Here is a 57278-nt window from a genome sequence, read left to right as displayed (position 1 = left end):
GCTTGTTCTAATTTATGATGAATTTTCATTACTTGTAATGGCATAGTTATATACATCATTTGTTTATATAACACTTTTTTCTCCGAAAGGGACCCAGATTCTGAAAATCGAGCAAATAAATCAAAAAACAAATATTCACGACCAAAGTAAGCTTTCGCAATATCCTCTTGAATTAAATACAATTCATACGTTTTCATCTTTCGCCTCCCAATCTGGACAACCTTTTCTCTTCATTATATAGAAGAAAATTTGCAATGATTGTCTGACTGCGGAGAGATAAAAAACTTTTTCTGTCGAAAAAACTCATTTACATAGAAAAACCTCTCCATGCCGGAGAGATTTTTCTAAAATCATTAAAGCATTTCTTTTACTTTACGAACAACGTTCTCTACAGTAAATCCATACTCTTCCATAATCTTCTCACCAGGAGCAGAAGCACCGAATGTATCGATACCTAACACATCTCCTTCAAGACCTACGTAACGGTGCCATCCGAATGTAGCACCCATTTCAATCGCGAAACGTTTTGTTACTGCTTTTGGTAATACAGATTCTTTGTACTCAGCTGTTTGAGCTTCAAAGCGATCCATAGATGGCATGCTGACAACAGCTGCGTCTACACCGTCTACTGCTAGAGCTTTTTGTGCTTCAATAGCTAGACTTACTTCAGATCCAGTTGCAAGTAAGATTACATCAGCTGTTTCTTTCTTGCTTGCAGAAACTACATACGCACCTTTTGCTACTTTTTCATACGTATCGTCTTTTGCACCTTCTAATGTTGGAAGGTCTTGACGAGTTAATACTAAAGCAGTTGGTTTATTTGTAGATTCAAGAGCTAGTCTCCAAGCTGCAACAGATTCGTTACCGTCAGCTGGACGAATAACAGATACATTTGGCATTGCACGAAGCGCTGCTAATTGCTCGATTGGTTCATGTGTTGGACCATCTTCACCAACAGCGATACTGTCGTGTGTGAATACATACGTTACTGGCAATTGCATTAATGCTGCAAGACGAATTGCTGGACGTAAGTAGTCAGAGAATACGAAGAACGTACCACCGTAAGTTTTTAAACCACCATGTAGTGCAATACCGTTCATTGCCGCACCCATTGCGAACTCACGTACACCGTACCAAATGTTTTTACCGCTGTAATCATCTCTTGTAAAGTCTTTTTCGTTATTCATGTATGTTTTGTTAGAACCAGCAAGGTCAGCAGATCCACCGAAGAATGATGGTACAGACTCTGCAATTGCATTAATTACAGCACCTGAAGAATTACGAGTTGCTGCTTTAGATCCTAATTCATAAGTTGGTAAGTTTTGCTCCCAACCTTCTGGAAGTTGACCGTTCATTGCTGCTTGCAATTCGTTTGCTAATTCTGGATATGCTTGCGCATATTCGCCTAACATTGTATTCCAAGCTGCTTGCGCAGTTTCACCAACATCTTGTACTGTTTTGCGGAAGTTGTCATATACTTCTTCTGCAACATGGAAGTCTTGCTCAGCAGTCCAAGCATATGCTTCTTTTGTTAATTTTGTTTCGTCTACACCAAGTGGAGAACCATGTGAAGCTGATTTTCCTGATTTGTTTGGAGAACCGAAACCAATTGTCGTTCTTACTTCAATTAGCGTTGGGCGTTTTTCGTCAGCTTTCGCTTCTTCAATTGCTTTCGCGATTGCTTCAATATCATTTCCATCCTCAACACGGATTACTTGCCATCCGTATGCTTTATAACGATCTTCTACACTTTCAGAGAATGAACGATTTAAATCGCCATCTAATGAAATATCGTTTGAATCGTATAACACAACAAGACGACCTAATTGTAAATGAGCAGCTAATGAAGATGCTTCAGCTGAAACGCCTTCCATTAAATCTCCATCACCACAAATAGCGTATGTATGATGATCTACTACATTATACGCATCACGGTTATATTTAGCCGCTAAGTGTCTTTCAGCCATCGCCATACCTACCGCAGTTGCAATACCTTGTCCAAGTGGACCAGTAGTTGCATCTACACCAGCTGTATGACCGTACTCAGGATGTCCTGGAGTTTTGCTTCCCCATTGACGGAAGTTCTTTAAATCATCCATTGTTACATCATAACCAGATAGGTGAAGTAGGCTGTATAATAACATTGAACCATGACCTGCAGATAATACGAAACGATCACGGTTAAACCACGTTGGGTTATTTGGATTGTGTTTCATAAATTGAGTCCATAATGTATAAGCCATTGGTGCTGCACCCATTGGCATTCCTGGGTGACCAGAGTTTGCTTTTTCAATCGCATCGATGGATAATGTGCGAATCGTGTTGATAGAAAGTTGTTCGATTGAATGTGACATGCTATTCTTCCCTTCGCTTATATTAGTAAACGTTTTATACATTTATATGATAGCTTCCCACGCAAGATTATACAACATGTATCGACAAATATGTTGATGTTTTTTTGATTTTTTATAAAAAAATCAATGATTTCGGGAATGTATGGGTATTCAATATGACATACTTTTTCATTGTTTTTATTTTAAAAAGAAAGAGAATTATCTGTATATTTATTCATCAACTTCAAATTCCATAATGCAAAATATACCCTTCCCCACTTTTTACTCTACGCAACAAACGAATAAAAGACTTTAAATGTTGGCATAATTTATCTCGATCAAATATACACCTTTCATATTCTCCATCAGTATTATTGGCGTTTTCTCATTGAAACTGGCCTCTCAGTTCAATTGCTTCTGCCACTAAAGAAAATATGCTAACTAGCTAACTAGCGAACAAAATAACTGTTCTGCTATCACTGCCCCTTGCTGTTCAATTTTTGTAATACCATAATAATGAATTCCAAACCCTTATGCTCTTTTAGTAGGACAATAAACTGGCATCCAATAGATAAAATCTAATAGCTACACGATTAGCTCATCACTTAATACAACGTACTCATCTACCTTGGCCTCTTCTTTATATAAAATACAATATTCAATCCAATCCACACCTTTAAAATCCAATCTTTTTTCATTTAAAATAAATACGAACTCGTGCCGTAAAGCCAAAATACCACCCCCTATTTCCCACATTCATTATTCCTATTATATAAAAAAGCACCTTTATAGGTGCTTTTAAAATAAATCATACAATTTTCTTCCTTATCGAACTTGAAATAAAATCAATGATAATGACCATTAAAATGATGCCCAATAAAATAATTCCCACACGCGACCAATTGCGTGAACTCAGTGCAAAAATTAAAGGCGTACCAATACCCCCTGCTCCAATAACACCTAAAATAGCAGCGGATCGTACATTAATTTCGAACCTGTATAACGTATACGATAGAAAATCTGGTAATACTTGTGGCAATACTGCATACCAAAGTATTTGAAACCGATTTGCACCCGTTGCTATTAACGCTTCTGTCGGTCCCTTATCTATATTCTCGATTCCTTCTGAATATAGTTTTCCTAACATCCCAATAGAGTGTAATCCTAAAGCTAGAACTCCAGCAAAAGAGCCTGGTCCAACAGCTTTTATAAATAAAAGGGCCATAACTAATTCAGGAAATGTACGAACAAAACTAAGTACAAATTTCCCAGTTCCTGAAGTTAATCTTCCACTGCTCATATTCGTTGCCGCCCAAAAAGCGAATGGAACAGATAAAAAGGCAGAAATAAATGTACCTAATATTGCAATTGCCAACGTATCAATTAAACCATGTAATAAATCTTCACCATCTGGCAAAGATACATACGCCCAATCTGGATTCAATACACCTGTCATAATTGCTTTTGTAATTTCTCCTGCTGTATCCTTAATTCCCTCTAGCGGTACTCCTGAGAAAGCCCATACATAAACAAATGTAAGTGCTATAAAAATAAACCAGCGATATACACTCGGTTTCTTCGGTTTTGGTACGATTACCGTCGTTTTGCTCATTATAATTTCTCCCGCAACAATGTACTTACATAATCAATTAACAATACAACAACAAGAGTATAGATAATAATAGATGCAGTTTGTTGATATTGTAAAAAACCAAGTGTACGGTCATAATATAATCCAATACCACCTGCTCCTACTAAACCTAAAACAGCTGCTGCACGTACGTTCACCTCAAATGTATAAAGAACATAGGAGATAAAATGTGCTTTCACTTGCGGAATTACCCCATAAACAATCCATTGCACTTTATTTGCTCCTACTGCTGTCATCGCCTCTAATGGACCTGGGTCAATCGATTCAATTGACTCATACAACAATTTCGCCACGAGCCCAATTGAGAAAAAAGTAAGAGCCAAAATACCTGGAAGTGGTCCTATTCCAAAAATAGCTACAAAAATCGCCGCTAATAATAAATCTGGTATCGTTCGGATAAAATTTAAAATCAATCGAGCTGGACCGTACAAAAATGTACTAGTAAACACATTACTTGCCGCAAATAGTGCCAGTGGAATAGCTAAAATCGCTCCTAAAGTCGTCCCAATAGTTGCCATACGTATTGTATCCAACATCGCTGTTGTAATAACTTGAAAATAACTCCAATCTGGCGGCACCATCTCTTTTAACAAGTCAATCATATTAGGAAAACCAACTACTAGTTTTGAAAATGATGCGTCGACCTGTACACTACTTCCCCACAACAGCAAAATGACTAGAATAGCCGTTAACATATGTTTCAACTTACTCGGCGGCTTTGGTATCGATTTCGAATATATCGTCACGTCATTCATTTAACTGCCACCTCTAATAATTCACTTTTCTGCGCTACGTCTCCATAAATTTCAGCAAATTTTTCATCCGTTGCCTCTTCTACTGAACCATCAAAAACAATTTCGCCTGCATGTAATCCAATAATGCGTGTTGCATATTGCCTAGCTAAATCAGTAGAATGTAAGTTTACAATTGTTGTAATCCCAAAATCTTCATTAATTTTTTTCAAATCATCTAATACTTGCTTTGTTGTTAGCGGATCTAACGACGCAACAGGTTCATCTGCCAATATAATTTTCGCTTCTTGCACCAACGCTCTAGCAATCGATACACGTTGCTGTTGTCCTCCTGATAATTCATCAGCTCGCGCATATGCTTTTTCTAAAATATTCACCCTTTTTAACGATTGAAAAGCAAGCTCCAAATCTTCTTTTGGAAATAGACCTAACGTTGTACGTAAAGTCGAATGATACCCAACACGGCCAGCTAATACATTTTTCAATACCGTTGATCGCTTTACAAGGTTAAAACTTTGAAAAATCATACCAATATCTCGGCGCATACGGCGTAATCCTTTTCCTTTTGCAGCAGTAATAGACTCACCTTCAATCATGATTTCGCCTTCTGTAATCTCATGAAGACGATTTACCGATCTGAGAAGTGTGGACTTTCCAGCCCCGGACAGCCCCACCATTACAACAAATTCGCCTTTTTCAATTTTCAAGTTTATATTATTCAATCCTTTTGTACCATTCGGATATACTTTGGAAACATTTCGAAACTCTATCACACATCTTACCTACCTTCTATGAATTCAAAACGGCAAACTAACTGAAAACATACCTTTCCAGTTAGCTGCCATTTCCATATGTATTATTGCGTTTTTACTTTCTTCCCATATTCACGAACGATATCAAATTTACTATCATCAGATTTAACATATCCTTCATGTGAATATACTTCTTTTATGATTTTGTGACCTTCCTCATTCTTTCCTATTTCAATGAAAGCATCCTGTAATTTCTTGCTCCACTCTTCATCTAAATCAGAGCGTACCGAAATCGTATCGTTTGGAATCTTCTCCGTAAATTTCACTATTTTCGTTTGATCGAATATATTCGGATAATCTTTTTTTACAATATTACGAGCATCTTGGAATACAACAGCTGCATCTACATCACCATTTAAAAGAGCAATAAGCGACTGATCGTGACCTTTTAATGTAACAGGTTTCACATCTTTTAACGGATCAACACCCTCTTTTAATAGTACAGCCGCAGGCCATACATATCCCGCTGATGACGTTACATCTTGATAACCAATTTTTTTACCTTTTAAATCTTTTACACTATTAATATTTGAATCTTTCTTAACAACAAATTCAGATTTATAAAAGTCTACTAAATCCTTTGTAGGAGCTCCTGTTTCATCGTCCACTCCAAAACGTTGTGCTTGTAAAATTACGTTTGCAGCCTTTTTTTCATGCGCTAGCACATACGCTGTTGGGGGTAAAAATCCTACATCTACTTGCTTAGATGCCATCGCTTCTACAATTGTATTGTAATTCGTTGAAATACTAACTTTTACTGGAATATTTAATTTATCACTTAGTAGCTTTTCTAATGGTTTTGCCTTCGCCTCTAACGTATCTGCATTTTGAGAAGGAACAAATTGAACATTTAAAGTCTTCGGTACATACCCTTTTTTCGTATCTTCATTTTTACTTGCGCTTGATTCCTTCGTTCCACAGCCACTTAATAATCCCGCCGCTAGTACAACCGTCGTACTCATTGCAAAAACTTTTTTCAACATATAAATGCCTCCATTTTTGTTGTTATAAAATAACCTTCCGTAAACATGAAGAAATATATCATACATTTTCACGAATAATTGCTTATTTACAGAATCTTTACACATTCTATACATTCTCATTAAAATTCTCTTCATATATTTGATATGCTTAATTAATAGATAACAATAGAAAAGGTGAATGATATTGAATCAAACTCAAATTGTGACTTTAAACATCTTATTAACAAGTGATATACATGGCACTGTTTATCCAATTCACTACCAAGATAACTCCAAAGCTGAAATTGGTTTAGCTAAAATTTCTACTCTTATAAAAAAAGAACGATCCGAAAATACAAACGTTCTTTTAATTGATAACGGTGACTTCATACAAGGAACACCATTTACTTATCATTACGCTACTTATGAAAAAGATAAGAAAAATCCAATGTCTTTATTAGCGAACTATTTACGTTATGATGCTGCAGTTATTGGAAATCATGAATTTAATTATGGAATGGATGTATTAAACAATGCTATTTCTACTGCAAACTTTCCGTATCTATCAGCAAATATTTTAGACATAAACAGAAACGAACCTTATTTTGGGAAACCATATATAATAAAACATATTGAATCAAATATAAAAATTGCTATTTTAGGGGTGACAACGCATTACATTCCCAATTGGGAACAACCCCATCACATTAAAGATTTACAATTTGAAGATGCATTAGAAACAACAAAAAATTGGGTTTCTTACATTCGCGAACACGAGAAACCAGATTTACTTGTCGTAGCGTATCATGGGGGATTCGAACGTGATTTACAAACTGGGGTACCGAGTGAAGTTTTAACAGGTGAAAACCAAGGATATGCAATGTGTCATGAAATTGAAGGCATAGATATTTTACTAACAGGCCACCAACACCGTGAAATTGCTCACACCGCAATAAATGGTGTAACAGTTTTACAAACCGGATGCAATGGACACTTCATTGGAAAAGTAACAGTAACATTCGAAAAAATAAAACAAAAATGGATAAAAAAAGAGAGTTGTTCACAATTATTGCCCGTGCAAGGAATTGCGACGGACCAAGATATTCTTTCCTTGGTTACCAATTATGAAGAAAAAACACAAAGTTGGCTCGATCAACCTATTGGACTAATCTATGGGGACATGCGAATTTTAGATGCTATGCAAACTCGTTTGCAAGACCATTCTTTTATTGAATTCATAAATAAAATACAGATGGATATAGCTAATGTTTCCATTTCTTGTACAAGCTTATTCCATAATACATCTCCAGGTTTCCCGAAATGTGTAACAATGCGTGACATCGTTTCTAATTATATTTATCCAAATACATTAAAAGTAATTAGAATAACTGGAGCGGATATAAAAGATGCTCTCGAACTCTCTGCTTCTTATTTCACATTAAAAGCAGATGGAACCATCATCGTAAACCCTAGCTACATAGAACCAAAACCGCAACACTATAATTACGATATGTGGGAAGGAATTTCGTACGTATTAAATATTTCCAAACCAATTGGTGAGAGAGTAGAATCTTTACAGTATAAAGGCACTCCTCTTAATATGGATGAAGAATATGACGTCGTTATGAATAATTATCGCGCAAGCGGCGGAGGGAACTTCTTTATGTTTCAAAATAAGCCTGTAATAAAAGACATAACAACAGATATGTCTGAACTTATTGCTAACTATATATTGAAGCACAAAAAAATAGAAGCAACAATCAATAACAACTGGAAAGTTATTAACTAACGAATATAATAAATAAAAAAAGATGGGCTTCGCCCATCTTTTAGTTTAATTTTGCATTATCTTGCTTTTTTAAAGCTTTTAATTTCGCCGGCGTAACATCAGTACCTTGTTCGTTAACGACTTTAATTCCTTTAAGTTCGTTTAACATATTTTGACGAAATCCTTTTAAATATTGTTCACGTAGCGATTGACGCTCACGTTGTTCTTCTTCAGTTAGACCTTCAGCTTTTGCTTTTTTCGCTAAGAAGTTAATGCGTTCAACGAGTTCGTGACTAAGCATCTCGAATCCCCCTTCTAATCAAAACTGATTATTATCATACAATAGTTACTCTTCTTTATCAAGCAATTGCTTTGTATACTCTACATATCTACGATGTACCGTCGCTTTTGAAACATTATGCCCAAAGCCGCGAAGCGTTGCTGCAATTTCTTCGAAAGTAAGTTCATTCTTGCGCAAACGCACAATTTCCTCAATCGGCACTTCTTTCTTCTCTCGTCCTACGCTTAAATGACGATTCTTTAAATTATTTTCTGGACGATAGCCCTTTTCTACTGCGCGTTGCATACCACGTTTAATTTTCAAATTATGAATCTTTCTTTGATACTCTTCAACAATACCAATAATATCTAATACCATCGAATCCGAATCCGACAATTGTAATTCTCCATTATGCGTATGCGTGTATACTTTTATTCCCTCTTTATGTAAACAGTGCATTAATGCAATCTTTGCATTTCCCCTACCAAGGCGCGTTTCATCTTGTATGAGTAGCACATCAATTTGTTCGTCTCGAATTGTATCTAGCACTTCTAATATTCCATCACGTTCAATTGTATAACCGCTAGCCTGCTCTTCAATCACCTTAGTAACATTCATTTGATAGCGCTCCGCTAAATGCAATAATTCATCTTTTTGACGTAATAATGATGTTTCTTGCGCTTCTTTTGTTGTACTCACACGTGCATAAATAATTGCATTCATTATGAACCCCTCTTTCTCACTATTATTTCCCTTCAGTGTAACATAAATTCGCCTTTTGTTCGAACTTATGTTTGTAGAATGTTTTTTCACATGTTATACTTATTAATAAGAAAAATGAAAGAAAACGAGGTGTTAGAAAACATGGAAAAGTTAACGAAACGCCAGCAAGACATTCTCGACTTTATTAAGCTAAAAGTACAAGAAAAAGGATATCCACCTTCCGTACGTGAAATCGGTCAAGCAGTCGGCCTCGCTTCTAGTTCTACAGTGCACGGACATTTATCAAGATTAGAAGAAAAAGGATACATTCGACGCGATCCAACAAAACCACGAGCAATCGAAATTTTAGGTGATGACCGAATGGATACAGAAACACAATCTGTTATTCAAGTTCCAATCATCGGAAAAGTTACTGCTGGATTACCAATTACAGCAGTTGAAAGTGTAGAAGATCACTTCCCACTTCCAGCTAGCATTGTTGCTGGAGCAGATCAAGTGTTTATGTTACGTATTTCTGGAGATAGTATGATTGAAGCTGGTATTTTCGATGGAGATCTAGTTGTTGTTCGCCAACAACAGTCTGCATATAATGGTGAAATTGTAGTCGCTTTAACAGAAGATAACGAGGCAACTGTTAAACGTTTCTATAAAGAAAAAGACCATTTCCGCCTACAACCGGAAAACTCTTCATTAGAACCTATCATTTTAAAACAAGTGTCAGTTATCGGTAAAGTAATTGGCGTGTATCGTGATTTACATTAAGAATATAAAAAAGATAATTACCTTATATATATACGGTAATTATCTTTTTTGTATTTTGATAGATTTTCATACATTCTATTTCTTATAAACGCGTTTCAATCGTCACATCTCCAGCAGCAGTTTTACCGCTAATCTTTTTACTCCCATTACCAATTGTTACGTTTTTATTTTCTTCATTAAAAATTGTTACATCTCCAGCAGCACTTTGTCCGGTGATTACCGCATCTTGTGGTTTTTCCGATAAAATAATATCTACATCTCCAGCAGTTGAACTTGCTTCTAGATTATACGTAGAATCATGATCTAGAATATTTATTTCCCCACTGGTCGTTTTTGCAGTCACTTTCCCTATTACTTTTTTAAAGTTCAGCTCACCAGCTTTTGTAGATCCCTCCACATTCTTAGCCGTTACACGTTTCAAATCCACTTCACCAGCAAGTGTCTCAACACTTACACGGTCACTTTTCACATCACTTATGTCGATTTGTCCAGCAGATGAATTTACTTTTACATCTTGGTAAGAGCGTTCAGGTACAAGGAGAGTCAATGTAGACGTTTGAAACCTAAAATCGTAAAAGGAAAAATCAAATGAAGCACCTTTTTCTCTTTCCCCAATGATTTTTAATGTGTCACCATCTTCAGCAATACGAACCTCTTGTTTACGTGTATCTCCTGATTGCTTTACATAAAAAGAAGAGTCAGGAGATTTTTGGACAACAATATCCCCGGCATCTAACTTAACTTCTATATTTTTTAATGTTTCATTTTTGATTATATCTTCTTTGTTTCCTTTTTCTGCAGTTTGCACTGCTTTTTCATATGTTTGTGAAATCCCAATTACTCCAATAATGATACAAGCGATTGCTACTAACAATATTTTTTTCATCATCTACTCCCCTTTTATCATTTTGAAGTTCCATATTACATAACGTACGCATAGCCTTTTAAACCACTTCGTACTATAATAAGCGATAATACATAACAACAAACCTACTCCAACAAACGTTATACTAACGAATAAATCCAACCATATAAAAGTACCCATAAATACTTTTCCAATTACGAAAAATGGTGTCACTACACTAGCAATCCCACCGACCCAAAAAGAAAATATAAAAGCAATAATTGCAACTAACGGGCCTAACACAATAATGAAATTAAACAAACTAAGTCCAATTGCTGCCATGACAGCTCTTGTCACATTTGAAGTTGATGGATCTTTTTTCATTTCATCGAAACGATACATCGCAAGCAATTCTTTTGCAATTACTTTCGGAGAGCCAAGCCCCTCTATTATTTCCGATTCAGTTTTCCCCTCTTCTATCCCAAACTGAAAATGCTCTTCATAATCAAATAAAATATCTTTCCTCTCTTCGTCTGGTAACTTTCTAAGATGACTTGATAATTCCTTAAGAAACTGTTCTTTACTCATGCCATTCCACCCCTTCAATAATTTCTTGTACGCCTTTCGCAAAATCACGCCACTCTGTTACCAACAAATTCAGTTGCGTTTCCCCTTGCTCAGTTAGTTGATAATATTTACGAGGCGGCCCCTCCGTAGATTCTTTTAAATACGTTTGAAAATATCCTTCTTTCGTTAAACGACGTAATAAAGGATACACTGATCCTTCCGATATTAAAAATTTATTTGAGATTTGCTGAACAAGTTCATAACCGTAGCAATCCTTACGTTTCACAAGTGCCAACACACACAGTTCTAACACACCTTTTTTAAACTGAACGTTCAAGGATAGTCCTCCTTTCTCATTTCAGTACTGTTCAATACACGGTACCTTCATTATCCATAATATACCACTTAGTATTGTTTATTGCAAGGTACTATATTTTAAAACACTTGAACTTTAATATTAAACATATCCGATACCGAACAAAACATATCATACATTTTTTTATACCCATAGATATTACGCATGTTACTTTTACTTATCCACTCTTTTGGAACAAACAAATCATTCGAATTTCACCACGTTACATTAAAAATATGGAATAAAACTTTAAATACCTCCATAATTTTTTTCGGGCATTTTTGAGGCGTCTATTCAATTCATTTCAACTAACAACTATATTGCCCACAAACAAAAAAAGCCTTAATACCGTAGTATCAAGGCTCTTTAATCTCTTAGTAAAGAGACATATATTGATCGCGTTCCCATTGGTGAACTTGTGTTCTAATCAAGCTTCACACCCTAATAACAAATCAAAATAATCACGGAACCGCTATTTATAAGGAATCTTAAAAATTTGAAACTCAAAACAAATAATATTGTTTCATTATTTTGTGGGCATTTTGTGGGTACTTTTGTGGGCATCTATTAATCAAAAAACAAAAGAGCACAGCGTGTATATAAAGTGCTACCAACACTCTGTATACCATCCGCCTACTCTGGATAGGCAAACACTTGCTGTACTCTTACGGACTATTTTACAGTACGTAAGGGCTCCTTAGCAACAGTTTGCTTACATCTGGCATTCTGTTGCTTTTTTGTTTTATACAAAGGGGCCTATATAATATGGAAAAGAAGCGTATCGATGTTATCGCAACTAAAGAATCCTTCCACAACTTATCATCATTCAAATATGTGGAAGAACTAAATAAAACTGTACGTGCATACAGAGACACTATCCGTATGTCTATTAAACGTACTGACGTACAATCTAAACTTATTACGTTACTTGAAATTTTAAAGCGTCACAGCTGCAAATATGTAGGTGTTAGTTTCCTATGCAAAAATAGAATAGCTGAAAAAATGGAAGTTTCATATAAAACTGTACAACGTTTAATGAAGAAACTTGTGGATCTAGAGATGATTAAACAAGTAGCAATGAAACGTACAAAAGATATGCTTCAAACTTCTAACGCTATTATCATTCAACCAATTGTGGAAGAAGTGTCCAACAAGGTAGATACAAAAAGTCCTACAAAGTGTCCTACCATTAAAACAACCCCTGTTTCCTTAAAACAAAATATAAAAGATATAAACAAACGTAATAGTAATGAGAATAGCAATACTCCTGAAGAGAACATTGAACAAGCTGATTTTGTTGCTCATTGGGTACCACAACGTTTTCTTTCTTTAGTTAGCTCTTTTTACAGTGAATCTAAAACAATTCAAGAACTGTGGAAGGTCGTAAGACAGTGCAATGATGTGATCGATTTTGAAACTGGTGATAAAGCATTTAACAAAGAGCAAGAGCTTGAAATCGGCTTAAAATCTATTAAAGAATTTGTTATGAAAATTAAATCCGGCACAAAAATGAAGAAGGGTAAATTCGCTTATTTCAACGGTATTGTAAAGAATTTAATGGACAAGTACTTTTGGGATAAAGAGTTTATGGAATCATAAAAAATTCCATATCTTATTTATATAATTTATATTATGGTATAATATGCTAATTAAAATGTATTAATTATAAAAGTTTAAAAAGGAGTATACATAATGAAAGCAAAGAAACTAATATGTTTTTTAGCATTACCACTTATGTTAGTAGCATGGGTAGGATGTTCTAAGGACAATGCAGAAGAGAAGAAGACTGATAATGTAAAAGTTGAAGATCATAAAAAGACTGACAGTGTACAAGATGCAGAGTCAAAGGATAAAGTTAAGACACAAGAAACTATAGATGTAGAAAAGAATAAGGAACAAAAGGTATTAGAAACAGAAGCAAAAGATAAAAACCAATTAGCTAAAGAAGAGGTTAAGCAAGAAGTTAAGGAAGAAGTAAAAGAAGAAGTTAAACAAGAAGTTAAGCAAGAAGAAATCAAGCAAGACAAGGTTAAACCAGTATTAAGTGAAGAAGAAAAGGCAAATTTAACATTAGCTGAGTTACGTGAGTATGAGGGCAAACAAGTATTTTCAGATGTTAAACCTCCAGTAACTATTAGTCAGTTTAAAGAAGAGATTAGAACACAATCTAAGAAGTTTATGGATGCAATAGAGGGTACTAAAACAATAATCGAAAAAGATAAGACATTAAAGACGAACAAAGAAGAGTTAAGAAAACAGTATGAAGTTGTAAAAGAACAAGCTGATAAGGTAACGGGAATCAAAGCACCTACTGACTATAGCTACTTCAAAGATGAACTAATTGATGAAATGAAAATAATTGTACCATCTCTAAATGGGTTATTTATAGGTCTAGACACAAATGATGAAGCGAAAACTGAATCTAGTAAGTCTTCTCTAAACGATGGTTTAGATTATTTTAAATCAACATTAAACGAGATAGAAAAGCTAGAGCAATAAAACTAACAAAAAGGGGTATGTGAAAATGAAACGTAAACTATTAACTTTAGCGATTCCGATGTTGTTAATAACTGGGGTAGGTTGTGAGTCAAACGATAAAAAGAAAGACGAAGTAATGGAAGCTTCTGTTAAAGCAAATAAGAAAGAAGACTATGGTAAGAATGCAACATACTTACTTAAAGATTACACGGAACAAACAGAAGAAATAAAAGACCTTGTAGATAGCAGAAAATCTAATAAGAAGAAGGCTGAAAAGTTAAAAGAGTTATCAAAACCTTATTTTGAATTAATTGATAAGATTGATAAACTAGATTATCAGTTAGCTGAAGACAATAAAACACCAATAAAAGTAAGTAAAGCAATGATATACTCGAAATCAGGGTTAGAAAAAATGCAAACAGGTTTAGAAGAGAATGACGAAGATTCAATTGAATTCGCTAAAAAGAATTTAGACGAAGCTTCTGAGATAGTAGACAAAGCAACAAAAGAACTAAGTAAAAACAAATAATATACAAAGGGGTATATGAAAATAAAACGTAAACTATTAGCTTTAGCTATTCCTTTTATATTGTTAGCAGGTTGTACAACAGAGACATATGGACTTACACAGTCAGAGTTACGAAAAGTAGACAAAGAATATTAATCAAGTAAGCTAACGATATAACAAGGAGGTTATTTCATGAGTTATGATACTGTAGCATCGCTACAACGTATGCAACAATTAGAACAAGCTCAAGCTGCAGCTGGGAAACGATTAGTTTTAAAGCCAATATATTCATCTGTAGATGTTGCGTTAATTATTGTTGCGGTTATTTTATTCATTCCAACCTTCACTTTCTCTTTAGTGGCATTTTTAGTTTACTATTATACAAAATTCTTTTTCATGAAAACACGATTAGTAAAGAATGTAGCTACTGGTGAAAAGTTTTATGTGGATAAAGAAGACTTCAAACAATATAAGAGAAGTTTAAAGAATAAGGAAAAACAAGTTAGAAGAATTTCTGATTTGTAACAAAATAGAAGATACATCAGGAGGACAATTAGCATGAAGAAATTTATCGTAGCAGGATTAGCATTAGGCCTTTTAGCTGGATGCAGTTCTACAGATAGTAAGAGCGAAGCTAAAGACAATAATACACAAAGTGCAAAATCAGAAACTAGCAGTCAAAAAACAAGCAAGCATCCTTTCCCTAAAGATGCAACGCCAGTTGGAGAAGGAAAAATTACAGTTGATACACCAGCAGGAAATTCTGAGAATGGAAATGTACCTGTTTTATTTGCAGATAAAAATACCATTATGGACCAAATTGGTTTAGATTATTCCAACTTCCAAGGTGACAAACAAACATTTGTTTACGTTGATAAAATCTTTAATATGACTACTCAAGTTGGTGAATTAACACAATCTACTTTCTCATTAGAAGAAAACACATTAAAACCGGGTGTACATACAGTTACTGCAGTTCAATTTGAGAATGATGATCCAAAGGGTAAAGTATTGAATTTTGTTGAAGCTAAATACGAAGTTAAAGAAAAGAAGTAATAAAAAAAGCCGACTCCTGGATTGGAATCGGCTCTTATTTTTATTTAACTTCATAATACCAATCTTTTTTATCCAACCATTCTTTTGCGGCTTTCAGCTGTACATCCGATGTTGGATCTGTGACGATATAAGCTAATCCATCCGGCTCAAGTATGAACTTACCAGTCATCTTTAACGATGTAAGAGCTTGCATGGCATTAAGTACTTCATACGGTGAAAATGCTCCTGTTTGAATAGTGTTTTTGTTTTGTTTAGCTGGCTGAGTTGCTGCATTCCCACTACTACCAACAGTTTGTCCAGTTAGGGCATATACAATAGAATTCGCAATTTTATCTACATCCCATTTAGCCATATCCGCATCATTATCAATGAATCCAAGTTCGATTAGGATTGCTGGAGCTTTTGTTTCAGCTAAAACATGTAATCTTTTTTCTCCGTATCGTCTCTCTTTCGCACCACGATTAGCCCAACCAATATCTTTTGAAAGTTGAGCTGATACTCTTGCAGCTAAATCTTGTTGGTCATAGTAACAAACTTCCACACCATTAGCTTTTGTATCAAATGCATTTAAATGGAATGAGATAACTAAATCCACATCATGCGAGTTACAGTTACGAACGATGTTATTTAGGTTTTGTGCCTGAGTTTTACCAACTTCATCAGTATCATCATAAACTGTATGTCCTAAAGCTCTTAACTTAACTGCAACTGCGTCTTTTACCTGACGATCCATAATATGTTCTTTTCGATTTCCCCAGTTAGCGCCTTGCACAAACTCAGTATGACCACCATGTAAACTGTATTTAGCCATTATTCAACATCTCCTTTTTTCTCTACTTGTTTTTGTTTACCGCCTAAAATTTCAACTGCATTCGTTAATGCTGTAGGTAAAGTAATCCCCATACGTCCTGCATTTTCTAAAAGAGACAGCAGCTCATTTCCAATGAATAAAAAGATTGTCCCTTCACGAACTGCACTATTTGTACCCATAATCACATCAACTTGAGTGGCTGCTGCAACCAATAAAAATAGCACCACCTTTTTGGCGATGCCTTTAAAACCCACTTTGCTTTTTAATTCTCCGTTGAATCCTGCTGCAATCACGCCTGTTAAGTAGTCAATGATTGCCATCGTAACTAAAACTTTCAATGTTGCATCCCACCCTCCAAGAAAATACCCACAAAAACCACCAAACGTGGCTATAAATGTTTTCATTAATACATCAATACGCTCCATCTTTTCCTCTCCTTTTTTACAAATAAAAAAGCCTGCAATAAGCACGCTTCGTTTTGTTATAAAAGCCGTATTTTATTTAAAGACCTCTTAGCGATAAACATATTTCTTTATTTTATCTTCCCATGCCTTATAACCTTCACCCGTTATGTGGACTCCGTCAACTGTCCATTCTTCTTTTAATTGACCTTCTTTATCTGTAAATAGATGATGTAAGTCAATAAAAGTTTGTCCATTTTCTTTAGCGACTTTTTCAAGTTCTATATTCAACCAATTGATGTCTTCATTGCTTAACTTTTTAGCTTTAGCTAAAGGTTTAGTTGGAAGTATGCTTTCAATGAATATCTTTGTATCTGGTAACTCTGATTTCATTTTCCCAAGAATAGTATTATAGTTTTTTAATATCTCCTCTTTTGGGGTTTTAGCTCCTAAGTCATTAATTCCAATCATAATAAATACTTTAGATGGCTTTAAAGCAACAATTTGATTTAAACGCTTCATTACGCCAACAGTTGTATCTCCACTAATTCCACGATTATATGTCTTAACGTATGGAAAAGCTTCTCCCCACTCATTAAAATTAGTTATACTATCACCTAAAAACACTACTCCAGTGTCTACAGATGTAGCCTTGTTGAATATAGAGGTACGCACTTTGTATGATGGAGAACGCTCTCTTTGATCGCCATAGCTATCACTTGTAGCTGACGAAACTTCAGACGATTCTATCTTGTATTCTGGAGATAAGATTGCCTTTTTTTCACCAATTACATTTGAATAAACAAAATAACCGCCAACTAGCAACAATGTTATATTTAATGCAATAGATATAGTTGCTACCTTCTTAAGATTCATGTTAGTAAATCCTCCTAGAAAAATTTTAATAAGTTGAATTTAATTCACTAAACAATATTAATATATATATTTTATTGTAGCAATTTTAAAAAGGCTATATTTAATTTGCCTGTCTTTTTATAAGAATTATATTTTAAAAAAGTTTTCCAAACATTACATAATGCTATATAATTGAATTTCTTATGGTATTTCTAATATCACATAAATTTTCATTTTTAATATGACATAATCATATCTAGTAAACCAATTTAATTAACTAAAAAAGTAGGGATTTTAATGATTCAAGGTAAATTAATTAATAACAACAGCCCGAAGTTAACTATTATTTTTCAATCAGCTGGTCGTATACCAGATCATATTTTAGATAAAATTTTATTAAAACAAACAAGTAGAGAAGAAGTCGCACTATATCATCAAAGATATAATTGGATAAAAATAGCGACAAACCAAGAAACAGATTACCTTTTTTTAGAAGATTTTTTCTCTGATAGCTATGGATGGTACATGATTGACTCCGGAAAAGATATAATAGAAGAGTTTAATCACCAACTATCTGAATTTATCGAGCAACACAATTATAAAGAGGTTATCACATTTGGTAGTAGTAAAGGTGGGACAGGAGCGTTATTATATGGTCTTTTAAATCCTAAAATTTCGACTGTATTCTCCGTTGTCCCGCAAATTAACTCAATAAAGTATATTAATAAATATATGAATAAATATAAAAGTTTGTTTTTCCCAAAACCAGATACACGTTTAGAGAAACAATTAGATGAGATTTTTTATAATCCCGAACTATATAAGAATGGTACGCATAAGAATACAACCATTTACTTCTATACCGGATTAGGTGATGATCAATTTACCGAAATATTAAACTTCCAAAATTTTATTGTAGAGAAAGTAAAAAGTAGCACAATTATTATCAATTCTAGCCAAAAGAAACATACGCCTGTAGTTGTAGATAATGTATCGTTTATTGAGGATTTATTGCATGCTCTTGAAAACAATAACAAGATTTCTAATAAAAACTTAGTTAAATTACAAAAAGGACTATTCCTACTAAAAGATAAATAATATAACAATATTGGATTCTTTTTGACAACCAAGCGAGCAGTTAGCTTTTACTAGCTGCTCTTTTGGTTTAATTCAAAAATCCCTTTAATCTCTTCAAACGTTTCTTTGTTTCTATTAGGAATACCAATAAAAGTTATTCCTTTTATTCCATGCTTTTTATATAACAAATTATGTTTAAGCGAATATAACATCATTATTGAATCTACTTCTTTACCGTTGATTAGTATATTATCAAAATTGCAGCTTTAACTACAATTTTTGTATAATCGCCTCAATTGTTTGCGTTTACTTTTTCTTGTAATCGCTCGAACTCTCTACGCATTAATGCCATCTCTAAAAATTGGCACTCATCAGGACGGATACCATAACGATTTCCTCCTGGTGTTAACAATATCTTTTCACCTGTCATCTTTCCATCTTCATCTAATGCATTAATCCATTCATCCGGCCATTCATCGTATGTCAAGATTCCAATATCAAATGCATCTAGCCCATATTTTTTAAAGGCTTCTTCTATACGTTGCGCTACTACTCCAATATGCCAAAGTGCATTCTTGTCATTTTTATTAACATCATTATTAAATTTATAACGGCAAAATTTCACTTCCGCCCAAGCATCTAGCCAATTATCCGGTATCCCACTGATTTGTTGTTTCTCACGTTCATCAGAGGTGTTAATTGTCCCATTTTCAGCATATATTGTTTTCCATCGACGACTAGGCGTACCGATTGATTGTGAAACATCCTTATCTGGCCTTAAATTAGCTCGGAAATTCAGGATGTTGTTCCCCATATCTCCATAAATAAATGGCGTTTCATTCGCGTCGTTTCCGTAATCAATCCATAATAGTCTATCTTGATTCGTTGTTGGATTAGCTTTATTACCTATAATGATAGAGTTAGAACCTGTATAATTAGCTCCCGCTTCTGTTCCAATCATGATATTTCGAGCGCCAGCGCCACTATTCAAACCTGCACGTGTACCGATCATTACGTTTGCTTCACCATCTGTTTTATTTTGTGCTGCATACGTACCAATAATGGTATTAATGAAGTTATTATTCCCTTTGCTCTTTTGCAATGCTTGATGCCCTATTACAACATTACGGTTACCGTGAACCGAATAACCCATTGCATTGTTACCTAGAACAATATTTTTATAGCCATCTTGATTAAATTTCAATGCATTACGACCAATAGCAATGCTTTCTTTTACACCAAGTGCATTAGCCAAAGCAAAGGCACCAATAGCGGTGCAGCGATCTGTTAAATATGAACGTGATAAAGCTTGGTATCCTATCGCTGTATTATGCGACCCTCTAACCAATTGAAGTAAAGCATTCCTTCCCACAGCTGTATTTCCTACCACTTGTGAAGAAGATGTTGCTGCCGGAAAACCTCCACCTGGATTAACAATTACTGCACCTGGTGGAACTGGATATCCGATTGGCTGAATAAGCTTTTCTACATTAGGGTTCATTTGTTTTAGAATGTAATGATCCGTTCCTGGTGTATTCCACACATTACTTTGATCTTTCTCATTCAACCACAATTCGTGGCGTGAAATGATTGGATTAATAATACCCGCCCATTTCATCGCGTTATTACCTACTGCTAATGAACGGGTATAAAACTTCCCTCTCGAAAGCGATCCACTACCAATTGAGACATTTGAATATTGGTCTGCGTTATTTTCTTGAGATTGAAAACCAAGTGCTGTGTTTTGCTTACCGCTCTTTAATTCTTTTAATGCATACTCACCACTCGCCGTATTCGCATATGCTTCTAAACCTACGTTACGACCACTATTTTTACTGCTAAACTCATTCAAAATTGGCTGTGGGATATTACTAAGAACAACAACCCGTACTCCTGTACGTTGACTTGGAGGGATTGATTCATTAAATTTATCTCGTTCCTTTACAATAAGGGTTGCGCCCATCCCATAATACCGTCCACTCAAATCATCTTTTGTAGCTTTATAAGTCCCAGGTGGGCAAAAGATTGGAATATCCGGGAAATTTTCTTCAACTCTAAGAAATATTTCTGTATTATCAGTCTCTCCATCCCCTACAGCACCAAGCCAAGTTATATTGATACTTCTAATACCAAATTCATTTTTCCAATGATTATAATCAGAATCCTGCCTTTTTTTAGCGTTTATATGAACAGCACCCTCAGCATCAACTCTCGAATCAATAAGCTCCGAGTCCTCTGTTACACTCGAAATAACAGTATCCCAACGAGTTTCTAAATGTTCCTGTCTTTTTTTAGTTTCAGTTGATAATGCAGTTGAAATTTTTGTTTCTTTATTAATTTCATCCATTCCATCCGCAATAGAACCCCTAACCTCTTTTCCATACACAGCGGTTTTTATTTTCTTCAATTGTTTATCTATATTAGCCAAGTTTTGCACCTCCGTTTTCTAAAGCAGTCACACGATCATTTAATAATTTAAACTGATTTTGTAATGTCATTATATCTGTGCTATTCGTTGTGATATCTTCCTCTACCACTGTCAATTTCTTATCGAGTCCCCCAATATTACGGGTGTTTATTTGAATATCACTTTGGATTTGTGCAATTACCTCAGCTGTGGGTAAAGATTGTATTTCATTCTTAATTTTTTTTAAGGTTTCTTGCAAATCCGATACCGCTTGAATAATTTTTTGTAAATCAGCATTTTCAACAGCATCATTCAATGACTGCAGTAATTTTTCCGCGTCATTCAAACTCGATGACAAGTAATTAATTTTTTCATTTTGCTTCGAAATTGTATATTGTAATTCCACGACCTTTTGTGCTGATTTTTTCGAATCACTTTGATATTGATTTAGGGTTTTTAACTTATCTCCAATTGTCAAACTTGCATTTTGTGGATTATTAACATCTAACGATTTCCCTATAATCCTAAGGTACTCATTAATTCCCATAACTGGATTTATCACTGGGTATGAATTACCTGGCTCAAAAGAATCGATATCAAGTCCAATCAAAAATAAATCTACTGCATCTAACTTGTACTGAACATGGGCGGTTTTTTGATTCGCCAACCACTCTTTCCCCTTAGAGAGTAGATTCTTAACAATGGTTACATCATCCCATACAACGGATTTACTTTGGATACCAAATTCCTTTATTAATCCCTCATCATCAATATAAGGTAATCCCTTGTTAATGGATTCAATTGTTAAACGTGCTTCAGAAGCATCTGTTACGCCTGTATCTTTCGATTCAACTCGTGCACCTAAAGGTGTAAGACGAGTGATAATTTGAGTCGGATCAATGTCGCAAGACATACTAACTAAGTTTTTAGCAATCTTAATTTCAGTATTCTTTTCTTCCCCAACACGTTCCAAGTAATCTAAAAAACGAACCCCATTTACTTTACGTATTTGAAGTTCGCCCCCTAATTTATCTAATAGTTTTTCCTTAATTGTTTCAAACGTATCCTTCTCAGCTGATAGATAAAGATAAAGATTATTGGTAGAGTTAGTAACAGTTACATTTCCAACCTTAAATCTTTTGTACTCTTCTACCTGATTGTTATGATAATCAAGAATCTTCGTGAATAGTTCCTTCGGTGTACCTCTAAATTCTAAATGTCGCTGAACAGAATCATGTAAATACCCTAATTCTCCCTCACATTCATATGAATCACTATGAAGTCCACTGTTATCCATTTTTTTATTAGGTCCTAATATACGACCTTCAAATTCATACTGTCTTGTCTTTGTATTCAACACCTTTATAAGTGTCGATAAAGGTTTAATTTTGTTATAACCTGGGCTATCCATATGAAAATGAAAATTAAAAGAATCAATTAAATTAATCTCCTTTTTTATTACCCCAGATTTTAATTTGATGCCCTCCACATTAGGAACATGAATGACAGTTTCATGCCCATCGTTAATAATTGTCACTTCATACAATCAAATCAGCTCCTTATAGAAGCGGAATAAAATCTTGCCATAGCCAATAATTTGAAGATTATTCTCTCCTGGTTTGAATATAAAATTACTATCTTTCATAACGCCCGCTTTTATTAAATATTTAATATCATCTTTAATGATCTCCATCCGTGACGAGGTTATTATTTCCGGAACTACATCTGGAGTCCCGGCATTCAACAATGTGATTTCTAACACCCCATTCACATCGAACTCAGTAGTTTGAGCAACATCTAAATCAAAGTTAAACGTATCCCATATATCATTACCTTCATGCAATTCAGCAATCATAAAAGGATAAGCCCTGAAAGTAGCTGTTAGCGTTCCAGTTTCCCAATCGTCTTGTACATTTGCAGCACTTTCTAATTCAGCTAAAAAGTAATAACCAGGGATTGTATCATCATAAAGTTTTTTTCGACCGTTTGTATTCATAAGCCAATTAATCAATTTCGTTTTTTCTACTTGCATAGCTTGTGGAGTGTAGTTACCTCTTCTTACTACATTGAACTGATATTTTAATTGTCTAGAACTATATGTCTGCGAACCATATAATTCGCTAAAATCGTATTCCACATTTGAAAAAGGCACTTGTACAATTATCTTTTCTTTTGATGGAAAGCCAATATCCCTTTCAGCCGGCATAGTATAGCCCATGTCATGAAGTGAATGCTTCCCGTCAAACGTAATACCATATAACATCTATGCCAGCCCCCTTTCAATTCTTCTGATTCGCATTCCGCCTTCATAATCTGTATAATCACCAGTTATTTGAGCGAACGTCCTTCCATCAACCTGTAATATAATAGGACGGTTATTATCATTTTGCGGCATCGTAGATGCAATACCTTTTCCAATCTGTCCAAGCGTCTTTTCATTTAAAGGTAAAACACCTTCTGGTCCAGCTTCTCCTGCCCCTTGTAAGTTGCCACCATTCATTCCAAAAATAGTTGGACGTGTAAAAATACCACCTTTAGCACGCCAATCCACATTAATGCCAGATGGATAAGAGATTTCTTTACCTGCAATTGTTTTAGAACTAGTCTGCAGACTGAAATGTGGAAACTTTGGCATTTCAGGTTTAGGGATTTTCAGCTTCAAATTATCAAAGAATCCTTTGATTTTACCCACAAACTCTTCTACTTTTCCAACCGCTTCTTTTATTGGATCAATGATGTTACGCTTGGCAGCATCAAATTTTTCTTGTGCAGCATTTTTCACTGCATCAAATTTTTCTTTCGCTGAATTATATAAATCAGTAAATTTTTGCTTAGCTGAATTATAGGCTTCAGTTACTGGATCAATCACATATTTTTTCACTAAATTCCACGCCGTAAGCGTATAGGATTTTATAGATTCCCAATTTGATAAAATCCAGTTAGCCAAATCTGCAAGTTTTTGCTTTGTTGTATTCCACAATTCTTGAACCGGTTGAATAACATACTCTTTTACCAAATTCCATGCTGCAAGTGTATAAGATTTTATAGTTTCCCACTTTTCAAGTATCCAATTGCCTAAATCACCTAGCTTTTCTTTACACCAGTTGTACGCTTCAGTAATCGGATCAATAATATACTTACTTATTAAGGCCCAGGCAATTTGAGTACCTGCCTGTATTAATAACCAACCTGCTTCTAAAACGACAGATATCGCCGAAATAATCGGATCTAAGACGGTGAGTATTGTATTCCACGTATCTTGCCACGCTTGTACTAATGTCCCCCATAATTGAGATGCTGTTTCTACTAAGGAAGACCACCAAGACGACGCCGTTTCAACGATTCCAGACCATAAATCACTGAAAAATTGAGCTATTGGGTCGAAAAATGAATGGCACATTTCTAAGAATGAAGCCCACGCTTCAGAAAAGTATTCAACTGTGGAAGACCAGGCATCTTCACACGTTTGAACTATGCTATCCCACAATTCACCAAACCAATCTTTAAATTGCGACCATTTTTCAGAAAGCCAATCGGTTATGGCACCCCAGTTTTTTATAGCCCAAATAACGCCCGCTATTACAGCCGCTACTCCAGCGATAACAAGCATGACAACTCCAAGCGTTGTGCCTAATACACTAACCGATACTACAACTGCCGCAATGATGGGAGCCAAAATACCTACTACAGCTATTAATCCAGCAAAAACATAAACAAAATTTTGAATCGGCTCTGGTAGTTTAGTAAACCCATCAACTAAAGTTTTAATTCCTTCTACTACTGGCGGTAAAACATCTTTAGCTAATTCAGCAAGCTTCTTTCCAATGGGTTCAAAGGCTGCTTGTGTTTCTCTTAAGGCCTTTTGAAGCTGTTGGCCAAGTGATTCTTCTTGAAGCTTTTTCATTTCCTCCATACGACCATTTACATCACCAAGACCACCGTTTACATCAGTAAGACCTAATACAGCTTTAGCACCCATGTCTTCCCAACGGGTAGCAAACAAGCCAACTCCAATTTGATTCTGTTTTACCTTGTTATCCATGCTTCCTAAATCGCCTATTACAGCTTTAAACACATCGGCGGCTGTTGCTTTACCATCATTAAATGATTTCCAAACCGCTTGCGTTTCCTCGGAAAGATCAGCAAACGCATCCGCTGTACCTTTTGATCCGTCTTGTACTTTCTTTCCGAATTCAGCAACTGTATCATTGATATAATCCAAATTATAAGCGCCATCACGCGTTCCATTCGCAAGAATGGTGAACATCTCTTCAGCTGAGAATCCTGCTTGTTTGAAGAGGGGGACATATTCTGAAAGGTTGTCAAACAACTCATCAGAATAATTTAGGCCTTCTTGAGCACCTGCTGCAAGTAAATCAAATGTTTCTTGTGTAGATAAACCAAACTGCGACATTAACTGTCCTGCGCCTCTCGTAGCCTCGTTTAAATCAACATCATAGACTTTAGCAAGTGTTAAAACATCCTCTGATGCCATTTGTAATTCATCGTATGGAACATCACGCATATTTTGAAAGACTTTTACAAGCGCTTGATCAACTTCCTCAAGACTTTCACCAAATCCCTTTTTCCACACTTCTTGCGAAATCTTACCGAGATTCTCTGCACCTTTTTGAGTTAATCCTAATAAAGATTGTATTTTCCTTTGAGACCTATCAAAATCTATTGCTATGCCCACAGTAGCTTTACCAAGCTCAATTAACTGTTGTGACATTCCTTGTAGCATTTGAGTAGCTTCCATCATGTTATGTAAATCTAATTTCTTACCTAATTGCTCCATACCATCTGCGGCTTGTGAACCACTCTGACCAACACTATGCAAAGAATTCTCAAATTGTTTCATCGTAGTTTTAGCTTGGTTTAATTTCGTTTCAAGCTGCTGTACTTCTGTGGAATTCTCACCATACACACGCTTTGCTGCACTTAATTGTTGTTCTAAGTTGTAGACGACCCTATCGGTCATTTCCATTTGCTGACGTAGTTGTTTTTGTGCTAATTCCAACTTATCAGCTTCACTAGCATTTTGACCTAATTCAGCATTTTGAAGCTTAAATGAGCTTGTTAAACGTTTTTGTTCAGCTTCCAGTTTCTTAGAATCTTCTTGTAAATCACTTAAAGTTCCGCGTGCTTCTCTCGCTTCAATTGCTTGCTCTGAAAGACCTTCATTCACTCTTTTCATTGCGTTATTAAGAGTCGTTTCAGCGCGTTCTGCATCAAGTAACTTTCCATACATTTTATTAAGTTGTTCAGCTGTCGTGTTTGTATCTTTAGACATAGCTTGATATTCGGCACGCAACATTGCTGTACGCTTTTTAGCGGCTTCCATTTGAATTTCTAACTTTTTCTTTTCAGCTGCTAATTTATCTGTAGCTGTAGCATCTTGCCCCATCGCGGCAATGTGGTTCTTATATTCCTTCGCTGCGTTATTCATAACCATGTTAATTTGCTTTAATGTCTGTGCATACTGAACCTGACCATCCATTTTGAAATTAAGAACGACGTTTCTTTCTTTATTATTCCCTGCCATTTTCTCACCTCATTTCCTAGTAGAATGGAGTCTGATCTAACGTGTAGATTTGTTTAGGTTTCTGTTCATTTAATGCATCTGGATTGTTGTATCGGAGATGCATGATGTATTGCTTTAAAAAATGATTAGGAGTGATTTTCCAAAAATCATCCATGCTTAAACCAAGTAACGTATTACTGACATAAAAATAAAAATCCCAATCCAATTCGGACTGAGATTCATTATTTTTATTCAGTATGTTTTTTACTTTTTTTCTTGTTTCAGCTTCTCCATATCAGAGTGTTGGAAGTTTTGCCCTTGAAAAATTTCGAATACCACTTCGAAAATACCAGGTACATCATAAAGTGGAATGGCATTTTTAATTTCAGTCGGTGTACACTCTGTTCCACCGCTGCGTACCATTGCATAAATCAACGAGCGCATCAGTTTTGCTTCGTTTTCTCCTAAACTGAATTCTCCTTTTGCCATCATAGCATTCATTTCTTTTTCAAACTCATGATATGGCTTCCCATAAGATTCTTCCACATAAGGGAATGATTCAAAGGTAAAAATGACAGGGATATCAACGCCCTGTATTTTGATTTTATTTAAATTTATTTCAACGTTAACTAAATCACTTAAACGTGCCATAGTACCCCCCTATTCCCCTGTACCTAACGTAGCTAATTGAGACTCATCGCAAATTACTTGTTTTAAGAAATCTTCTACCTTAATACCTTTAGCATCAGCTGAACCAGTGTCTAATTCAGTTTGTGTAACATCGTTGTATAGTAATGGATCTGCTGTAATTGTGTATGCAATGTCATCCACAGTCATTTCTTCATTCTGTGTTTTCCAAGATTCTTCTACAGGTGCTACTGTACATTTTGGGTACCAACGAACAAGCTTGGTTCCATCATTTAAAGGAAATACAACTCCTACCGCGAACTTCGGATATTCTTTTGCCTTTGCTGTTTCAAAAGACACACCTTTTTTACGTTCTTTGGCAAAGATTTTATCTTTTACTTCACGGTTTAGGCCAGCAAGGTTAAATGCCAAGCCGAACGCTGTATTTTTTACGATGTTAATAATTTTTTTATTTGAAGCCCATTTTGTAAAATTAGTAGATGTAGTAGAAATTGTTAAATCTGAAATATTTGTTTGCTTATAAATGTCCTCTTCATAAGTAGGAAGCGAATCAGTGGATTCATCTCCAGCCATCATACAGATATATAAATCTTCCACACCTACACTGTATTGAATTTCCTTATTTGTAACTGCCATTTCTATCATCCTCCCATTTTGTTTACTATTTTTTGAGCTAGGATTTCCGCTATCTTGTCACCCTCTGCATCAAAGGTGTTCTGCACAAAGTGTTTTCCCTTCACACGACCTTTACCATTTACTTTTTTATGGCCATTTTCATATAGATACCAATACCAAGCTTCATTTTCAAATTCCACAGATACAAGATCATTTTTCACAACGACTTTCAAACTTTCTCTTAAATGAGTTTTCTTGTTCTTATTGGACAATTTAATTTTTGGTTTTAACTTGCTAATAAAGTAATTGGCTGCTTCTTCTAAAAACTGTTTTTCTACCTTTTGGTTAACCCTAAGTAATGTATTAATATCTTCCAAAGCATCAGCAAAACCATTATTATTTGACGCCATTACTGGATGCACCTCACATACGTTATAAACTGCGTGATGGTGTCGTCATTCTCGTCATAACCCATTCCATCGAATTGAGAATAAGATACTCCTGCATCGTTAAAAACAGCCTTTAACGGGACGTAATCTTTTTCAGTGCCATTTGTGATAACAGCAATTTGATAAAGTGGCATATCTTTTAGAACCTTATTAGAAGCCCTTTTATGTTGTTCATTTACAAACTCATACACAATGTAAGGGTACTTTGCCGTTGTAGGAGCTTCATCACGATATACTGGGATACCTGATTTCTTCATGATGTCTCGTAACTCTTGAAAACTAATTTGCATAAGATAGTGACACCTCCATCAATCGGTCTTCTTCTTTTACATAAATGCGTGCAATATTGTAAATACGGCCACCAACTTTTACACGGTAATCCTTTTGATTATTTTCAATCTCTCGATCAATACGAACTTCAATTTTCTTTACAATTTCATTCTTATCTTTTGTTGTAAATTTATCAGTGGCCGTAACTCCAATGTTGTTATATTTCATATTACGAACTTTTGGATACCCCATCACAACACGGTCTGTATCTGGATCAATGGTCTCCCCTAATTTAAGTAGCTCGCCCATCCATTTGAGTTTATTCGTCTTCCTCTTCGGCATCATAAACCTCCTGGACAAAGAATGGTGTCAAAGCATCCAAAGCTTGTTCTAATTCCTTTTCAGCTACACGATATTCATAAAAAATACCTGCACACATAATGACCAGGTATTCTACTTCTCTTCCACATGCTTTTTTTACATATCGTTGACCTTGCTCAATATAAAAAGAGAGCAAGGAATCATCCATGCCCTCTTCCCAATGAATATGAGATTTTAATTTCTCAATTAGTTCATCCATATTAAGCTCCAGTTGTTTCTTTTAAAACATACTTGTAAACCGGATTTTCAAATGGTGAATGAATTAATTGTGCATCTAGTAAGTTCCAGATACGGAAACCTACACGGTTTGTACGTGAGAATAACTCAACTAACTTTTGTACTTCTAATGATCCAATGACATCTTGAATATAGAATTTAGAGAAGTCGCCAAAATAGAATACTGGTGTATCTGGTTCGCCTGCAATGTCAATTGCATCTTCTTCCTCAACAGGGAAGCCTAATAATGTATAACCAATTCCTCCTTCCACTTGATTAAATGGACGTAGTAATGGGAAACCATCATCTGTTTTCATTGTTTCGATTTTAGTTAATGCTGCCGTATTTAATACCCATCGTGCTTTTTTACGTACTTCTTTAACAGGTGTATTTTTCATTTTTACTAATGCATCATAAAGATTCTTTTCATCCGTTTTAAACTCAACAGCTTTCTTTGCTAATGCACCATCATTGATGTTATTAGCTTCATCACCATTAACCATGTATTGAGTTTCTTTACGGACATAAGCCTTTTTCAGCTCGTCCATAACGATTTGTTCAATCGGTAAACCTGTACGTGCTAATAACTTTTTCGTTACAGTAGCAAGCGCATCAAATTCCGTTGGTGATAATTCGATTTCATCGAACTCAATATCTGTTTCTGGAATTTCGTTATTTGTTCGCTCATTTTTATGACCTTGAGCTTCTGCCTTTTTAACTAAAACAGGATATTTAATATTTTCTTTTGTTTTTACTCCTGTTCCTAATCGACGTAGGAAGTTTTCTTCTTGGGCATACGTAATAATTTCTTTACTTAAGAAATCTGGAATCGTAACTGAACCATTACCAGTAACTAACCCTAATGCACGTGCTTCGCTTTCATCGATGTTACCTACAATGTAGTTAGCAAAAGCTGAACGAGTTTCCGTTTCTTTCTTTTTAGTAGATTTATGACCTTTAGTAGAGAGACCTGTTCCAATAGCTGCCATGATTTCAGAACGTTGTTCTTCTGACAGTTCAGTTTTTGCATCTGGATTTTCTTTTGCTGCTGGATCTTCTTTTTTCTCTGGATCATTATCTTTCTTTTTGTCTGGATCTTCTTCTTTTTCTTTCTCTTCTAATTTGGCTAATTCATCAGTGATAGTTTGTACTTCCTTTGTTAAGTTTTCTACTTCAGCTTTAATTGCTGCTAATTCTTCCGAACGAACTTCATTTTTTTCTACTTTTCCTTGTAATTCTGCTAATCGAGATTTTGTTCTCTTTAAAGATGCGTTTAAGATTTCTTTTAAATTCATGTTAATTTTCCCCCAAGACTTTTTTTATTTGTTTAATAATGTTATTTCTTTCTTCTTTATCATCTTCCACAACTGTTTTTACGGCTGCTTCTTCACTTCTTATTTCAATCATGGCTGTATTTTTGCCCCTGGTTTCAATGGAAGTTGCAACATAGGCTGGTGTCATATCCAAAATAGAAACTTCTAAGAGTTCTAATTCCTCAATAGATCGTTTTTGAACACCAGATTCACCTTCTTCCCAGGAATCTTTTTCAGAAACAAAACCAAATGACCAGCCACGCAATTCTTTATTTCTTGCTTTCTCAATCACTTGTTCATCTGTAACTGTAGCAACGGCTCGTAAACCAATATTGTCTTCATACAATTCCAGATTTCCGTTTTCAATAGAGCCAAGCTTTCTATTCTTATTGTGGTTAAACAGCAAGTCCACATTCTTTGCTTTCTTTAACGCTTTTTCAAACGCCTTAGGGACAATTCTCTCTTTGAAATATCCCCTCGGAGAAGGCAACATTCGACTTTCTCTGTCCACAACATTTACATAGCCATCAAGTATAACTTGATTCCCTCGGACCTCAATTTTCATTCTCTTCACCTCCTCCCAATGAACCCTCACTCGCTTCTTTCTTACCTATTTCAGTTAAATCATTTGAAATATAAATAGATTGTGATTCCTTTGTATTTTGCTTAGGGAATCCAAGCATATCAGCGACATTATCAGGTGAAGTAATAGCTGTACGTACAAGGTTGTAACCAATATTCGTTTTGTTGCTATAAGTAACAAAATCAAGAATATTAATCTTGAATTTAATTCGTTTCCCTGAATTTTGGCCATAAAAAAGAAGACTCAAATGGTCTTCAAAATTTTTCATTATTGGTCTAACTGCTTTGTTGTGAATATACATCATTGCTTTCTCAATATCTTCTTTGATTAGCTCCGTGTACGTATCCACATTTATGCCTAAATACTTACCCAAATCTTTTTTATATACATTTAGATATGCTAAGGTCTTTTCATCGTCTAAAGGGCTTTTAAGAGTCTCAATTGAGTACCCTTTTCCAAGTGGAATCATTTTTACAGACCTTGCTTCATCGATTGATTCCAGTTGATCTAAAATTGCATTGATTAACTTTGACTGAGCACCATTCTGTGGATTGATATGAGCATCCAAATTTAACAAGAATGCTAATAGTCCACCCTTTTTATATTTGTCAGTTAAAGTTTTCTCAGCCGACATTACGCCCTCGAGTGTATCTCTCCCTAAATCAAGAAGGCCTTTTCCTCTTAAATGATCTGCACCAATATTTTTCACATGCCGAATCATAAATGGAGGAACTTCGTGACCCCCAATATTAAAATGTTCTACTAAATTATCATCTAACTCTGTAAATACATTTGAAGCTAAGTGTATTTGAGCACCATTTAATATAGGGAACGTTTCTCCCTCGAGTAAATAAGTATTCGTCATTAATTTAATAAATTCAGATTGCGTTAGATAGTTATTAGGATTCTTCAAAATACGAAGTGCAATATCATCTTTAATTTCATTACCGAATTCATCTTCCACAACAATATCAGCCAATACCATTTGATTACTAATGTCTTGTAGCAACTCGTAAACATCACTAGATTGTAAGATGTTTGAATCCGTAACATACACACCGCCGTAACGAATGCTTTTCCCTAAAACATCATCAAGAAAACCACGCTTTTCAGCTTGTCTAAATAAAAAATTTGAAAACCTATCTCTTAAACCCAATTTCTCACCGCCTTTATCTATGACCTATCTCCTTTGCGAAAATCGCGAATTTTTTGTTCTATGTTCTCAATTAGCTTATTATATTTATCGCTAAGATTCATATGCTCTGTACGGCCCTCACCACCAAAATACATATGCCCAATAATTGAATCCATATCTGTTACTATCTTTGCAACTTCATCATGTAACAAATGATACTTTTCATAAAGAATAGGTCTAATTTTTTGTTGATAAACTTTTAAATCAAGTTTAGAAAATCCATTATTATCATAATCAATTACAGCATTTTCACCATTAATCTTAAGAACTTGATTATATACTTCTAGAGTTTCTTTTAGTTCATTTCTTTGCTCTTTCCGCTCATCTCGGGTTATTTGTAGTTCTAATAAATCTTTTTGCACTTTCTTATTTCCTCTTTGAGTCAACAAGACCGCTATTAATGTAATAATCCCTGTCACAATAGAAGCAAAAACTGGCATAAATTCTTTCATAAAAACACTTCCTTATCAGTTAATATTTATATTTAGTATAACTGATAAGATATGAAACTACTTTTTCATCTATAAATATCACCAATCAATTCATCCATGCCTTCTTCAGTTATGCTATCCATAACCATCATAGTTTCTTTATGAGCACATAAAAAAGCAACAAATCCATCAATCTTCTTTTTGGACTGTCGCTTACTTGGGGCTTTCATTCCATTGATATTTGTTACAACAACAACATTAAGAGCGCAATAAACAAATAAAGGATTATCGGTCATTATGCGCTTTTCATAAATAAGTATTTCTGAATCATCCATCATCGCATTCATAACGTTAGGGTACTGACCTACAGAAATGCATTCAAGACCAAAATTCTCAAGTTTTTCAATTAACTTTTGAGACATAGCTGGATCATAGTTTATTTGTTGTACATCATACAAATTTAGGCATTCCACAATATAATCCATAACCTGGTCTTGGTTTATCATTTTACCATCACAAAAAGTAACAAAACCACGTTCAACCATATCGGTATATGGAACATTATCTTCTTTTTCACGATGTTCGATATCTTCATTAGGTACAAAATACATTTGTTTAACTTTTATAATAGACTTTCCATCTTCGGTATAACCAGAGTTAGGAAAATTCAGGCTCACACATGTTAAATCGGTTGTTTTCGATAAATCTAAACCGATATAGCAAGTTTCACCTGTTAAATCACCTAAGTCTTCCACAAGAACATGTTCAACTTGCCCTTGCTCAAAGAAATTCTCAGCTCCATTTACAAATACATTCAAATGTTTAGAAAGAAACTCGGCTTTTTTATGTGCTGAACGTGATGCTGAGATGAATTCTGTTTCAAGTGCACTCATCGTTACAGACACACCGATATTTGGGTTAACCATTGCCCAAACATTACGGTCGGTCCAATCATAATTCTTGTTAGGTTCGTATATCATGACGAAACTTGAATCATTATCATCACGTTTCAATACTTCTTTCGCCTCACGATATACTCGCATACCAACCGATGAAGAACCTTTACCAGCCGTTGATATATTAAACATAATCGGCTCAGCACGAGAAACCTGCGCTGATTTAAAGTTATCATATTGATCCATATTTTCTTGAGCATGAAGCTCATCATTTAAAATGAAGTGTGGATTGGAACCCTCAATGGATTGAATGTTTTTACTCATTACAATAAATTGGTTCTGATAAGCTAAATCATCACGAATATAATCATATGTCACACTCGAGATGGTACCTTTTGGCCCTTTATAAATATGTGAGCACTCCATTAATACATCATGGTTCATAATTGTTGCTGCAAATGGCTTTGCTGCATATTGAGCCTGGTTAAAATCACTCGCACAACAATAACAATCGGCACTAAGTACTCCTTCACCGTACATCGCATATCCAAGAGCCCCAACACCAATTAAAGTTTTACCATTCTTCTTAGGAACCTGAATATAAGCTTCACGAGTAACTCGGACAATTTGTCCTTTTTCATTTTCATGAACCCATCCATAGATCCAGGAGTAAGCAAATTTCTCCCAATCTTCCAGGATAAAAGGTTGGCCAGCTAAATCACCTTTCGTATGACGGACAAACGTTTCAACCCAATCCATCATTTCATTTGCACGGTCCACATCGAACCAAATATCTTTACGCTTTTTCCATTTATAATAACGATCTACCATTGCTTTGATAGTATCGGGATATTTTTTAGGGTTCTTTCTTACTTGTTTTGCATAAATATCTGCATAATTAACGCCACGTTCAATCATGTAGCATTCCGCCATTTCGAACGATGTTTGTCTAATGGACTTACTGTAGCTTTTGGTTTCTGCAACTCTTCATCTTTTCTTACAGAAGAGCCACCAGTGATTTGTCTACCTGCTTTAGCTCTATTTGTAAGTCCCAATAAATCTAATGCTTTGGTTTTCTTATCAGACCAAGTTTCTACTTGCTGTGCTAATGGATGCTTTGAATTGTTTGTAGCACCAGCTTTATTTGTATGTTGCTGCGTTGCCGGAAACCCTTTTTCTTTCCACTCGATAAACATCGTCATATAAACTTCAAATATATCTAAATAGGATTCAATTAATGGATCTAAAGTAAGGGTGTAAATATCTGCATCACGCATAATTTTTAATATCCGATTTTTCTCAGCTTCTGTTTTATCGGCAACAATTTTTTGACGCTCTTTTTTCGTAGACATTTCACACCCCCCTTTATTTTTTAAAAATGTTGTCTAACGATAGAAATGCCCCCTACGCTACCTATCCTCCCCAGAGGACAAATTTTAATTTTTGACAGGGGGGCTTCCAAAATAACTCGGAAAAACTTTTTTCGGTTTGTCTTCATTTTCTTCAATAGTATGACAAACTGGACAAAGTAATCTGAGGTTATTCTCCTCTAATTTAAGTGTTTCATCTTCTTTGATTGGTATTATGTGATGAACATGAGCACGCCTACCAAAGACGAACCCTCCACATCGTTGACAGCAGCCATTCTCTCTTTCGTATACTTTTGACCTGACATACTTCCATGTATCAGTACGATAGAATGGTTTGTTCTCGTGATGATAGATGTTCTTCTTATCTTTCCTCTTCCTTGGTTTGTTACGCTTATGTTCCTCGCAATAACGTCCCTTGCTTATCTTGTTACGGCAGCCATTGAAGTCACAGTATTTCATGACAGTAACTTAATGATGTCTTCTTTCTTTTTAACATCAGCTGGAATCTCAATACCTAACTCATCAGCATACTCACGTAATTCTTTTACTGTCATGTTGCTTAGCACTGGTACTTCACTAACCACTGTCATATCCTTACCGTTTGCTAAGTCCACACCCATAATCATACTCTCGGGATTAACAGTCACTTCGAATCCTGGTTCTTCACCAGTTGGTACAAACAAACTTCTCTTTTCTTTTGAGTCCCAATACTCTGTACCTGATATTGTTTTTCTAATTTCAGTAATCATTTAAGTTTACTCTCCTTTTTATTCCAAAATAAAAGCATCCACTATGTGGACGCTTCGTGTTACTATAGTTAAGCTATATTAATTCGGATCGATATGTAAGTGAAACTAATGGAAAATAAAGAACCTAAGCAAGAATACGATTTAAGCAAAACATACACATACAAAGAGCACCCTGATAAAATTAGTGGTCGCTGTGATAATTGTGGCAATACCGCATTCAAAAGTTCCATTAAAGATTTCATCTTCTTAAGAGAATGCCGTCAATGTGGTATGAAGAAAATCATATAGCCCCATCCAAGGATTTTTTCTTTGTAAAATAAAAAGCACTCGATCATGGATGCTTTAAATAAGGGACTGTTTACTTTTTCATAGAGTTCTTCAAGACACTATGTCCATAATTTAATTCTCCTAATATTAAATTAGAGAATTGCTCAAATCGCTCAATGTCTTTTGTATGTTCTGCAATAACAAGTTCAAGTTCCTGAATTTCCTTTTGAATATCTTGATCCTTAGTGCCAGCATCTTTCTGTTCTATCTTCATTGTATCTAATCTATCTTGCAATTCACCAGTGAAGTCTTCATTTACTTTCAATGCATCTACAAATGCTTGTGCTTGTAATAAAATCGCTTCATCCGCCGTTATAAGTTTTTTATATTCTTCTCTACGCTCCAATTTAGTAAAGAAAATTCTAGCAATCAAATTGAGGTATAAATATTTAAAAGTGAATATAAATCTATCTTTAGCAGATGTCTCTCTTTTTATAGGATTTAAATCTACTTTTGGTAATTCACCAGTTTCTTTGTTTGGACGTGGTATCTCATTTGGCATATAACAATTCTTAGGAATATCAAAACTCCTACATACATTAGAAATAGCATCATTTTCAAATGTAATATCAATAAACTGGTGCGCAAATTTATTTCTAACCCTTTGTAAATAAGTAATATTGGATTTTTCGTTTATTGATATTAATCCTAAATAATAGGACATTTGTATTTTCGCATCAAAAGTTGCTAATACTCCATTAACTCTAAATAAATCCTTTTCAACACTTTTAGAGTTAATAAGAAAAGCTTTTAATAGTTCGCCTAATAATTCATCTATTATAGACCCACTAACCAAAACTAATCCTCGATCACTACTATTCTCAAGTTCTTTTTCAAACTCTTTAAGAGCTTGTATGTATTGATCCCTTTCTCCAAAACATTTAAACAATTCCTGTATTGACTGATTTTCCATATTATCACTCCTCTCCTACAATCTTACCATTTCCCTACAAAATGAGGGAATTCCCTACAGATTTTTTAATACCCTTCTCTATTTACCAGTTGTCCTATCTAACACTCTTGTTTTTCTTCCAATCACTGCAAAATCTGTTTTATGACTATACGTACTATATCAGTAACTGGAAGAAGAGCAAAAGCTCTCCCTTCAGTACCATATATTTAACTCAACCTATACGATTAAAAAAAGCATCAATCGTTGGTTTTGTAAACTCAGCAACCGTTATTGCCGTAGTTAGCACGATAAAAAATACAACTACACTCATGCAATCACCTCCTGTTTTTCATCATACAATAAGAGATGTTACAAATATCTTTAAATTAAATTATAAAAATATTAACATTCCATTACAATTCTTTACAATGCAAAAAGCACCCCCGAAGGAATGCTTCTTTTTTGAATTTATTAACGTAAACCTAAAATTCTCAATCCATCTTGTAGGTATTCGTCTAATGGTAGTTTCTCAGTCATTTGATTAATTTCAATACTTTTTGTGTTCCACCCTTGAAAATCAAAAGCAGCTCTCTGTTTACGATAAATCTCTTGTGGTATATCCTCTTTATCATGGTCTCTATCCCTTCCAAGGTACATAATAACTTGAAGGGTTTTTACTACTTCGAAATCTAAACCATCTAAATATGCATCTAATTCTTTTTCTCTTCTTGATAATTCTTTTCCTTCTGGTGAGTTTCTAAACTCTTCTCTTTTTCTGAATCCATCAGGAGTCGTGCTCATACTTTTCATTCCATATTGATCATAATAAACCCTATGATCACGAGCTAGTCTTATTACATCTGAAAATACAACGTTTAATTCTTCGAACATTATTTTGCCTCCTTTTTATGCACAACTATAATAAATTCGACAAAATGGTAAGTTCACCTTTATAAATCATTCGTCATTTATCGACAAAAAGGGCAACCGTGCACCAGTTGCCCTTTCGTCAATTTCTTATGTTATTACTATAAACCATATTTTCAAGAGTTAACATTCATAAAACTGGGTGTCAGTAAAGTGCAAGTTCTTCAGCGAACTTTAATCTCTTTATTATTTCAGCATGTTTCTTATAGATATAACTAGAACTGTAATTCATATCCTCAGCTATCTCTTCTAATGTCATGCCATCCACATACTTCATTTTTAACACTTTATTTTCTAATCCTTTGAACTTACTAATTAGCTCCAATAAGTCATGCATTGCATTCATTTTATGTGCCAATTCATATTCAATCGCTTCAATACGTTCTTCTACCTTCGCACCTTCCGATTCAGCAGTTAAACGTACTTCTCGCAAATCACCACTGATCCAGCGTTTTAGTTCAGCTTTTGTTTTGTCTAAGTTGTAAACTAAGTACTCAATATCTTCTTCTAAATTCTGATAGTCTTTCAGCCAGTCAAACAAATGATGATTCACCTACTTTCTATTTAAAAACAACAAATCTCATAAAACACGTTTATTTTCGTCTCTAATACGTTTTACCATCTACACGATCAAATATATTAAGAAAGAAAAACAACTTAGTTTTTTCTCAATCTGATAAGCCGTTTTTTCGGCAAAATGAAATTTAATAACGTTTTTCGATTAATATTCGCATTCTGGTAAATGAATTAGATATTCTTCTTCATCTTCAAAACATTCTAAGCATTTTTCACAGTGATACATATGCCTCTCATCCTTTCGTATCCTGAGCCGAAGCCCAGAACAAAAATTTATTCAGCAATCGTTTCTTTATCAACAATCTTTAATTGACCAGGAGCAACTTCTGTTGTTCCATCCTGTTTAACGTTGTATTCCATCCCTTCATGCGGTTCTTCATAGAACTCATCAATCGACATTTGAGAAGGCTCAAGAATGATATCAACATTTCCCCCAGCGAAAGGATAAAGTTGATTTACTACACCTTTCGCATCACGTTTTACATTTAATTTAATTGCTGTTTTCTTGCTATCACGTTGAATATTTACGAACTCCGCACCAATTGGTTCAACTTCACTTTTCTCCACAGTTAGATGAACAATAGTACCTGGCATTTTCAATAATTCATCAGCATGTGGAAGTTCATCACTTAATACGTGAAACTGTAAAACTTCCTTTTTATCATCCTTTTGCATTTTCTTGAATAATACGTTCAAATTTACCTTTGTCATGGTTTATTTCTCCTTTATTTGTTTAATTTTCATCAAATGACGCCTTTTTTTAGATACTCACGAGCCATATATAAGAAATGATGATATATGTAATTACCGGTTGTAGCTGGCTCAATAAATACTGTTGAGAATCCATATCTCACTTCAAATGTTTTTAAGCTACCAAGTAACGCTTCAGGTTTGTATTGGCTTCGGTATTCGCCTTTTAATATTTTGTGATAGCCTTGTAGATCTTCCACAAGTAGAACAAATGGATGCTTAGCAGCACGAATTAATTCATTTTCAAATCTTGTACGGTCTTTAATTGATTGAACCAATTCATCTACACCATTTTTTCGTTCTACCCCAGCACTTAAATAAATATCTCTTGTAATGCCCATTTCAGGATTCTTAGGAATTACAGCTGAATAATCGGCCGTATCAATTTTTCTAAGTCTGAATGGAACATTTTTTTTACGAAAATAATCAAGTACATGTTGGTTTTTCTGTTCCCTTGTATCCACCATAATTTCTAATGTATCCAAGATCTCTTTTAGTTCAATATCTGAATATCGATAATGAATTACTGGCATTTATTTCACCTTCCTAAAGTGCAACATTGCACAATTGAATATTTCTTGTGAAAGCTCGTCCGTTAATTTATTTTCATAGTTAGCCACAGATTCTTTTACATATAACCAACCATTAAGTGAAAAGTTTAAGGTTAATTCCATGACCAACCTCACAGCGGCTTCATCATGATTAAACCAATCATTTATTTTTGGATTCATGTCCTGCTCAACACCGATAAAAAAATTAATAATTTTATCTATCGTTTGTTTTACCGCATGATCTTGGTCCGAATAATTACCTTGTAAATATTTAATAATCCGTAGCTTATATTCTTTAATAACTGATTCAACTTCTGGAGCAATCTTTTCATGGTTCTCAATATATAAGTCATCGCCATCAAGAACGAGCTTCGCTCCCATCGATTGAACATCAGCACATATCTGTTTTGGATGCATATTACACCTCTTTTTCTAAAAGGGTTATCAAGGGTTACTAAGTTTCCCATTCAGTAACCCACTACAAAACCAGTCGTATCAAGGGTTCAAGTCTCATTTGGGTTATCAGGGTTACTAAAGTTACTCGTTTTTCTATTAAAGCCCTATATATATATTATTTTTTATTTATTTATTTTCTTATAGGCTGTTATAGGAAACTCAGTAACCTTAATAACCCATAAGCTATAAACTATTGATATAACAACATTTGTATGGGTTATTAAAAAATAAGTTCAGTAACCCTTTAGTAACCCAACATCAAATCTTTTTCCTATTTATAGGAGTTATTTTGCTTTCTTCTTTTTTACCGTCTGTTGTAAATAAACTCGCGCTAGCATGATTATTTAATGTCATGCCAATAATGAAAGTTTTGTTTTTTGCACCTTTTTCTTTTTTAAATCCTCGAATTTCTAATTGGCGATAAAAGGCACGGTTCTTTAAATCCAATTCATTATTTTGATAACACCACTTTGTATAATTTTCATATAGTAGCTTTGCTTCAATTCTCTCTGTAGGATGTACCGTACAATTTTCATCAATGAAAGGCGCCAATATATCCATATCTTCACGATATTCGGCTGTTGCTGCCTTCACGGCTTCAGGAGCACGCAACCCTTCGGCCTGCCACTTCATGCAGCCTTCCACTGCCCAACGCAAAACGCCTGGCATTTCTTTTGCTAATTTATCTGGTAGATCATAATCAATCTTGTCTTTCGGTATCGTTACGGTAAATGGAATAAGCATAATCCTTCTCCAGATACCTTCATCAGATCCTTTAACGATTGGCTTATGGTTGGTAGTGAAAAACACTTTAAACTCTGGTGTGAACTCAAAGTATTCCTGACGTAAGAAACGCGCTGACATTTTCTCACCACCGGTGATTTGTTTAACCAGGGCTTCAGATAATTGTTGTCCCTCTTCACTCTCAACGGCTGATACAAAACGCGCTCCATCAAGTCGGGCCACATCGTTATTGATTCCTGAGTCATTTCTCTTTTTCAAGAAAGTATCACTGTTCGTTTGCCTACCATAATCACCAAGTAAATCTTGAATGATATTGATAAAAGTAGATTTACCATTTCGTCCATTACCGAATAAGAAAAACATTACTTGCTCTTTTGTTACACCGGTTAATGAATAACCGATTGCTTTTTGCAGGTAGTTAATTAGTTCATGATCCGCTTCACCGGTATGTGTTTTAAAAATACTTTCTAAGAAGGTTTTCCAGTTTGGACACTTAGCATTTCTGTCATACTTGATTGGAGAAATCTTTGTTAATAGCAAGTCACGGTCATGCGTTAATAATTCACCGGTCTTTAAATCAATAACTCCGTTATCACAGTTAAATAAAAAGTTATGAGCATCTAATTCTTTCTTTTTTACAGATACCATCGGTCGTACATCCAATATGCTGTTTATCCGAATGGACCGTCTTTCACATTTCTTTGCCCAATCATGCAGCAACTTTGATTGATATTTATCTTCTGTAGCCTTTGCTTCTCCATATATGGCTCTTAGTGTTTTAGCTGTGATAGCTTCAATCTGTCTTTTACTATCCTCATGCCAATGCTTACCGTTCCATATGAGCCATTCCAGCTCATTACAATATCGGACATTCTCGCCATGATAATATGCAATACGCTCCGCATTCCCTAACTCAGTTAAATGAAACTTTGGTGCTTCATCGATAATTTCCTCAGTATCTTCAATTGAGTTATCAGAAATATAAACCTCATACTTTTTCTCTTCAGGCGGTTCATAATCAGCTATTGTGGAAGGAGTTGAAAGAATTGCTGTATCAATTGTCATTTGCCCATATGTACGACCATCACTTGAATGTGGTTTATCCCACTTCTCACGAAGTAAGGAAGATTCTCTAAACATTGAATCCATCTTTGCAGCATCTTTATCTGTCCAAAACGCTAAATGATTACATAGGGCCATATCAGTTGAAGAATGATCACCGTTAATCAACATGCCCTGGAATAAATCTTTAATGGATGCACCGCTTTTACTGTCAAACATTCGCTCCCATAATTCCGCATTCGATAAACTAGTAATATCTTCACGTTCGAATGAAGTGGTGCTTTGTTTCTTTTGAGGCTTTGGCTTTTCTTTCAAATACTTCTCAAATAAAACTTTTAATTCATCTGTTCTATCTTCCACGGGAACTTGATCTAAGCAATCACCGGTGAAGGTGAAGTACCTTCCATGCCTATATACTTCCAATCCGATATCAACATTTTTTCGTCCTGTACCTGGTCCTTTTAATGGCAGCTTACCTTTTGCAATAATGTGGATGCCATCACCACTTGGTGAATATTCCGTGTAACTATTTACAGTTTCAATAACATCCTCAGCTAAACTTGTAAGAGCACCTTCTTGGATACAATGGTCAATATCAATTCCAATGAATGGATCATCCTTTGAAAACATGAATCCAATCCCGTCATAATCTCCTTGTTCATAGAATTTTATGATTGTCGGAAACGTTGACCAGCTCCGTTTATTATTTGATTGAGCCATTTCCCCATTGATTTGATAAGGAACTTTTGTTTTCTTACCGCTTCTTACTTCTGACCGCCATAAGATCCAATGAGGAGTGTTTTTAAGCTCTGCCGGTATTTGATTAAATTTATATCTCATTTGATTTTCTCCCTTTGGAAAAGGGAGCCGTTAGTAGCTCCCTCCTATTTGAATCTTGTTAATTAATTTTTAGAATGGAATATCCTCATCTGAAACAGTGAATCCAGTACTCGGCGCTGCTACTTCAGAAACTTTAAATCCTTTTACCTCTGGATATTTTTTACCGTTATATTCACGCTCACCTACTACTAAACGTAATGGTTTATTTAAGAAAGTATCAGCCCATTCTTTGTAGCTACTAAATTGCATTCCATCCGGGAATTGTGCCGCTTTTGATGCTGCTTGGAATCGCCACATTGCTTTATCTGTAACAGTGAAATTATCAAATAGAATCTTTTGACCTTGGAATGGTTGGTCCACATCGCTACGAATCTCATAATCAACGATTACTCGGTTATTACCTGACTCTGCTTGCTTTAATTCATAATTAACAACCGTTACTTCATATTCACCTGGCTTAATTACCTCAAATTCTGTTGCTTGACTATGATCTACTTTAAACATTATTTATTCCTCCAATTTTTTAATATGGTATTACAGCAAGGATGTTGTGCGGATGGAGTGCTTCTCCATGACCTACAACTAAAATCCCTCTGTATTTTTCATAGTGATAAACATCAACTTTTTGCATAAATTGACCCGCTAACTTTTTTTGAATTTCAATAAGTTGCTCTTGTGTCATTCTTTTTCTCCAGATTTACTAAAGGGCTGCAATCTCTCTAAAGCAACGCTTAAGAATTTCATATTGAAATCTTCAAGTTTTTGATTAGTTTTAAATTCAATTTCAGAGAGCATCTTAGTTGCATCTTCACTCGTACTAGCAATCTCTTTAATTTGTGCAATAAGATTATTTCTTTCTTTTTCTTCCTCACTTTTTACATCAACACCTAACTCAAGCCATTTGTACAATTTGCGACCTACTTCAGCAGTAATCTTCTGTGGATGTCCTTCGAACATTTGCGTATTATCCTTTGAAGTATCCGCTATATGATCAATATCGATTACAAAATTTAGCATGAATTCATATTCCATTTCATCCTTTTGTACCGGCTTAGTACCAACTTTACGTGGAGCCATTTTCCCTTTTGCATCTGGTTCTACTACATACTCAGTTTTAGTTCGTAAAGTTGCTAAAATATGAACATTGTTCTGAGTTAACGTTTTTATTAATTTAGTAGTTTCAGATGAAAGCTTGCCCCAGTTTTGAAATGAGTTACCAGACATTTCACCATGAGTTTCTATAATGCCACCTTCGCCTTGCCAGTTATGTGACAAGGAATCGATGATAAGTACCTCAGCACCAGCATTCTTCATAACTCGCACTGCTTCGTTATATCTTTCAGTTGTGTATGGTGGAGTGAAATTAATATGAAGGAAGTTCCCTATTTTCGTTTCCCCATACACAAGACCTACATGAAGTTTTGAGCGTTCATGCTCTGTATCGATAACACCAATCTTCTTCCACAATTCTTCTTCTGATAAGTTAGGATATGCTTCTTGCATCATCCCAAAAGCTACAAGTAACGAACTACCTGTTTTACCAGAACCACTACAACCGATAAATCCAATTACTGCTTTCATCTTTTCACGTTTTGCTTCTGTTACTTGGAACATTTAATCACTCCACCCCTCTACTCTTCCTAATAAATAATCTGTTGATACACCTAAGGCGGTTGCTAAATCACTTAAAACATAAATGGTGGGTCTAGAATCTCCAATTTCATAATTCGAAATTGTACATCTATCTTTATTAATCTTTTCTGCTAATTCCTGTTGAGTAAGGTCTTTCTTTTTTCTTATCTCTCTAAGTCTTGCAGGAAACATAATATTTACCCCTCCGCCATTTTCTTTAAAACAAATATTGAAGCTTCAAAGTCCTTAATTTTGCCTTCAATGTCCTTAATGTTTTGTTCAAGGATTGGCTTTCTTTCTATTACACGCTCTAATTTGCGTTTACAATCGTTTAAATTACCTTGTTCCACACTTAATGACTTTTCTAATTCTTCAATAGCAGCATTCAAATTACTCACCTGCCACTTTCTTTATGGAATGAGACTCTACATATTGTTTGATGCAATCTATTTCATCGTGTATGTAATCACCATCAATATCTCGGTACTCTTCACCAAAATAGATTTCTTTATCGCAACTTCGACAATGATCCATCACGTTATTGAATGAGGAGTCCTGACGGTTCCCTATTACCATTGAATTTTCGACCATTTGGTATCCCTCCAATTTCCTCTTCCATTCTTTCTTGAGTGTAAAGAGAATAATAGGTTACATGGTCATTAATAAAGGAAACTTCATAAGGGTAATACTTGGATTCACGTTTTAGTATTAACGGCTTAATCTGAGATTCATCTAACAATGATTCCAATACTTCATTTTTTAGATGTACTTCCTTTCCATCAATCCTAATAATTCCATGTTCATTTTGTGCTTCTCGAATAACTTGTACAGCTTTAGCAACTTCTTTAATACTCATTGATCTGCCCCCTTTACATGAAATCAATTCATGCTATAATGACTGTGAATTTTGTTTTTCTAAATCACCTGTTGGCGCAGGTGGTTTTTCTTTTATACCGCTTTAAAGCATTCAACATTTTGTTGCTCAATTAAGTAATCCACTAAATTTTCTTTAAGTACGACATCCTGGCCAAACATAAAATACTTATCATCTTGCTGAATTTCACAACCATAAACATCTTCAATTGGATGATCAGGTTCCTTAATCGATTCCTCTTCAGCAATGTCTTCCACAAATATCGCATCAATATTGCTCATACCAATGTGAAGCGGTACTTTTCCAGTAATACCTTCCCATTCGATTTTTGATAATGCACCAAAACTATTGTTAAATGTTTTAAATTGCGCTGCCGTAAAACTAACCTTTGCACCTGATTTAAAAACCAATGTTACTTCCTTCAATTAACTCACCTCCCTTCGATCTATAACCTCACGGTTCATTTCATATATTCTGCGCTTCGCTTCTAATTCCATAGCTAGTAACAATGTAGGACTGTTCTTCGCTTCAGCACATCTTCTTCTTACTTCATGCCCTTTCATAATTCTTGTTACGGATAATACTCCGTTCATTTTTCTTCACTCCTTTTATATGTTCTTTACAAAGAATTAATTGTTCTTTATAAAATGACAAAGTTCGACATTTTTAAGACAAAAAAATAAGTACTTATTTTTTAATGTATTGATTGTTCCTTTATCCACATCAGTAAAAAATGTTCCGTTTCAACCGCTGGGAAGTACCATTTCCCACCTATTTTGTATTTTGAAAAACGTTCATCATAAAAGAACCTCTCCTTTATGGTATTTTCACTCATACTTGTTTGTTTACAGAGCTCTTTCATATCCCACAAGGTCTTTCTTCTTTCAATTTGATCCAGCCGCTTTTTTAACTCTTCCAAAAAACGTTGTTCAATAATTTGGTTATCTAATTGAATGTTAAGCATGTTCTCACCTTCTTTCACGCTAAGAAAATTCGACATTTTCTTTTCAAAAAAATTGAGGATTCCTCTTCGTCATCAACTACCTTTAAACGGTAGTTTAGTTTAAAAAAAATTCATCATCATACTTTCCATCATTAATAATAGGTAATCGAATATTATCTGAGGGCATTTTATATACTATAGATGCTTTCTTTAAAACATGACCCGGAATCGCTGTAATTCCTTGTTCGTAATTACGTAGGGTTTTCCCAGTTACATCAAGTAATTTCGCTGCTTCTTCTTGTCTTAATTCAGCATTAACTCTAGCGGCTTTTAATGTTATCTGAATCATATCATTACCTCCTTTCGTTAATTTCTACATTCAATATACTACCTTTAAACGGTATAGTCAATACCGAAAAGTATAAAAAATACCTTTTAAAAGTATTTATCCTCTTTACACAACTACCGAAAAACGGTAATATATAATTAGAAAGCGAGGTGATACCAATGAACGCTCAACAACGAATGAAAGATATTATGGCAAATAACTTAAAGGAACATGCTAATAAAAAAGGTGTTTTCCAATCAGATTTAGCCAAAGACTTAGATTTACCAGAAACAACCGTTTCTAACTGGTTCAAAGCAAAAACATATCCAAGACCAGATAAAATACAACTGTTAGCTGATTATTTTAAAATCAATCGATCTGACTTAACTGAAGATAAACCTTCAAATATATATGAGGCTCCTATTCATCCAGTAAAAGTACCTATTTTAGGAAAAATAGCTTGTGGATTACCTATATGCGCTGAAGAGAACTATGAAGGATATCGTTATGAAATGCCTGATATTTTACCACGAGGTGAAGTATATTACCTAGAAGCTAAAGGTAATTCAATGGAACCTACTATACCTAATGGATCTTTTGTTTTAATTAGAAAACAAGATGATGTAGAAAATGGAGAAATAGCCGCAGTTCAAGTTAACGGAGATACCGAAGCAACTTTAAAAAGGGTAAAGAAGCAAGGTGATGTCATCATATTAATGCCTGACAACACTTCATATGAACCTTTAATCATTACAGCTACTACTCCCGCACGAATAATTGGAAAAGCAATACGTTTTACAAGAGATCTTTAAATTTCTAGCGCTAGTAATTTAACAACAAAGAGTAGGCGACGGTCTACTCTTTTTAAACAAGCAGAAAGGAGTTCTTAAATGGCTAGTTTCCATAAATATCGAAAAAAAGGATCGAATAAAGATTCTTGGGAATATCGAATACGATATAAAGATTTAATTACTCAAAAATTCAAAGAGAAATCCAAAAAAGGATTTTCAAGCAAAGCGGAAGCAAAATTAGCGGCTGAAGAAATGGAACGACAGTTACGTGAAGGCACTAATCCAACTGGCGAATCCATGAAAGAGTACCTCATTACATGGCTAAACGAATATAAAAAAGGGACAGTGGCAATAAATACGCTTCTCTCTCATCAGAACAATATAGAAAAACACATTATCCCTTATTTTAAAAACATTCTTTTAAAAGATTTCAAACCAGTACTATACCAAAAGTTTATTAATTCTTTAGTCGATAACGGCTACAGTAGACGTACCATCGAAATTGTCCATGGGACTATGAATAACGCAATGGAGAAAGCTATAATTCTAGAGAAGATAACTAAAAACCCTTGTATAGGAGTAGAAATAAAAGTTAAAGCAAAAGAGTCTGAAGTGAAATTTATTGAATCGGATCGAATTGCTGACTTTTTAAGGGAAGCTTATAAATATGATTATATTTATTGGATTTTTTATAAAGCTCTTATTGAAACAGGGATGCGAAAAGGTGAAGCTGCAGCACTCCAATGGACTGATATTGACTTAAAAGAAAAGACAATTACTATTAATAAATCATTGGATTTCAGATTAGCTTCTAAAAATCCTGAGCTAATGTTTGGAGATACAAAAAACTATAATTCAAAACGAACTATCACTATTAGTGAAGGACTCTCAAGTGATTTACACTTTCATAAGAAATATCAAAACCAAAATAAAATCGCATTAAATGATTGCTACTACTTTGAATTTAATTTAGTTTTCTGTAGAAACGATGGAAATTATTTACCTAAGTCCAGTCTTTTTAATTCTTTCTCTAGGATTTTAAAGAAAGCAGATTTACCATCATTACCTATTCATTCATTACGTCATACACATGCTGTATTACAGCTTGAAGCTGGGGCAAGCATGAAGTATTTACAAGAACGTCTTGGACATGGCAGTATGCAAATTACTGCCGATGTATATTCCCACATTAGTAAGAAGCTAGATCAAGAAGCAATGGCCAAATTTGAGGAACATATGCGAAATATCTTAGAGTAATTTTCAAGATATTTGTGGGCATTTTGTGGGCAGCAATTTTAAGTGCTCAAATTATAATTATTTTGCCCACATAAAAAAACCCTCAACACGTTATGTGTCAAGGGTTTAAGTCTCTTAGTAAAGAGACATATATTGATCGCGTTCCCATTGGTGAACTTGTGTTCTAAAGATATCCCACTCAATCTCTTTCGCTTCGATGAAGTGCTCAAGTAAATGCTCACCTAGTGCACCACATACTACTTCATTAGATTGTAATGTAACTAACGCTTGCGCTAATGTTGCTGGTAAGTCAACGATACCTGCTTCTTCACGCTCTTCTTTTGTCATTACATAGATGTTACGGTCTACTGCAGCTGGTGGAGTTAATTTGTTTTTAATTCCGTCAAGACCTGCTGCTAATAATGTAGCCATTACTAAATATGGGTTTGCAGCTGGGTCAACACTACGTACTTCTACGCGTGTACTAATACCACGAGATGCAGGAATACGTACTAATGGGCTACGGTTTTGTGCAGACCATGCTACGTAACAAGGAGCTTCGTATCCAGGTACTAAACGCTTGTAAGAATTTACAGTTGGGTTTGCTACCGCTGTAAATGCTGGTGCATGTTTTAAAATACCTGCGATGAAGTGACGAGCATCATCACTTAATTGTAAGTCACCGTTTTTATCGAAGAATACGTTCTCACCATTTTTGAATAGCGATAAGTTACAGTGCATACCTGAACCGTTCACACCGTATAATGGTTTTGGCATAAATGTTGCGTGTAAACCGTGTTTACGAGCAATTGTTTTTACAACAAGTTTGAATGTTTGAATGTCATCACATGAGCGAATTGCACTTGCATATTTAAAATCAATTTCGTGTTGACCTGGTGCAACTTCATGGTGAGACGCTTCAATTTCAAAGCCCATCTCTTCTAGTTCAAGAACGATATCACGACGACAGTTTTCCCCTAGATCCATCGGCGCAAGGTCGAAGTATCCACCGTTATCGTTTAATTCTAATGTTGGATTTCCTTTTTCATCTACTTTAAATAGGAAGAATTCTGGCTCTGGTCCAAGATTGAAATCTGAGAATCCTAAAGCTTCCATTTCTTTTAACACACGTTTTAAATTGTTACGTGGGTCTCCATCAAATGGAGTGCCATCCGCATTGTAAATATCACAGATTAGTCGAGCTACTTTCCCTTTTTCAGCTGTCCAAGGGAAAATTACCCAAGTGTCTAAATCAGGATATAAATACATATCAGATTCTTCAATACGTACGAAACCTTCAATCGAAGATCCATCAAACATCATTTTGTTATCAAGAGCTTTCGTTAATTGTCTCACTGGAATCTCTACGTTTTTAATTACTCCTAAAAGGTCTGTAAATTGTAAACGGACATACTTTACATTCTCTTCTTCCGCCAAACGGAAAATATCTTCTTTTGTGTACCTAGCCATTATAAATTCCTCCTTAGTCCCTCTAAACACCTTCAGAATCAGTTCTCTTTAGTGAAAAAACCTTGAAATGTCACCTTGTCGCAATGAAGTTCGATTAAATCTACCTGTATGTTGTAGTTCGTCTCGAAGTATTTTGCGAAGCTCAGTTTTTGAAATTTCTTTCGTTTCTTCTTTTACTTTCACTGCTTCTGTTTGATTTTCTTTCATTAGTAACACTTGTTTAATACCAGCCATATTCAAGCCTTGATCTAATAAATCTTTAATCTCTAACAACTTATCTACATCGTTAAATGAAAATAATCTACGATTCCCCTTTGTACGGGTTGGAGAAACAAGATTATGTTCTTCATAGTAGCGAATTTGACGTGCAGATAATTGTGTTAAATCCATAACAATACCAATAGGAAACAGCGGAGCAGAACGTCTATCTTCTTTCATTGTTTCAGTTCCTCCTTCGCCTTAACTGCTTCTCATTCTATACTATGTTATGTTTAGTGTCAATAGATGTTAGCTTTTCTTACATGATTTTTTATAAATTTTTTCATTCTTTTTTCTAATGAAACAAATCATTACTTTCACGCGAAAAAAGCTGTCGAAATCGACAGCTTCCCTTTAAGAAATTGTTAATAATTCCTTTTCAATTAATGCATCAATTGCAGTACAAATCGCAATCTTCACATGTGAATAAGTTAACCCACCTTGCACGTAAGCGACGTAAGGCGGACGAATCGGACCATCAGCCGACAATTCAATACTCGCACCTTGAATAAACGTTCCCGCAGCCATAATGACATCATCTTCATAACCCGGCATATAGTTCGCATATGGAGTGAAGTGAGAATTAATTGGAGATGCATATTGAATCGCTTGGCAAAACGCAATCATACGATCTTTATCATCAAATTGAACAGACTGAATTAAATCTGTTCTTGGTGCATTCCATGCTGGTGATGTATTCATTCCTAACTTCTCTAAAAATGCAGCTGTAAAAATCGCACCTTTTAGCGCTTGTCCCGCTACATGCGGCGCTAAGAAGAAACCTTGATACATTTCTTGCAGACTGTATAAAGATGCACCTGCTTCCGCACCGATTCCTGGAGATGTCAAACGATATGCACACGCTTCAACATACTGTTCTTTACCAACAATATAACCACCAGTTTTAACAATTCCACCACCTGGGTTTTTAATAAGCGAACCTGCCATTAAATCTGCACCAACATGACATGGCTCTTGCTCTTCAATAAACTCGCCATAACAGTTATCTACAAACACAACAACATCCGGTTTAATTTCTTTTACAAACGCTATCATCTCTTTAATTTGAGAAATAGTAAACGACGGACGAGTTGCATAACCTTTTGAGCGCTGAATACCAATCATTTTCGTATTACTATGAATTGCAGCTGCAACAGCTCCAAAATCAACAAGCCCCTCTTCAGTAAGCGGAACTGCATTATAACCAATATTATATTCTTTAAATGAACCTACACCTTTTCCGCGTACACCAACGATTTCTTCTAACGTATCATACGGCTTGCCAGTGATGTACAATAACTCATCTCCCGGACGTAAAATACCGAATAAAGCTGTAGAAATAGCGTGAGTACCTGAAATAATTTGCGGACGAACAAGACCAGCTTCAGCTTCAAATACATCCGCATACACTTTTTCTAACGTATCACGACCAATGTCATCATAACCGTAACCCGTCGTCGGAATAAAATGCGAATCACTAATTTTATGTTTACGAAAACTTTCTAATACACGAAACTGATTACTTTCAATCACTTCATCCGCACGTTTATGTACTTCTGTAATTTGGCTCTCTACTTCTTTTACGATTGGAGCAATTTTTTCTCCATTTTTCAAACGATCAAACATTTTTATTTTCTCCTTCTTCCACTAAAAATCTCTTTAATTGCACATTAAGTGATGAATGAGCAAAAATATACCCTGTGCAATCATATACAAATTTATCTTCCAAAAACTCCATCTTTGTTAATAGCGTCTCCGTCTTTAGTAGCGTTAACAACTTACCTTCACTCGGAGGAATTTCCACTTGATAACGATTCATTTCTTCCTTCATTTTCTTTTCTATTGCTTCTTTTATATGTAATAGATCTTTTTCTTCAAAAGCACTAGTCATTAAGAAATCACTTTTCGGAAACGGAATAAAGTTTTGATGTAATTCATCTTTTTTATTATATAACGTAATAATAGGAATATGATTAATTGCAAGTTCTGACAATAATTGTTTCACTGTTTTCTCATGCCCTACATAATTCGAATCTGCAGAATCAACTACATGTAATATAACGTCTGCTTCACCAGCTTCTTCTAATGTCGAACGAAAAGCAGCAATTAATGACGTAGGTAAATCTTGTATAAAACCAACTGTATCAGTTAGTAATACTGTATAACCAGAAGGTAACGGCATCTTCCTTGTCGTCGGGTCTAGCGTTGCAAACAACAAGTTTTCTTCAAACGTATCAGCTTCCGTTAATCTATTAAACAGTGTAGATTTTCCCGCATTCGTATATCCTATTAATGAAACTTGGAATACTTTATTATCTTTTCTTCTTTCACGATATCTTTTTCGATGTTCCACAACAACTGCAAGTTGCTTCTTTATTTCATCAATGCGCGATCGAATATGACGACGATCCGTCTCAAGTTTCGTCTCACCCGGCCCTCTCGTTCCAATACCACCACCAAGACGTGATAAAGACAATCCTTGTCCCATAAGACGTGGTATTGTATATTGCAACTGAGCTAATTCTACTTGAAGCTTACCTTCCCTCGACTTCGCACGTTGCGCAAAAATATCTAATATGAGTTGCGTTCGATCAATTACCCTCGCATCTAATACTGAGGATAAATTCCGAATTTGACTCGGCGTTAATTCGTTATTAAATACGATAACATCCGGTGCTAATTCTTCAGTTAACATTGTAAGCTCTTCTAATTTACCTTTGCCTATATAAGTCGCCGGATGAAATTTCGGTCGTTTTTGCGTTGTAGACACTAACAATTCTGCTCGCGCAGTCTTCGCTAGTGATGCAAGTTCTTTCATGGAATGCATAAATTTTTCATCATCATCTTGCGGCAATTGACAGCCCACTAATATGACTTTTTCTTTTTCTTCCATCAAATATGTTCACTCATCCTTTTCGAAATTTAAACCTTCTAATATAATAGCAGAGGAAGCACATTTCATCTAGTTAGCGGGGGAGAAAATTCATGGCATGGGAGATTTTTAGCATCATAGGCACAATTGCTTTCGCTCTAAGCGGAGCCATTGTTGCAATGGAAGAGGATTATGATATTTTCGGGGTGTATATTTTAGGAATGGCAACCGCATTTGGGGGAGGTGCCCTTCGTAATTTATTAATCGGTTATCCGATTGTCGCGTTTTGGCAACAAGACATGTTATTCCAAATCGCACTTTTATCAATGACAATTATTTTTCTTTTTCCAAATAAATTAATTAGACACTGGAAAAAGTGGGAAAATATCACTGATGCTATCGGCTTATCAGCATTTGCCGTACAAGGAGCACTATATGCTCAGAAATTAAATTTACCAATTAGCGCCACAATCGTAGCAGCTGTTTTAACTGGCATTGGCGGCGGTATCATCCGCGATCTTTTAGCCCGCAGAAAACCTCTCGTTCTTCGAGCTGATGTATATGCTTTTTGGACGATTTTAGCAGGTTTCTTAATCGGCGCTCAAATTATTGTTAGCGATTGGGCTCTATACACCTTATTCATTTTAATTGTTTGCTTCCGCATGGTTTCTATTCATTACAAATGGCATTTACCGCATAGACGCATCGACACAAACGAACGTTCAATGCACAAATAGCAATCCAACCTCTTTACAGATTGTAAAGAGGTTTTTCTTTTCTAACGAGTTTTTCCTTACATAATGTTTATACTAATTCTCAAAGCGAGGTGAATACAAATGACAAACCATGTGAATAAAGGTGCTCAAAAAAGCTCAGTAGGTCAAATTAAACACGACCCTAATTCTGCACACGAAAAAAGCGCTAAAATGGAACGATTCCATAAATCTTATCAAGAAAACGCAAAAAAATAGTAAAAGCACTTATACAGAAAAAACAGACGCACAGTTTACGTACTGTGCGTCTCCTCTTCAAGCATCAAATCGCTACTTGATATCCCAATTAAATCATATTTATCATACGTATCCTCTTGTAACAACCGCATAGCCTGTGAACGAATCGATTTCTCAACTATATTCCGTACATATCGTCCATTACTAAACGATGTAATTTGCGACGAGTACTTTACAGCATGTAAATGATCTCTAAATTTCCATTCAGCCTCTTTCGATAACTGGTATTCACGCTCTTCATACATCCTCTTTCCAATTTCTAACAGCTGATTTACTGAGTAATCCGCAAATTCAATTATAAACGGAAAACGGGATTGTAGTCCTGGATTCAATGAAAGAAAGTGATTCATCTCTCTTGAATATCCAGCTAAAATCAATACAAAACCGTGTTGTTTATCTTCCATATGTTTTACGAGCGTATCAATTGCCTCTTTCCCAAAATCTTTTTCTCCCCCTCGGGCTAATGAATACGCCTCATCAATAAACAAAATACCTCCCATTGCTTTTTTTATTAAATCCCTTGTTTTTTGAGCTGTATGACCGATGTACTCTCCTACCAGATCCGCACGTTCAGCTTCAACTAAGTGCCCTTTTGATAGAATATTCATCTCAAACAATAATTTCCCTATCATTCTAGCAACAGTTGTCTTCCCTGTACCCGGATTCCCTTTAAACAACATATGGAGTACTTGCTTCTCAGACTTCAACCCTATTTCTTGTCTTTTTTTATTTACATAAATCCAAGCATATATTTCTTTTATTATCTTTTTTATATCATCCATCCCAACGAGCTTCCCCATCTCTTCTTCAATTCTTTGCAGCATCTCATGTTTCGTAGTAGTTTCATTTGAAATTACTGTTTTATTTTCTGCGGCCGGTAAAGAAATTTTCTTTCGATGATTTAACACAATGTTAATTTGATTATTATTTTTCTTTCGCATCGATTGTTCCATACTATCACCTCATTTTATCCACTCACCAAATATTATTATTCCTACCTCCCTTGTAAATGACTATTTTCAGAAAAGTTTGCTATAATATAAGAAATAATGAAGGTGGTGGGACTATGGAGACAACGGAATTCCATGATACAATACAAGCCTTTTCTATTTTTTTATTGAATAAAGGCCGAAAACCTTCAACCATTAAACGTTACGTTTATGACATTGAAGATTTTGGACATTGGTTAGAAAAAAACAAAAAGCTCCCTTCCAGTAATATATGGGCTACACTTTGTACAAAAGACTACGAAGATTACTTTTCCGACTTAAAAAAGAATCGACATTACTCAGAGAAAACGATGCACCGTGTATTTATTGTATTAAATAGAATGCATCACTTTCTAAACATCCCTAACCCATTAAAGGACATGGAAATTTCTATTCAACCAGATCGCACACTTCGCAATGAAGATTTCATTTCATCTGATGAAGAAAAAAGATTAAAACATATAGTCACTTCATTGGAAGGACTTTCAGAAAAACAACGTCCTGTGCGCCCTTTATTGATGGATCGTAATATCGCTATTTTAAACTTATTAATTGACTATGGATTATCCTTACAAGAACTTACAGCATTAACTATGCATCACGTCCACTTTGAAACTAACACATTATCTATCCCAGCAACCGCAGGGTTAGAAAGAACAATTACATTAACCAACGAAGACAAAAAACAACTATATGCTTATTACAAAAGTATCCCTGAACCCGTTCGTCCAAAATACCATAGTAATGATTCATTATTTATCGCATTTGATTTTAATCGCGGAACATACAGATGGGTATACGAAAATGATGCACCAAAGGGATTAACAGAAATCGCTATCCAAAAAATGATTCGCCTTGAAGTATCTAGAGCTAATTTACGCAAAGGAATCTCAGGACAACACTTTCGTAACACCTATATTTTAAACTTAATACAAAAAGAAACTCCGGAGTCAGAAATTATAAAACTAGTTGGGTTCAAATCAAAAATTTCACTAAAACGATATTATCAATACGCAGAAAATAGAAAAAACGCCTTATGATAAGGCGTTTTTTCTATTTTTTCTTCAAACATAAGGCGTTTTTTCTATTTTTTCTTCAAACAAACGATTTTACTATGACCATTTAACTAATTTTTGCATCTACTATGATGAGTTTCATTCACATTCTCATTAGAAAGGAGAGATTTAATGTCTCGTTATGACGACAGTCAAAACAAATTCTCCAAACCATGCTTTCCAAGTAGCGCTGGGCGAATTCCAAATACCCCATCAATCCCAATTACTAAGGCACAACTTAGAACATTTCGCGCAATCATTATCGATTTAACAAAAATAATCCCAAAACTTTTTGCAAATCCATCTCCCGAAAATATTGAAGATCTAATTGATACATTGAACCTACTAAGTAAATTTATTTGTTCATTAGACGCTACTTCCTCCCTGAAAGCGCAAGGATTAGCTATTATAAAAAACTTAATAACTATATTAAGAAACCCAACCTTCATAGCAAGTGCTGTATTTGTCGAACTCCAAATTTTAATTAATTATTTACTTTACATCACAAAGTTATTCCGAATCGATCATTGTACACTCCAAGAACTCCTTAAATTAATTGCAGAGTTACAAACTACTCTAGTTAATTCGGCTTCGTTCGGCAGAGGTCCTACCGGTCCTACTGGGCCTACTGGACCTCGAGGTAACACGGGCGC

Annotated in this window: 69 protein-coding genes and 1 pseudogene (1 of these 70 running past the window's edge); 15 read left to right on the top strand and 55 right to left on the bottom strand. The window is 35.0% G+C overall.

What is annotated here, in order from left to right; all coding sequences use genetic code 11:
- From sirA to DN390_RS16165, 7 genes and pseudogenes are all read right to left on the bottom strand, one after another.
- On the bottom strand, positions 1-197 hold the 5' end (the start) of the coding sequence (sirA, locus tag DN390_RS16195; protein WP_000860645.1) for a sporulation inhibitor of replication protein SirA. The gene continues 244 nt to the left of window position 1, outside the view; 197 of the gene's 441 nt are visible here — the first part of the coding sequence; its start codon is at positions 195-197; the stop codon falls past the left edge of the window.
- Between the two features lie 156 nt (positions 198-353).
- A complete protein-coding gene (tkt, locus tag DN390_RS16190; protein ID WP_147807813.1) occupies positions 354-2354 on the bottom strand; it encodes a transketolase in 2001 nt (666 codons plus the stop codon).
- 223 nt (positions 2355-2577) lie between these two features.
- Positions 2578-3065, bottom strand: a pseudogene (locus DN390_RS31770) (coproporphyrinogen III oxidase).
- A gap of 76 nt (positions 3066-3141) precedes the next feature.
- On the bottom strand, positions 3142-3945 hold the full coding sequence (phnE, locus tag DN390_RS16180; RefSeq protein WP_097949173.1) for a phosphonate ABC transporter, permease protein PhnE: 804 nt from the start codon (positions 3943-3945) through the stop codon (positions 3142-3144).
- The gene (gene phnE / locus DN390_RS16175) at positions 3945-4739 is read right to left on the bottom strand and encodes a phosphonate ABC transporter, permease protein PhnE (RefSeq protein WP_147807812.1); all 795 of its coding nucleotides are present in this window, start codon (positions 4737-4739) and stop codon (positions 3945-3947) included. Before phnE (DN390_RS16175) ends, phnE (DN390_RS16180) begins: the two co-directional genes overlap by 1 nt.
- Complete coding sequence (gene phnC, locus DN390_RS16170; protein ID WP_147807811.1) at positions 4736-5509, bottom strand: phosphonate ABC transporter ATP-binding protein; 774 nt, start codon at positions 5507-5509, stop codon at positions 4736-4738. The genes phnE (DN390_RS16175) and phnC overlap by 4 nt, the downstream gene beginning before the upstream one ends.
- Positions 5510-5592: 83 nt before the next feature.
- Positions 5593-6531: a phosphate/phosphite/phosphonate ABC transporter substrate-binding protein gene (locus tag DN390_RS16165; protein ID WP_000915052.1), complete on the bottom strand. Its 939-nt coding sequence runs from the start codon at positions 6529-6531 to the stop codon at positions 5593-5595.
- 184 nt (positions 6532-6715) lie between these two features.
- Here DN390_RS16165 and DN390_RS16160 point away from each other — a divergent pair, with 184 nt between their 5' ends.
- Positions 6716-8299, top strand: a complete 1584-nt coding sequence (locus DN390_RS16160; protein WP_147807810.1) for a bifunctional metallophosphatase/5'-nucleotidase — start codon at positions 6716-6718, stop codon at positions 8297-8299.
- Positions 8300-8339: 40 nt separating this feature from the next.
- On the opposite strand, the gene DN390_RS16155 is transcribed toward DN390_RS16160, so the two are convergent.
- On the bottom strand, positions 8340-8579 hold the full coding sequence (locus tag DN390_RS16155) for a DUF896 domain-containing protein (RefSeq protein WP_000948565.1): 240 nt from the start codon (positions 8577-8579) through the stop codon (positions 8340-8342).
- Between the two features lie 45 nt (positions 8580-8624).
- Positions 8625-9281 carry a YneB family resolvase-like protein gene (locus DN390_RS16150; protein ID WP_060631882.1) on the bottom strand — a complete coding sequence of 219 codons (657 nt, stop codon included), beginning with the start codon at positions 9279-9281 and terminating at the stop codon, positions 8625-8627.
- A 141-nt stretch (positions 9282-9422) separates the two neighbouring features.
- Here DN390_RS16150 and lexA point away from each other — a divergent pair, with 141 nt between their 5' ends.
- Positions 9423-10043, top strand: coding sequence for a transcriptional repressor LexA (gene lexA, locus DN390_RS16145; RefSeq protein ID WP_060631883.1), 621 nt, complete (start codon positions 9423-9425; stop codon positions 10041-10043).
- An 82-nt stretch (positions 10044-10125) separates the two neighbouring features.
- Here the strand turns inward: lexA and DN390_RS16140 are convergent, their stop codons facing one another.
- From DN390_RS16140 to DN390_RS16130, 3 genes are read right to left on the bottom strand one after another with little or no spacing between them, the layout of a single operon-like run.
- Entirely contained in the window at positions 10126-10932 is an 807-nt protein-coding gene (locus DN390_RS16140) for a DUF4097 family beta strand repeat-containing protein (protein ID WP_147807809.1), read from the bottom strand.
- Positions 10933-11475 carry a DUF1700 domain-containing protein gene (locus DN390_RS16135; protein WP_147807808.1) on the bottom strand — a complete coding sequence of 181 codons (543 nt, stop codon included), beginning with the start codon at positions 11473-11475 and terminating at the stop codon, positions 10933-10935.
- Complete coding sequence (locus DN390_RS16130) at positions 11468-11791, bottom strand: PadR family transcriptional regulator (RefSeq protein WP_147807807.1); 324 nt, start codon at positions 11789-11791, stop codon at positions 11468-11470. The genes DN390_RS16135 and DN390_RS16130 overlap by 8 nt, the downstream gene beginning before the upstream one ends.
- Positions 11792-12574: 783 nt before the next feature.
- On the opposite strand from DN390_RS16130, the gene DN390_RS16125 reads away from it, so the two are divergent.
- The 5 genes from DN390_RS16125 (at position 12575) to DN390_RS16105 (ending at position 15851) form a co-directional block, all read left to right on the top strand.
- The gene (locus DN390_RS16125; protein WP_147807806.1) at positions 12575-13408 is read left to right on the top strand and encodes a helix-turn-helix domain-containing protein; all 834 of its coding nucleotides are present in this window, start codon (positions 12575-12577) and stop codon (positions 13406-13408) included.
- Between the two features lie 93 nt (positions 13409-13501).
- Positions 13502-14308: a hypothetical protein gene (locus DN390_RS16120; RefSeq protein WP_147807805.1), complete on the top strand. Its 807-nt coding sequence runs from the start codon at positions 13502-13504 to the stop codon at positions 14306-14308.
- A 25-nt stretch (positions 14309-14333) separates the two neighbouring features.
- Positions 14334-14816: a hypothetical protein gene (locus DN390_RS16115; protein ID WP_000823775.1), complete on the top strand. Its 483-nt coding sequence runs from the start codon at positions 14334-14336 to the stop codon at positions 14814-14816.
- 171 nt (positions 14817-14987) lie between these two features.
- Complete coding sequence (locus DN390_RS16110) at positions 14988-15320, top strand: hypothetical protein (RefSeq protein WP_147807804.1); 333 nt, start codon at positions 14988-14990, stop codon at positions 15318-15320.
- 33 nt (positions 15321-15353) lie between these two features.
- A complete protein-coding gene (locus DN390_RS16105; protein WP_147807803.1) occupies positions 15354-15851 on the top strand; it encodes a hypothetical protein in 498 nt (165 codons plus the stop codon).
- A gap of 40 nt (positions 15852-15891) precedes the next feature.
- Here DN390_RS16105 and DN390_RS16100 read toward each other — a convergent pair whose 3' ends face one another.
- The 3 genes from DN390_RS16100 to DN390_RS16090 form a co-directional block, all read right to left on the bottom strand.
- Complete coding sequence (locus DN390_RS16100; RefSeq protein WP_147807802.1) at positions 15892-16662, bottom strand: N-acetylmuramoyl-L-alanine amidase; 771 nt, start codon at positions 16660-16662, stop codon at positions 15892-15894.
- On the bottom strand, positions 16662-17087 hold the full coding sequence (locus tag DN390_RS16095; RefSeq protein WP_147807801.1) for a phage holin family protein: 426 nt from the start codon (positions 17085-17087) through the stop codon (positions 16662-16664). The genes DN390_RS16100 and DN390_RS16095 overlap by 1 nt, the downstream gene beginning before the upstream one ends.
- A gap of 87 nt (positions 17088-17174) precedes the next feature.
- The gene (locus DN390_RS16090) at positions 17175-17939 is read right to left on the bottom strand and encodes an SGNH/GDSL hydrolase family protein (RefSeq protein ID WP_147807800.1); all 765 of its coding nucleotides are present in this window, start codon (positions 17937-17939) and stop codon (positions 17175-17177) included.
- A 276-nt stretch (positions 17940-18215) separates the two neighbouring features.
- Here DN390_RS16090 and DN390_RS16085 point away from each other — a divergent pair, with 276 nt between their 5' ends.
- Positions 18216-19016 carry a hypothetical protein gene (locus DN390_RS16085; protein WP_147807799.1) on the top strand — a complete coding sequence of 267 codons (801 nt, stop codon included), beginning with the start codon at positions 18216-18218 and terminating at the stop codon, positions 19014-19016.
- 271 nt (positions 19017-19287) lie between these two features.
- Here DN390_RS16085 and DN390_RS16080 read toward each other — a convergent pair whose 3' ends face one another.
- The 18 genes from DN390_RS16080 to DN390_RS15995 form a co-directional block, all read right to left on the bottom strand.
- Entirely contained in the window at positions 19288-21423 is a 2136-nt protein-coding gene (locus DN390_RS16080) for a tail fiber domain-containing protein (protein WP_147807798.1), read from the bottom strand.
- Positions 21416-22939 (bottom strand): phage tail spike protein, encoded by a 1524-nt coding sequence (locus DN390_RS16075; RefSeq protein ID WP_255444001.1) that lies wholly within the window; start codon positions 22937-22939, stop codon positions 21416-21418. The genes DN390_RS16080 and DN390_RS16075 overlap by 8 nt, the downstream gene beginning before the upstream one ends.
- 9 nt (positions 22940-22948) lie before the next feature.
- Positions 22949-23665 (bottom strand): phage tail protein, encoded by a 717-nt coding sequence (locus tag DN390_RS16070; protein ID WP_147807796.1) that lies wholly within the window; start codon positions 23663-23665, stop codon positions 22949-22951.
- Complete coding sequence (locus DN390_RS16065) at positions 23666-26947, bottom strand: phage tail tape measure protein (protein ID WP_147807795.1); 3282 nt, start codon at positions 26945-26947, stop codon at positions 23666-23668.
- A gap of 243 nt (positions 26948-27190) precedes the next feature.
- On the bottom strand, positions 27191-27577 hold the full coding sequence (locus DN390_RS16060) for a hypothetical protein (RefSeq protein ID WP_147807794.1): 387 nt from the start codon (positions 27575-27577) through the stop codon (positions 27191-27193).
- A 9-nt stretch (positions 27578-27586) separates the two neighbouring features.
- Positions 27587-28210: a major tail protein gene (locus DN390_RS16055; RefSeq protein WP_147807793.1), complete on the bottom strand. Its 624-nt coding sequence runs from the start codon at positions 28208-28210 to the stop codon at positions 27587-27589.
- A 5-nt stretch (positions 28211-28215) separates the two neighbouring features.
- A complete protein-coding gene (locus DN390_RS16050) occupies positions 28216-28599 on the bottom strand; it encodes an HK97-gp10 family putative phage morphogenesis protein (RefSeq protein ID WP_147807792.1) in 384 nt (127 codons plus the stop codon).
- The gene (locus DN390_RS16045) at positions 28599-28928 is read right to left on the bottom strand and encodes a hypothetical protein (protein ID WP_042513464.1); all 330 of its coding nucleotides are present in this window, start codon (positions 28926-28928) and stop codon (positions 28599-28601) included. The genes DN390_RS16050 and DN390_RS16045 overlap by 1 nt, the downstream gene beginning before the upstream one ends.
- The gene (locus tag DN390_RS16040; protein ID WP_147807791.1) at positions 28918-29250 is read right to left on the bottom strand and encodes a head-tail adaptor protein; all 333 of its coding nucleotides are present in this window, start codon (positions 29248-29250) and stop codon (positions 28918-28920) included. Before DN390_RS16040 ends, DN390_RS16045 begins: the two co-directional genes overlap by 11 nt.
- Entirely contained in the window at positions 29228-29488 is a 261-nt protein-coding gene (locus DN390_RS16035; protein WP_016126394.1) for a head-tail connector protein, read from the bottom strand. The genes DN390_RS16040 and DN390_RS16035 overlap by 23 nt, the downstream gene beginning before the upstream one ends.
- Before the next feature lies 1 nt (position 29489).
- A complete protein-coding gene (locus tag DN390_RS16030; protein WP_147807790.1) occupies positions 29490-30800 on the bottom strand; it encodes a phage major capsid protein in 1311 nt (436 codons plus the stop codon).
- A gap of 1 nt (position 30801) precedes the next feature.
- Positions 30802-31383, bottom strand: a complete 582-nt coding sequence (locus tag DN390_RS16025) for an HK97 family phage prohead protease (RefSeq protein ID WP_147807789.1) — start codon at positions 31381-31383, stop codon at positions 30802-30804.
- Positions 31373-32557: a phage portal protein gene (locus DN390_RS16020; RefSeq protein WP_147807788.1), complete on the bottom strand. Its 1185-nt coding sequence runs from the start codon at positions 32555-32557 to the stop codon at positions 31373-31375. The genes DN390_RS16025 and DN390_RS16020 overlap by 11 nt, the downstream gene beginning before the upstream one ends.
- A gap of 17 nt (positions 32558-32574) precedes the next feature.
- The gene (locus DN390_RS16015) at positions 32575-33048 is read right to left on the bottom strand and encodes a hypothetical protein (protein ID WP_147807787.1); all 474 of its coding nucleotides are present in this window, start codon (positions 33046-33048) and stop codon (positions 32575-32577) included.
- A 65-nt stretch (positions 33049-33113) separates the two neighbouring features.
- Positions 33114-34841 (bottom strand): terminase large subunit, encoded by a 1728-nt coding sequence (locus DN390_RS16010; RefSeq protein ID WP_147807786.1) that lies wholly within the window; start codon positions 34839-34841, stop codon positions 33114-33116.
- Positions 34838-35275 carry a P27 family phage terminase small subunit gene (locus tag DN390_RS16005; protein ID WP_147807785.1) on the bottom strand — a complete coding sequence of 146 codons (438 nt, stop codon included), beginning with the start codon at positions 35273-35275 and terminating at the stop codon, positions 34838-34840. The genes DN390_RS16010 and DN390_RS16005 overlap by 4 nt, the downstream gene beginning before the upstream one ends.
- A gap of 84 nt (positions 35276-35359) precedes the next feature.
- Entirely contained in the window at positions 35360-35752 is a 393-nt protein-coding gene (locus tag DN390_RS16000) for an HNH endonuclease (protein ID WP_147807784.1), read from the bottom strand.
- Positions 35749-36042: a Rho termination factor N-terminal domain-containing protein gene (locus DN390_RS15995; RefSeq protein ID WP_147807783.1), complete on the bottom strand. Its 294-nt coding sequence runs from the start codon at positions 36040-36042 to the stop codon at positions 35749-35751. The genes DN390_RS16000 and DN390_RS15995 overlap by 4 nt, the downstream gene beginning before the upstream one ends.
- A gap of 108 nt (positions 36043-36150) precedes the next feature.
- On the opposite strand from DN390_RS15995, the gene DN390_RS31180 reads away from it, so the two are divergent.
- Positions 36151-36330 (top strand): DUF8096 family protein, encoded by a 180-nt coding sequence (locus tag DN390_RS31180; protein ID WP_147807782.1) that lies wholly within the window; start codon positions 36151-36153, stop codon positions 36328-36330.
- A 70-nt stretch (positions 36331-36400) separates the two neighbouring features.
- On the opposite strand, the gene DN390_RS15985 is transcribed toward DN390_RS31180, so the two are convergent.
- From DN390_RS15985 to DN390_RS15910, 17 genes are all read right to left on the bottom strand, one after another.
- Positions 36401-37282 (bottom strand): MltR family transcriptional regulator, encoded by an 882-nt coding sequence (locus DN390_RS15985; protein ID WP_147807781.1) that lies wholly within the window; start codon positions 37280-37282, stop codon positions 36401-36403.
- Between the two features lie 450 nt (positions 37283-37732).
- Positions 37733-38152: a DUF3775 domain-containing protein gene (locus DN390_RS15980; protein WP_147807780.1), complete on the bottom strand. Its 420-nt coding sequence runs from the start codon at positions 38150-38152 to the stop codon at positions 37733-37735.
- A 181-nt stretch (positions 38153-38333) separates the two neighbouring features.
- Entirely contained in the window at positions 38334-38729 is a 396-nt protein-coding gene (locus tag DN390_RS15975) for a sigma factor-like helix-turn-helix DNA-binding protein (RefSeq protein ID WP_147807779.1), read from the bottom strand.
- A 308-nt stretch (positions 38730-39037) separates the two neighbouring features.
- Complete coding sequence (locus DN390_RS15970) at positions 39038-39475, bottom strand: hypothetical protein (RefSeq protein ID WP_147807778.1); 438 nt, start codon at positions 39473-39475, stop codon at positions 39038-39040.
- Between the two features lie 32 nt (positions 39476-39507).
- Complete coding sequence (locus tag DN390_RS15965; RefSeq protein ID WP_147807777.1) at positions 39508-40047, bottom strand: ERCC4 domain-containing protein; 540 nt, start codon at positions 40045-40047, stop codon at positions 39508-39510.
- Complete coding sequence (locus tag DN390_RS15960) at positions 40048-40482, bottom strand: hypothetical protein (protein ID WP_147807776.1); 435 nt, start codon at positions 40480-40482, stop codon at positions 40048-40050.
- A gap of 297 nt (positions 40483-40779) precedes the next feature.
- Positions 40780-43167: a phage/plasmid primase, P4 family gene (locus DN390_RS15955; protein WP_147807775.1), complete on the bottom strand. Its 2388-nt coding sequence runs from the start codon at positions 43165-43167 to the stop codon at positions 40780-40782.
- A 69-nt stretch (positions 43168-43236) separates the two neighbouring features.
- Entirely contained in the window at positions 43237-43671 is a 435-nt protein-coding gene (locus tag DN390_RS15950) for a DUF669 domain-containing protein (RefSeq protein WP_147807774.1), read from the bottom strand.
- 19 nt (positions 43672-43690) lie between these two features.
- Entirely contained in the window at positions 43691-43849 is a 159-nt protein-coding gene (locus DN390_RS30660; RefSeq protein ID WP_179955755.1) for a hypothetical protein, read from the bottom strand.
- The gene (locus tag DN390_RS15945) at positions 43846-44781 is read right to left on the bottom strand and encodes a DEAD/DEAH box helicase family protein (protein WP_147807773.1); all 936 of its coding nucleotides are present in this window, start codon (positions 44779-44781) and stop codon (positions 43846-43848) included. The genes DN390_RS30660 and DN390_RS15945 overlap by 4 nt, the downstream gene beginning before the upstream one ends.
- Positions 44782-44991: a helix-turn-helix domain-containing protein gene (locus DN390_RS15940; RefSeq protein ID WP_147807772.1), complete on the bottom strand. Its 210-nt coding sequence runs from the start codon at positions 44989-44991 to the stop codon at positions 44782-44784.
- Positions 44992-44996: 5 nt separating this feature from the next.
- Complete coding sequence (locus DN390_RS15935) at positions 44997-45188, bottom strand: hypothetical protein (RefSeq protein WP_147807771.1); 192 nt, start codon at positions 45186-45188, stop codon at positions 44997-44999.
- 149 nt (positions 45189-45337) lie between these two features.
- A complete protein-coding gene (locus tag DN390_RS15925) occupies positions 45338-45655 on the bottom strand; it encodes a hypothetical protein (protein WP_147807769.1) in 318 nt (105 codons plus the stop codon).
- A 92-nt stretch (positions 45656-45747) separates the two neighbouring features.
- Positions 45748-46098 (bottom strand): YqaI family protein, encoded by a 351-nt coding sequence (locus DN390_RS15920; RefSeq protein WP_147807768.1) that lies wholly within the window; start codon positions 46096-46098, stop codon positions 45748-45750.
- Positions 46099-46266: a hypothetical protein gene (locus tag DN390_RS30655; protein WP_179955754.1), complete on the bottom strand. Its 168-nt coding sequence runs from the start codon at positions 46264-46266 to the stop codon at positions 46099-46101.
- A 101-nt stretch (positions 46267-46367) separates the two neighbouring features.
- Entirely contained in the window at positions 46368-46637 is a 270-nt protein-coding gene (locus DN390_RS15915; protein ID WP_147807767.1) for a hypothetical protein, read from the bottom strand.
- A gap of 94 nt (positions 46638-46731) precedes the next feature.
- On the bottom strand, positions 46732-46965 hold the full coding sequence (locus tag DN390_RS15910; RefSeq protein WP_147807766.1) for a helix-turn-helix domain-containing protein: 234 nt from the start codon (positions 46963-46965) through the stop codon (positions 46732-46734).
- Between the two features lie 158 nt (positions 46966-47123).
- On the opposite strand from DN390_RS15910, the gene DN390_RS15905 reads away from it, so the two are divergent.
- Positions 47124-47756: a LexA family protein gene (locus tag DN390_RS15905; protein WP_147807765.1), complete on the top strand. Its 633-nt coding sequence runs from the start codon at positions 47124-47126 to the stop codon at positions 47754-47756.
- 78 nt (positions 47757-47834) lie between these two features.
- Positions 47835-48992, top strand: coding sequence for a tyrosine-type recombinase/integrase (locus tag DN390_RS15900; RefSeq protein WP_147807764.1), 1158 nt, complete (start codon positions 47835-47837; stop codon positions 48990-48992).
- 114 nt (positions 48993-49106) lie between these two features.
- Here the strand turns inward: DN390_RS15900 and glnA are convergent, their stop codons facing one another.
- The 4 genes from glnA to hflX form a co-directional block, all read right to left on the bottom strand.
- Positions 49107-50441, bottom strand: coding sequence for a type I glutamate--ammonia ligase (gene glnA, locus DN390_RS15895; protein WP_147807763.1), 1335 nt, complete (start codon positions 50439-50441; stop codon positions 49107-49109).
- A gap of 48 nt (positions 50442-50489) precedes the next feature.
- Positions 50490-50879 carry a transcriptional repressor GlnR gene (gene glnR / locus DN390_RS15890; protein WP_000656783.1) on the bottom strand — a complete coding sequence of 130 codons (390 nt, stop codon included), beginning with the start codon at positions 50877-50879 and terminating at the stop codon, positions 50490-50492.
- 174 nt (positions 50880-51053) lie between these two features.
- A complete protein-coding gene (locus tag DN390_RS15885) occupies positions 51054-52325 on the bottom strand; it encodes a methionine gamma-lyase family protein (protein ID WP_147807762.1) in 1272 nt (423 codons plus the stop codon).
- A complete protein-coding gene (gene hflX, locus DN390_RS15880; RefSeq protein ID WP_147807761.1) occupies positions 52318-53592 on the bottom strand; it encodes a GTPase HflX in 1275 nt (424 codons plus the stop codon). The genes DN390_RS15885 and hflX overlap by 8 nt, the downstream gene beginning before the upstream one ends.
- Before the next feature lie 92 nt (positions 53593-53684).
- Here hflX and DN390_RS15875 point away from each other — a divergent pair, with 92 nt between their 5' ends.
- Positions 53685-54308 (top strand): trimeric intracellular cation channel family protein, encoded by a 624-nt coding sequence (locus DN390_RS15875; RefSeq protein ID WP_000312265.1) that lies wholly within the window; start codon positions 53685-53687, stop codon positions 54306-54308.
- A 99-nt stretch (positions 54309-54407) separates the two neighbouring features.
- Positions 54408-54542 carry a hypothetical protein gene (locus DN390_RS31170; RefSeq protein ID WP_255443996.1) on the top strand — a complete coding sequence of 45 codons (135 nt, stop codon included), beginning with the start codon at positions 54408-54410 and terminating at the stop codon, positions 54540-54542.
- Positions 54543-54577: 35 nt separating this feature from the next.
- On the opposite strand, the gene spoVK is transcribed toward DN390_RS31170, so the two are convergent.
- Positions 54578-55534: a stage V sporulation protein K gene (gene spoVK / locus DN390_RS15870; RefSeq protein WP_097949158.1), complete on the bottom strand. Its 957-nt coding sequence runs from the start codon at positions 55532-55534 to the stop codon at positions 54578-54580.
- 113 nt (positions 55535-55647) lie between these two features.
- Between spoVK and DN390_RS15865 the strand changes: the two genes are divergently transcribed.
- Positions 55648-56610 carry a tyrosine-type recombinase/integrase gene (locus DN390_RS15865; RefSeq protein WP_147807760.1) on the top strand — a complete coding sequence of 321 codons (963 nt, stop codon included), beginning with the start codon at positions 55648-55650 and terminating at the stop codon, positions 56608-56610.
- A 147-nt stretch (positions 56611-56757) separates the two neighbouring features.
- The coding region (locus tag DN390_RS15860; RefSeq protein ID WP_147807759.1) for a collagen-like repeat preface domain-containing protein at positions 56758-57278 on the top strand (521 nt) is incomplete at its 3' end.

Source organism: Bacillus sp. SH7-1, assembly GCF_008042405.1.
Taxonomy (GTDB): domain Bacteria; phylum Bacillota; class Bacilli; order Bacillales; family Bacillaceae_G; genus Bacillus_A; species Bacillus_A thuringiensis_N.
This window is presented reverse-complemented; position numbering and strand designations above follow the sequence as displayed.

What these genes read in the sequence shown, in the direction of transcription:
- tkt (WP_147807813.1), bottom strand. Translation starts at nt 2,354, where the DNA reads ATGTCACATTCAATCGAACAACTTTCTATCAACACGATTCGCACATTA.
- phnE (WP_097949173.1), bottom strand. Translation starts at nt 3,945, where the DNA reads ATGAGCAAAACGACGGTAATCGTACCAAAACCGAAGAAACCGAGTGTA.
- phnE (WP_147807812.1), bottom strand. Translation starts at nt 4,739, where the DNA reads ATGAATGACGTGACGATATATTCGAAATCGATACCAAAGCCGCCGAGT.
- DN390_RS16165 (WP_000915052.1), bottom strand. Translation starts at nt 6,531, where the DNA reads ATGTTGAAAAAAGTTTTTGCAATGAGTACGACGGTTGTACTAGCGGCG.
- DN390_RS16155 (WP_000948565.1), bottom strand. Translation starts at nt 8,579, where the DNA reads ATGCTTAGTCACGAACTCGTTGAACGCATTAACTTCTTAGCGAAAAAA.
- DN390_RS16150 (WP_060631882.1), bottom strand. Translation starts at nt 9,281, where the DNA reads ATGAATGCAATTATTTATGCACGTGTGAGTACAACAAAAGAAGCGCAA.
- lexA (WP_060631883.1), top strand. Translation starts at nt 9,423, where the DNA reads ATGGAAAAGTTAACGAAACGCCAGCAAGACATTCTCGACTTTATTAAG.
- DN390_RS16140 (WP_147807809.1), bottom strand. Translation starts at nt 10,932, where the DNA reads ATGATGAAAAAAATATTGTTAGTAGCAATCGCTTGTATCATTATTGGA.
- DN390_RS16135 (WP_147807808.1), bottom strand. Translation starts at nt 11,475, where the DNA reads ATGAGTAAAGAACAGTTTCTTAAGGAATTATCAAGTCATCTTAGAAAG.
- DN390_RS16125 (WP_147807806.1), top strand. Translation starts at nt 12,575, where the DNA reads ATGGAAAAGAAGCGTATCGATGTTATCGCAACTAAAGAATCCTTCCAC.
- DN390_RS16120 (WP_147807805.1), top strand. Translation starts at nt 13,502, where the DNA reads ATGAAAGCAAAGAAACTAATATGTTTTTTAGCATTACCACTTATGTTA.
- DN390_RS16115 (WP_000823775.1), top strand. Translation starts at nt 14,334, where the DNA reads ATGAAACGTAAACTATTAACTTTAGCGATTCCGATGTTGTTAATAACT.
- DN390_RS16110 (WP_147807804.1), top strand. Translation starts at nt 14,988, where the DNA reads ATGAGTTATGATACTGTAGCATCGCTACAACGTATGCAACAATTAGAA.
- DN390_RS16105 (WP_147807803.1), top strand. Translation starts at nt 15,354, where the DNA reads ATGAAGAAATTTATCGTAGCAGGATTAGCATTAGGCCTTTTAGCTGGA.
- DN390_RS16100 (WP_147807802.1), bottom strand. Translation starts at nt 16,662, where the DNA reads ATGGCTAAATACAGTTTACATGGTGGTCATACTGAGTTTGTGCAAGGC.
- DN390_RS16095 (WP_147807801.1), bottom strand. Translation starts at nt 17,087, where the DNA reads ATGGAGCGTATTGATGTATTAATGAAAACATTTATAGCCACGTTTGGT.
- DN390_RS16090 (WP_147807800.1), bottom strand. Translation starts at nt 17,939, where the DNA reads ATGAATCTTAAGAAGGTAGCAACTATATCTATTGCATTAAATATAACA.
- DN390_RS16085 (WP_147807799.1), top strand. Translation starts at nt 18,216, where the DNA reads ATGATTCAAGGTAAATTAATTAATAACAACAGCCCGAAGTTAACTATT.
- DN390_RS16070 (WP_147807796.1), bottom strand. Translation starts at nt 23,665, where the DNA reads ATGTTATATGGTATTACGTTTGACGGGAAGCATTCACTTCATGACATG.
- DN390_RS16065 (WP_147807795.1), bottom strand. Translation starts at nt 26,947, where the DNA reads ATGGCAGGGAATAATAAAGAAAGAAACGTCGTTCTTAATTTCAAAATG.
- DN390_RS16060 (WP_147807794.1), bottom strand. Translation starts at nt 27,577, where the DNA reads ATGGCACGTTTAAGTGATTTAGTTAACGTTGAAATAAATTTAAATAAA.
- DN390_RS16055 (WP_147807793.1), bottom strand. Translation starts at nt 28,210, where the DNA reads ATGGCAGTTACAAATAAGGAAATTCAATACAGTGTAGGTGTGGAAGAT.
- DN390_RS16050 (WP_147807792.1), bottom strand. Translation starts at nt 28,599, where the DNA reads ATGGCGTCAAATAATAATGGTTTTGCTGATGCTTTGGAAGATATTAAT.
- DN390_RS16045 (WP_042513464.1), bottom strand. Translation starts at nt 28,928, where the DNA reads ATGCAAATTAGTTTTCAAGAGTTACGAGACATCATGAAGAAATCAGGT.
- DN390_RS16040 (WP_147807791.1), bottom strand. Translation starts at nt 29,250, where the DNA reads ATGCCGAAGAGGAAGACGAATAAACTCAAATGGATGGGCGAGCTACTT.
- DN390_RS16035 (WP_016126394.1), bottom strand. Translation starts at nt 29,488, where the DNA reads ATGGATGAACTAATTGAGAAATTAAAATCTCATATTCATTGGGAAGAG.
- DN390_RS16030 (WP_147807790.1), bottom strand. Translation starts at nt 30,800, where the DNA reads ATGAATTTAAAAGAAATCTTAAACGCATCTTTAAAGAGAACAAAATCT.
- DN390_RS16025 (WP_147807789.1), bottom strand. Translation starts at nt 31,383, where the DNA reads ATGAAAATTGAGGTCCGAGGGAATCAAGTTATACTTGATGGCTATGTA.
- DN390_RS16015 (WP_147807787.1), bottom strand. Translation starts at nt 33,048, where the DNA reads ATGAAAGAATTTATGCCAGTTTTTGCTTCTATTGTGACAGGGATTATT.
- DN390_RS16010 (WP_147807786.1), bottom strand. Translation starts at nt 34,841, where the DNA reads ATGATTGAACGTGGCGTTAATTATGCAGATATTTATGCAAAACAAGTA.
- DN390_RS16005 (WP_147807785.1), bottom strand. Translation starts at nt 35,275, where the DNA reads ATGTCTACGAAAAAAGAGCGTCAAAAAATTGTTGCCGATAAAACAGAA.
- DN390_RS16000 (WP_147807784.1), bottom strand. Translation starts at nt 35,752, where the DNA reads ATGAAATACTGTGACTTCAATGGCTGCCGTAACAAGATAAGCAAGGGA.
- DN390_RS15995 (WP_147807783.1), bottom strand. Translation starts at nt 36,042, where the DNA reads ATGATTACTGAAATTAGAAAAACAATATCAGGTACAGAGTATTGGGAC.
- DN390_RS31180 (WP_147807782.1), top strand. Translation starts at nt 36,151, where the DNA reads ATGGAAAATAAAGAACCTAAGCAAGAATACGATTTAAGCAAAACATAC.
- DN390_RS15985 (WP_147807781.1), bottom strand. Translation starts at nt 37,282, where the DNA reads ATGGAAAATCAGTCAATACAGGAATTGTTTAAATGTTTTGGAGAAAGG.
- DN390_RS15980 (WP_147807780.1), bottom strand. Translation starts at nt 38,152, where the DNA reads ATGTTCGAAGAATTAAACGTTGTATTTTCAGATGTAATAAGACTAGCT.
- DN390_RS15970 (WP_147807778.1), bottom strand. Translation starts at nt 39,475, where the DNA reads ATGACAAAGGTAAATTTGAACGTATTATTCAAGAAAATGCAAAAGGAT.
- DN390_RS15965 (WP_147807777.1), bottom strand. Translation starts at nt 40,047, where the DNA reads ATGCCAGTAATTCATTATCGATATTCAGATATTGAACTAAAAGAGATC.
- DN390_RS15960 (WP_147807776.1), bottom strand. Translation starts at nt 40,482, where the DNA reads ATGCATCCAAAACAGATATGTGCTGATGTTCAATCGATGGGAGCGAAG.
- DN390_RS15955 (WP_147807775.1), bottom strand. Translation starts at nt 43,167, where the DNA reads ATGAGATATAAATTTAATCAAATACCGGCAGAGCTTAAAAACACTCCT.
- DN390_RS15950 (WP_147807774.1), bottom strand. Translation starts at nt 43,671, where the DNA reads ATGTTTAAAGTAGATCATAGTCAAGCAACAGAATTTGAGGTAATTAAG.
- DN390_RS30660 (WP_179955755.1), bottom strand. Translation starts at nt 43,849, where the DNA reads ATGACACAAGAGCAACTTATTGAAATTCAAAAAAAGTTAGCGGGTCAA.
- DN390_RS15945 (WP_147807773.1), bottom strand. Translation starts at nt 44,781, where the DNA reads ATGTTCCAAGTAACAGAAGCAAAACGTGAAAAGATGAAAGCAGTAATT.
- DN390_RS15940 (WP_147807772.1), bottom strand. Translation starts at nt 44,991, where the DNA reads ATGTTTCCTGCAAGACTTAGAGAGATAAGAAAAAAGAAAGACCTTACT.
- DN390_RS15925 (WP_147807769.1), bottom strand. Translation starts at nt 45,655, where the DNA reads ATGAGTATTAAAGAAGTTGCTAAAGCTGTACAAGTTATTCGAGAAGCA.
- DN390_RS30655 (WP_179955754.1), bottom strand. Translation starts at nt 46,266, where the DNA reads ATGAACGGAGTATTATCCGTAACAAGAATTATGAAAGGGCATGAAGTA.
- DN390_RS15915 (WP_147807767.1), bottom strand. Translation starts at nt 46,637, where the DNA reads ATGCTTAACATTCAATTAGATAACCAAATTATTGAACAACGTTTTTTG.
- DN390_RS15910 (WP_147807766.1), bottom strand. Translation starts at nt 46,965, where the DNA reads ATGATTCAGATAACATTAAAAGCCGCTAGAGTTAATGCTGAATTAAGA.
- DN390_RS15905 (WP_147807765.1), top strand. Translation starts at nt 47,124, where the DNA reads ATGAACGCTCAACAACGAATGAAAGATATTATGGCAAATAACTTAAAG.
- DN390_RS15900 (WP_147807764.1), top strand. Translation starts at nt 47,835, where the DNA reads ATGGCTAGTTTCCATAAATATCGAAAAAAAGGATCGAATAAAGATTCT.
- glnA (WP_147807763.1), bottom strand. Translation starts at nt 50,441, where the DNA reads ATGGCTAGGTACACAAAAGAAGATATTTTCCGTTTGGCGGAAGAAGAG.
- glnR (WP_000656783.1), bottom strand. Translation starts at nt 50,879, where the DNA reads ATGAAAGAAGATAGACGTTCTGCTCCGCTGTTTCCTATTGGTATTGTT.
- DN390_RS15885 (WP_147807762.1), bottom strand. Translation starts at nt 52,325, where the DNA reads ATGTTTGATCGTTTGAAAAATGGAGAAAAAATTGCTCCAATCGTAAAA.
- hflX (WP_147807761.1), bottom strand. Translation starts at nt 53,592, where the DNA reads ATGGAAGAAAAAGAAAAAGTCATATTAGTGGGCTGTCAATTGCCGCAA.
- DN390_RS15875 (WP_000312265.1), top strand. Translation starts at nt 53,685, where the DNA reads ATGGCATGGGAGATTTTTAGCATCATAGGCACAATTGCTTTCGCTCTA.
- DN390_RS31170 (WP_255443996.1), top strand. Translation starts at nt 54,408, where the DNA reads ATGACAAACCATGTGAATAAAGGTGCTCAAAAAAGCTCAGTAGGTCAA.
- spoVK (WP_097949158.1), bottom strand. Translation starts at nt 55,534, where the DNA reads ATGGAACAATCGATGCGAAAGAAAAATAATAATCAAATTAACATTGTG.
- DN390_RS15865 (WP_147807760.1), top strand. Translation starts at nt 55,648, where the DNA reads ATGGAGACAACGGAATTCCATGATACAATACAAGCCTTTTCTATTTTT.